The 57,671-nt window shown below is 73.3% G+C and carries 48 protein-coding genes (2 of these 48 cut by a window edge); 22 read left to right on the top strand and 26 right to left on the bottom strand.

The genetic code is table 11. The features are described 5' to 3' along the window. On the bottom strand, positions 1–293 hold the start of the coding sequence (locus ABD363_RS05960) for an alpha-glucuronidase (RefSeq protein ID WP_344600326.1). 1,687 nt of this gene lie to the left of the window's left edge; the window shows 293 of its 1,980 coding nt (coding positions 1–293); it begins with the start codon at positions 291–293; the stop codon falls past the left edge of the window. 19 nt (positions 294–312) lie between these two features. Next, positions 313–4,140: a GH92 family glycosyl hydrolase gene (locus ABD363_RS05955; RefSeq protein ID WP_344600324.1), complete on the bottom strand. Its 3,828-nt coding sequence runs from the start codon at positions 4,138–4,140 to the stop codon at positions 313–315. 383 nt (positions 4,141–4,523) lie between these two features. Between ABD363_RS05955 and ngcE the strand changes: the two genes are divergently transcribed. The 9 genes from ngcE (at position 4,524) to ABD363_RS05910 (ending at position 16,634) form a co-directional block, all read left to right on the top strand. Next, a complete protein-coding gene (gene ngcE, locus ABD363_RS05950) occupies positions 4,524–5,975 on the top strand; it encodes an N-acetylglucosamine/diacetylchitobiose ABC transporter substrate-binding protein (protein WP_344600323.1) in 1,452 nt (483 codons plus the stop codon). A gap of 82 nt (positions 5,976–6,057) precedes the next feature. After that, a complete protein-coding gene (locus tag ABD363_RS05945; RefSeq protein ID WP_344600322.1) occupies positions 6,058–6,984 on the top strand; it encodes a carbohydrate ABC transporter permease in 927 nt (308 codons plus the stop codon). A 4-nt stretch (positions 6,985–6,988) separates the two neighbouring features. After that, the gene (locus ABD363_RS05940) at positions 6,989–7,912 is read left to right on the top strand and encodes a carbohydrate ABC transporter permease (protein ID WP_344600321.1); all 924 of its coding nucleotides are present in this window, start codon (positions 6,989–6,991) and stop codon (positions 7,910–7,912) included. A gap of 181 nt (positions 7,913–8,093) precedes the next feature. Beyond that, positions 8,094–9,293, top strand: a complete 1,200-nt coding sequence (locus ABD363_RS05935; RefSeq protein WP_344600439.1) for an ROK family transcriptional regulator — start codon at positions 8,094–8,096, stop codon at positions 9,291–9,293. A 133-nt stretch (positions 9,294–9,426) separates the two neighbouring features. Then, positions 9,427–10,527 carry an ABC transporter substrate-binding protein gene (locus ABD363_RS05930; RefSeq protein WP_344600437.1) on the top strand — a complete coding sequence of 367 codons (1,101 nt, stop codon included), beginning with the start codon at positions 9,427–9,429 and terminating at the stop codon, positions 10,525–10,527. Positions 10,528–10,751: 224 nt separating this feature from the next. After that, positions 10,752–11,543, top strand: coding sequence for an ATP-binding cassette domain-containing protein (locus ABD363_RS05925; RefSeq protein ID WP_344600319.1), 792 nt, complete (start codon positions 10,752–10,754; stop codon positions 11,541–11,543). Next, entirely contained in the window at positions 11,540–12,841 is a 1,302-nt protein-coding gene (locus ABD363_RS05920) for a sugar ABC transporter permease (RefSeq protein WP_344600317.1), read from the top strand. The genes ABD363_RS05925 and ABD363_RS05920 overlap by 4 nt, the downstream gene beginning before the upstream one ends. 196 nt (positions 12,842–13,037) lie before the next feature. Continuing rightward, a complete protein-coding gene (gene dxs / locus ABD363_RS05915) occupies positions 13,038–14,960 on the top strand; it encodes a 1-deoxy-D-xylulose-5-phosphate synthase (RefSeq protein ID WP_344600315.1) in 1,923 nt (640 codons plus the stop codon). Positions 14,961–15,110: 150 nt separating this feature from the next. Further along, positions 15,111–16,634 carry an amino acid permease gene (locus ABD363_RS05910; RefSeq protein ID WP_344600313.1) on the top strand — a complete coding sequence of 508 codons (1,524 nt, stop codon included), beginning with the start codon at positions 15,111–15,113 and terminating at the stop codon, positions 16,632–16,634. Between the two features lie 44 nt (positions 16,635–16,678). Here the strand turns inward: ABD363_RS05910 and ABD363_RS05905 are convergent, their stop codons facing one another. Next, a complete protein-coding gene (locus tag ABD363_RS05905; protein WP_344600312.1) occupies positions 16,679–17,050 on the bottom strand; it encodes a PIN domain-containing protein in 372 nt (123 codons plus the stop codon). A 78-nt stretch (positions 17,051–17,128) separates the two neighbouring features. On the opposite strand from ABD363_RS05905, the gene ABD363_RS05900 reads away from it, so the two are divergent. Continuing rightward, positions 17,129–18,142, top strand: a complete 1,014-nt coding sequence (locus ABD363_RS05900; protein WP_344600310.1) for a PLL family lectin — start codon at positions 17,129–17,131, stop codon at positions 18,140–18,142. 83 nt (positions 18,143–18,225) lie between these two features. On the opposite strand, the gene ABD363_RS05895 is transcribed toward ABD363_RS05900, so the two are convergent. The 4 genes from ABD363_RS05895 to ABD363_RS05880 all read right to left on the bottom strand — a co-directional run bounded on the left by ABD363_RS05895 (position 18,226) and on the right by ABD363_RS05880 (position 25,238). Next, positions 18,226–20,355 carry a 3-hydroxyacyl-CoA dehydrogenase NAD-binding domain-containing protein gene (locus ABD363_RS05895; RefSeq protein WP_344600308.1) on the bottom strand — a complete coding sequence of 710 codons (2,130 nt, stop codon included), beginning with the start codon at positions 20,353–20,355 and terminating at the stop codon, positions 18,226–18,228. After that, complete coding sequence (locus tag ABD363_RS05890; RefSeq protein ID WP_344600306.1) at positions 20,352–21,569, bottom strand: thiolase family protein; 1,218 nt, start codon at positions 21,567–21,569, stop codon at positions 20,352–20,354. Before ABD363_RS05890 ends, ABD363_RS05895 begins: the two co-directional genes overlap by 4 nt. Before the next feature lie 130 nt (positions 21,570–21,699). After that, positions 21,700–22,863: a LacI family DNA-binding transcriptional regulator gene (locus ABD363_RS05885; protein ID WP_344600304.1), complete on the bottom strand. Its 1,164-nt coding sequence runs from the start codon at positions 22,861–22,863 to the stop codon at positions 21,700–21,702. Continuing rightward, a complete protein-coding gene (locus ABD363_RS05880; protein WP_344600302.1) occupies positions 22,860–25,238 on the bottom strand; it encodes a glycoside hydrolase family 2 protein in 2,379 nt (792 codons plus the stop codon). The genes ABD363_RS05885 and ABD363_RS05880 overlap by 4 nt, the downstream gene beginning before the upstream one ends. 150 nt (positions 25,239–25,388) lie before the next feature. On the opposite strand from ABD363_RS05880, the gene ABD363_RS05875 reads away from it, so the two are divergent. From ABD363_RS05875 to ABD363_RS05865, 3 genes are read left to right on the top strand one after another with little or no spacing between them, the layout of a single operon-like run. Continuing rightward, entirely contained in the window at positions 25,389–26,705 is a 1,317-nt protein-coding gene (locus ABD363_RS05875; protein WP_344600300.1) for an ABC transporter substrate-binding protein, read from the top strand. Next, positions 26,705–27,655: a carbohydrate ABC transporter permease gene (locus tag ABD363_RS05870; protein WP_344600298.1), complete on the top strand. Its 951-nt coding sequence runs from the start codon at positions 26,705–26,707 to the stop codon at positions 27,653–27,655. Before ABD363_RS05875 ends, ABD363_RS05870 begins: the two co-directional genes overlap by 1 nt. After that, positions 27,652–28,482, top strand: a complete 831-nt coding sequence (locus ABD363_RS05865; RefSeq protein WP_344600296.1) for a carbohydrate ABC transporter permease — start codon at positions 27,652–27,654, stop codon at positions 28,480–28,482. Before ABD363_RS05870 ends, ABD363_RS05865 begins: the two co-directional genes overlap by 4 nt. Positions 28,483–28,559: 77 nt before the next feature. Here ABD363_RS05865 and ABD363_RS05860 read toward each other — a convergent pair whose 3' ends face one another. The 3 genes from ABD363_RS05860 to ABD363_RS05850 form a co-directional block, all read right to left on the bottom strand. Beyond that, on the bottom strand, positions 28,560–29,837 hold the full coding sequence (locus ABD363_RS05860; protein WP_344600294.1) for an HRDC domain-containing protein: 1,278 nt from the start codon (positions 29,835–29,837) through the stop codon (positions 28,560–28,562). Between the two features lie 206 nt (positions 29,838–30,043). Continuing rightward, positions 30,044–30,706, bottom strand: coding sequence for a response regulator transcription factor (locus ABD363_RS05855; protein ID WP_003972894.1), 663 nt, complete (start codon positions 30,704–30,706; stop codon positions 30,044–30,046). A gap of 433 nt (positions 30,707–31,139) precedes the next feature. Continuing rightward, positions 31,140–31,817: a DUF3000 domain-containing protein gene (locus ABD363_RS05850; RefSeq protein ID WP_344600292.1), complete on the bottom strand. Its 678-nt coding sequence runs from the start codon at positions 31,815–31,817 to the stop codon at positions 31,140–31,142. Positions 31,818–31,941: 124 nt separating this feature from the next. Between ABD363_RS05850 and hemE the strand changes: the two genes are divergently transcribed. Next, positions 31,942–33,021 (top strand): uroporphyrinogen decarboxylase, encoded by a 1,080-nt coding sequence (gene hemE / locus ABD363_RS05845; RefSeq protein ID WP_344600290.1) that lies wholly within the window; start codon positions 31,942–31,944, stop codon positions 33,019–33,021. Between the two features lie 93 nt (positions 33,022–33,114). Here the strand turns inward: hemE and ABD363_RS05840 are convergent, their stop codons facing one another. Further along, complete coding sequence (locus ABD363_RS05840) at positions 33,115–33,933, bottom strand: rhomboid family intramembrane serine protease (RefSeq protein WP_344600288.1); 819 nt, start codon at positions 33,931–33,933, stop codon at positions 33,115–33,117. Between the two features lie 173 nt (positions 33,934–34,106). Then, positions 34,107–35,504, bottom strand: a complete 1,398-nt coding sequence (locus ABD363_RS05835; RefSeq protein ID WP_344600286.1) for an FAD-dependent oxidoreductase — start codon at positions 35,502–35,504, stop codon at positions 34,107–34,109. A gap of 320 nt (positions 35,505–35,824) precedes the next feature. Here ABD363_RS05835 and hemG point away from each other — a divergent pair, with 320 nt between their 5' ends. Beyond that, on the top strand, positions 35,825–37,279 hold the full coding sequence (hemG, locus tag ABD363_RS05830) for a protoporphyrinogen oxidase (RefSeq protein WP_344600284.1): 1,455 nt from the start codon (positions 35,825–35,827) through the stop codon (positions 37,277–37,279). A gap of 5 nt (positions 37,280–37,284) precedes the next feature. Next, complete coding sequence (gene hemQ, locus ABD363_RS05825) at positions 37,285–38,016, top strand: hydrogen peroxide-dependent heme synthase (RefSeq protein ID WP_344600282.1); 732 nt, start codon at positions 37,285–37,287, stop codon at positions 38,014–38,016. Positions 38,017–38,045: 29 nt separating this feature from the next. Here hemQ and ABD363_RS05820 read toward each other — a convergent pair whose 3' ends face one another. The 13 genes from ABD363_RS05820 to zapE all read right to left on the bottom strand — a co-directional run bounded on the left by ABD363_RS05820 (position 38,046) and on the right by zapE (position 52,140). Further along, positions 38,046–39,632 (bottom strand): alpha/beta hydrolase, encoded by a 1,587-nt coding sequence (locus ABD363_RS05820; RefSeq protein WP_344600280.1) that lies wholly within the window; start codon positions 39,630–39,632, stop codon positions 38,046–38,048. A 115-nt stretch (positions 39,633–39,747) separates the two neighbouring features. Beyond that, on the bottom strand, positions 39,748–40,527 hold the full coding sequence (locus ABD363_RS05815; protein ID WP_344600278.1) for a TIGR04222 domain-containing membrane protein: 780 nt from the start codon (positions 40,525–40,527) through the stop codon (positions 39,748–39,750). Between the two features lie 106 nt (positions 40,528–40,633). Then, positions 40,634–41,986: an MbnB/TglH/ChrH family RiPP precursor modification enzyme gene (locus ABD363_RS05810; RefSeq protein WP_344600276.1), complete on the bottom strand. Its 1,353-nt coding sequence runs from the start codon at positions 41,984–41,986 to the stop codon at positions 40,634–40,636. 260 nt (positions 41,987–42,246) lie between these two features. Continuing rightward, the gene (locus ABD363_RS05805) at positions 42,247–42,942 is read right to left on the bottom strand and encodes an aminoacyl-tRNA hydrolase (RefSeq protein ID WP_344600274.1); all 696 of its coding nucleotides are present in this window, start codon (positions 42,940–42,942) and stop codon (positions 42,247–42,249) included. Positions 42,943–42,970: 28 nt separating this feature from the next. After that, the gene (locus ABD363_RS05800; protein ID WP_344600273.1) at positions 42,971–43,150 is read right to left on the bottom strand and encodes a hypothetical protein; all 180 of its coding nucleotides are present in this window, start codon (positions 43,148–43,150) and stop codon (positions 42,971–42,973) included. Between the two features lie 35 nt (positions 43,151–43,185). Then, entirely contained in the window at positions 43,186–44,043 is an 858-nt protein-coding gene (locus tag ABD363_RS05795; protein ID WP_344600271.1) for a polysaccharide deacetylase family protein, read from the bottom strand. Between the two features lie 107 nt (positions 44,044–44,150). Continuing rightward, complete coding sequence (locus ABD363_RS05790) at positions 44,151–45,674, bottom strand: FAD-dependent oxidoreductase (protein WP_344600269.1); 1,524 nt, start codon at positions 45,672–45,674, stop codon at positions 44,151–44,153. A 210-nt stretch (positions 45,675–45,884) separates the two neighbouring features. Continuing rightward, a complete protein-coding gene (locus ABD363_RS05785; protein ID WP_344600267.1) occupies positions 45,885–47,279 on the bottom strand; it encodes an alkaline phosphatase PhoX in 1,395 nt (464 codons plus the stop codon). Between the two features lie 89 nt (positions 47,280–47,368). Further along, complete coding sequence (locus tag ABD363_RS05780) at positions 47,369–48,154, bottom strand: slipin family protein (RefSeq protein WP_344600265.1); 786 nt, start codon at positions 48,152–48,154, stop codon at positions 47,369–47,371. A 116-nt stretch (positions 48,155–48,270) separates the two neighbouring features. Next, the gene (locus ABD363_RS05775; protein ID WP_344600263.1) at positions 48,271–49,779 is read right to left on the bottom strand and encodes a SulP family inorganic anion transporter; all 1,509 of its coding nucleotides are present in this window, start codon (positions 49,777–49,779) and stop codon (positions 48,271–48,273) included. Positions 49,780–49,787: 8 nt separating this feature from the next. Beyond that, entirely contained in the window at positions 49,788–50,369 is a 582-nt protein-coding gene (locus tag ABD363_RS05770) for a carbonic anhydrase (RefSeq protein ID WP_344600261.1), read from the bottom strand. A 76-nt stretch (positions 50,370–50,445) separates the two neighbouring features. Further along, positions 50,446–50,835: a hypothetical protein gene (locus ABD363_RS05765; protein WP_344600259.1), complete on the bottom strand. Its 390-nt coding sequence runs from the start codon at positions 50,833–50,835 to the stop codon at positions 50,446–50,448. Positions 50,836–51,036: 201 nt separating this feature from the next. Further along, on the bottom strand, positions 51,037–52,140 hold the full coding sequence (zapE, locus tag ABD363_RS05760) for a cell division protein ZapE (protein ID WP_344600257.1): 1,104 nt from the start codon (positions 52,138–52,140) through the stop codon (positions 51,037–51,039). A gap of 37 nt (positions 52,141–52,177) precedes the next feature. On the opposite strand from zapE, the gene ABD363_RS05755 reads away from it, so the two are divergent. From ABD363_RS05755 to ABD363_RS05735, 5 genes are all read left to right on the top strand, one after another. Beyond that, complete coding sequence (locus tag ABD363_RS05755) at positions 52,178–53,065, top strand: pyrimidine reductase family protein (protein ID WP_344600255.1); 888 nt, start codon at positions 52,178–52,180, stop codon at positions 53,063–53,065. A gap of 190 nt (positions 53,066–53,255) precedes the next feature. Further along, the gene (locus tag ABD363_RS05750) at positions 53,256–53,729 is read left to right on the top strand and encodes an indole-3-glycerol phosphate synthase (RefSeq protein ID WP_344600253.1); all 474 of its coding nucleotides are present in this window, start codon (positions 53,256–53,258) and stop codon (positions 53,727–53,729) included. Positions 53,730–53,800: 71 nt separating this feature from the next. Further along, positions 53,801–55,189, top strand: coding sequence for a UDP-N-acetylmuramate--L-alanine ligase (gene murC, locus ABD363_RS05745; RefSeq protein ID WP_344600251.1), 1,389 nt, complete (start codon positions 53,801–53,803; stop codon positions 55,187–55,189). 13 nt (positions 55,190–55,202) lie between these two features. Beyond that, positions 55,203–55,610, top strand: coding sequence for a peptide-methionine (R)-S-oxide reductase MsrB (msrB, locus tag ABD363_RS05740; protein WP_344600250.1), 408 nt, complete (start codon positions 55,203–55,205; stop codon positions 55,608–55,610). A 54-nt stretch (positions 55,611–55,664) separates the two neighbouring features. Continuing rightward, positions 55,665–56,912, top strand: a complete 1,248-nt coding sequence (locus ABD363_RS05735; RefSeq protein WP_344600249.1) for a cytochrome P450 — start codon at positions 55,665–55,667, stop codon at positions 56,910–56,912. Positions 56,913–57,017: 105 nt separating this feature from the next. On the opposite strand, the gene ABD363_RS05730 is transcribed toward ABD363_RS05735, so the two are convergent. Continuing rightward, positions 57,018–57,308: a DUF3040 domain-containing protein gene (locus ABD363_RS05730; RefSeq protein ID WP_344600248.1), complete on the bottom strand. Its 291-nt coding sequence runs from the start codon at positions 57,306–57,308 to the stop codon at positions 57,018–57,020. A gap of 229 nt (positions 57,309–57,537) precedes the next feature. On the opposite strand from ABD363_RS05730, the gene ctaD reads away from it, so the two are divergent. After that, positions 57,538–57,671: the 5' portion of an aa3-type cytochrome oxidase subunit I gene (gene ctaD / locus ABD363_RS05725; RefSeq protein ID WP_344600247.1), read on the top strand. Its footprint extends 1,579 nt past the window's final position; the window shows 134 of its 1,713 coding nt (coding positions 1–134); its start codon is at positions 57,538–57,540; the stop codon falls past the right edge of the window.

Here is a 57,671-nt window from a genome sequence, read left to right as displayed (position 1 = left end):
GGGCCGGCCGCGGTCACGGTCGTCGTGCCGTCCCGGCGCGCGCAGGTGAACTCCTCGCCCCCGGAGCCGGTCACGGCGAGCACCAGGTCGTACGGCGCCGCGCCCGGCCCGGCGTCGCGTACGACACGACCGCCGAACCGGGCGCAGGCCTCGGCCACCTCCCCGTGCACCGTGTCCACCAGCGGCCCCGAGCCGCGGATCAGGGTCCGCCGGGAGCCGAGCGGCCGGAAGGCGGCCGGCGGCAGCCAGGCCGGGTCGACCCCCTCGGGCGGCACGGGCACGGGAAGCGGCATGTATCCCCCACTCGGTCGCTCAGGCGAGCAGTTCCACCTCCGCCACGGTCGCCTCGCCGTCGAGGACCAGGCGGTACCTGTCGTACGTACCCGGGGACCGCACGGAGAACGCGCGGGTCTGCCGGTCCCAGGCGAAGGACTCGCCGGAGCGCTCGTCCAGCGTCCGCCAGGTGGCCCCGCCGTCGGAGGAACCCTGGAGCGTCCACCCGGCCGGGGCCCTGGCCCGGTCCGCCGACGACGTCAGGGTGTACTGCACGGCCCTGGCCGCCTCGGGCACCGGCAGGTCCACGGCGGTCACCCGCGCGTCCGTGGCCGAGGTGTCGTCGAACAGCGCGCCGTCGCCCGCCAGGACGTCCGCGCGCGGCGCCGGCACCTTGTCGTCCCGGGTGATCGACACGGGCGCGGCGTTCCGGCCCGTGCCCCACGCGGACGGCCGGGGCCCCATGTCGAACTCCAGGACGCCGCCCCTGGCGAGCAGGGAGTGCGGGAGCGACGTGGAGGTCCACTTCTGGCCGTTGACCCGCAGCCCCTGCACGTAGACGTTCCGCGCGCTGTTCCTCGGCGCCTCGACCACCAGGTCCCTGCCGTTGTCCAGGTGGACGGTCGCCTTCTTGAACAGCGGGGAGCCGACGGCGTACTCGCCGCTGCCCATGACCAGCGGGTAGAAGCCCAGCGCGGAGAAGAGGAACCAGGCCGACTGCTCGCCGTTGTCCTCGTCGCCGTGGTAGCCCTGCCCGATCTCGCTGCCGACGTACAGCCGCGACAGCACCTCGCGGACGTTCTTCTGCGTCTTCCACGGCTGGCCGGCCGCGTCGTACATGTACAGCGCGTGGTGGGCGACCTGGTTGGAGTGCCCGTACATGCCCATCCGCACGTCCCGGGCCTCGGTCATCTCGTGGATGACCCCGCCGTAGGAGCCGACGAACTCCGGGGCGGCCGTCTCGGGCGTGGCCAGGTAGGCGTCGAGCTTGTCCGCGAGGCCCTTGCGGCCGCCGTAGAGGTTGGCCAGGCCCCGGCTGTCCTGCGGGGCGGTGAAGGCGTAGCCCCAGCCGTTGGTCTCCGTGTAGTCGTGGCCCCACACGCGCGGGTCGTACGCCGAGGACTCCACCCGCCAGTCGCCCTTCGCGTCCCTGCCCTGGAAGAAGCCGGCCTTCGGGTCGAACAGGTTGACGTAGCCCCGGGCGCGGTTCAGGAAGTACGCGGACTCCTCCCGGTAGCGCTTCTCGCCGGTCTCCGCGTAGAGCTTCCGGCCCATGCGGGCGATGCCGTAGTCGTTGAGGTAGCCCTCCAGCGCCCACGACAGGCCCTCGTGCGTCTCGGTGCTGGTGTAGCCGAGGAAGGGCGAGGTCGCCATGCCCTTGCGGCCCACGCCCGAGGACGGCGGCACCACGGTCGCGTTCTTCACGGCCGCGTCGTACGCCGCCTTCGCGTCGAAGTCGACGCCCTTGACGTACGCGTCCGCGAACGCCACGTCCGAGGAGGTGCCCGTCATCAGGTCCGCGTAGCCGGGGGAGGACCAGCGCGAGGTCCAGCCGCCGTCCTTGTACTGCTGCACGAACCCGTCGACCAGCTCACCGGCCTGCTCCGGGGTCAGCAGGGAGTACGCCGGCCAGGTCGTCCGGTAGGTGTCCCAGAAGCCGTTGTTGACGTACACCTTGCCGTCGACGATCTTCGCGCCGGTGTGCGTCGGGGTGTCCGGCTGCGGCATCCTCGAGAAGGGGGAGGCGTACTTGTACGTCCCGCCGACCTTCTCGAAGCCCGAGTTCGGGTACAGGTACAGCCGGTACAGGCTGGAGTACAGCGTGGTCAGCTGGTCCGGCGTGGCGCCCTCCACCTCGACCTTGCCGAGCAGCCGGTCCCACTGCTTCTGGGCGTGCTTGCGCACCGCCTCGAAGGAGGTGCCCTCGGGGATCTCCTGGCGCAGGTTGTCCTCGGCCTGCTCGACGCTGATCAGGGAGGTCGCCAGCCGCAGCGTGACCGTGCGGTCCTCGCCCGCGTCGAAGCGCAGGTGGCCCTTGACGCCGTCGGCGGAGCCCCCGGTGACCGGCTTGTCGAACGCGCCGTACACGAACAGCCGGGTCGCGCCCGTCGACAGCCCGGACTTCACGTCCGAGTAGCCGGTGACGACGCCGTCGTCCTGGTCCAGGGTCAGCCCCGCCTGGTCGGTGACGTTGTCGAACAGCACGCTCGCGTCGTCGCCGGGGTAGGTGAAGCGGAGCACCGCCGCGTGGTCGGTGGGCGTCATCTCCGCTTTCAGGCCGTTCTCGAACCGCACCCCGTAGTAGTACGGGCGCGCGGTCTCGTTCTCGTGCCGGAACGCCAGCTCCCGGGCCTCCCGGCCGGTGTCCGGAGTGCCCCGCGCGGCCGACGGCATCACCTGGAAGGTCTGCCGGTCACCCATCCACGGGCTCGGCTCGTGGCTCGCGCTGAACGCCTGGATCGTCGGCAGGTTGTCCGCGTTGTTGCCGCGCGCGTAGTCATACAGCCAGCTCAGCGACCCCGCGTTCGTCACCGGCGTCCAGAAGTTGAAGCCGTGCGGCACGGCGGTCGCGGGGAAGTTGTTGCCGCGGGAGAACGCGCCGCTGGAGTTGGTGCCCCGGGTCGTCAGGGCGTAGTCGGACGGGTGCGCCTTCGGCCGCTCCGGCGCCGCCCGGTCGAGCACGACGTCGTCCAGCCAGCCGCGGAACTTCGCCGGGCCCTCGGGGGAGTCGTAGGCGACCAGGATCCGGTCGACCGTCTTTCCGGCGGCGACCGACCCGATGCGGGAGACCACGTTGTTCCACTGGTTGACGTACAGCACCTTCGCCGCGCCCTGTCCCCGCGGGGTCAGGGCGAACCCGTGCTGGTCCGTCGCCCCCAGCCCGCTCAGGTACGTGCCGTCGGTGAAGGCCAGGTCCACGGCGACGTCGGTGGCGGCGTAGTCCCGGTCGCCGTCCGCCATCGACGGGAAGATCCGGTACGACAGCCGGGTGTCCCGGCCGACCGCCACGTTCACGTCGAAGACCTTGTTGTACGAGTACGCGCGCCCGTTCGCCGTGTGCCGTCCGGCGTACCGCAGGGCCCGCTTCCCGGTGAACCCGGCGCCCGACTTCGCGGTGGGGGAGCCGCTCGGGCCGCGGTCGACCAGGGAGAGCATGTCCTGCGGCACCGGACCGCCGCCGCCGGCCGTGGCGAACTGCACGTCGGCCAGCTGCAGGATGTCCCCGCCGTTGTTCTTCTCCACCTCCAGCCGGAAGTGCCGGAACTCGGCCGGCTCGGCGAGGTCGTACGTCCGCGTCTGGAACCGCTCGGGGAACGACTCGCCCGAGCGGGAGTCCAGCGTCCGCCACTGCGTGCCGTCCGCGGAGCCCTTCAGGGTCCAGTCCGCGGGGTCGCGTTCGGCGTGGTCGTTGGCCGACGTCAGCGCGTACCGGGCTATCCGGGCCGGCGCGTCCAGCTCGAACTCGGCCCACCCGGTGGGTTCGAAGGTCAGCCACTTGGTGCCGGGCTCGCCGTCGGCGAGGTTCTCCTTCACCTCCCCGGCGCCCGTGTTCTCCCCGCTGGCCCGCACCTGCGTGACGTGGTCGGTGACGTTGCCCGGGATGCCGCTGCTGTACCCGCCGTCCACGCCCGCGGCCCGTTTGCCGCCGCCCGGTGCCTCGTCGACGGTGTTCAGCCAGTCCGGAGCCGGATCGTCCGTCTCGAAGGAGGAGGCGAACTCCCGGTCGGCGGCGTCCCGCGCGGCGGGCAGGGCGACCGCCGCGCCCTGCGACCCCGCGGCCAGAGCGAAGGCGACCGCCAGTGCGGCCGCCGTGCCCCATCTGTGGCGGGCTCTGTGGCGAGCCCCGTGGCGAACTCTGTGCTGCATGTGCTGATGACCCTCCCCGCACGTGGGACAACGTTGTCAACTTCGTGCGCAAGGACCAGTAGTGGGCCAAGTGGCAAGCGCTGTCAAGAGTGTTGACCGCGGCTCACGTGCCCCGTGGTGCGGATTCGTCCGGCGGGCGGTATGCGGACGGCTCGTATTTCCGCGAGGTCTCAACTCGGAAAAGACAAACGGCCAACCATGTATTCGATCTTGCTCCGTCGGCGGAAAGTGGACTATACCTGTCGGCAATTCATGTGATCCGCGCCATCGGCCCGTCCGTACGATCCGCAAGGCCCCCGCACGACCCTGCTTGACCCGACCGCGGTGCCGGGAAGGATCCGGTTCACCGCCCGAGCTCCACTTCGGAAGGCGAGGACTTGAGCATGGGATCCACTTCCGGTGAGAACCACGAATCCGCGGGCGTCGGCCGCCGTGATCTGATCAGGCGGTCCGCCGCGCTCGGCCTGGTCTCCGTGCCCGCGACGAGTTTCCTGTCCGCGTGCGCCAGCAGCGGCGGAGGCGGCGAGGACAAGGCGGAGTCGGGCGAGAGGACCGCGAAGAACCCACTGGGCGTCAACGACGGCGCCCGGATGGAATTCGTGCTGTTCGACGGCGGATTCGGCACGGAGTACGCCGAGGACGCCGTGAGGATCTACGAGAAGAACTTCCCCCGGGCCGAGGTGAAGTTCTCGGCCACCCAGAAGATCCAGTCCACGCTCCAGCCGCGGTTCAACCAGGGCAACCCGCCCGACCTCATCGACAACTCCGGCGCCGAGCAGATGGACATGGGCGTCCTGGTCGGCAAGAACCAGCTCGCCGACCTCACCCCGCTGCTGGACGCGCCGTCCTACGACGACCCGGACAAGAAGGTCCGCGACACGCTGCGCCCCGGCATCGTGGAGATGGGCCGGTTCGACGGCGAGAAGGTGTGGGTCCTCTACTACGCCTACACGGTCTACGGCGTCTGGTACTCGCAGAAGGCCCTGGACGCGCTGGACGAGCAGTACCCGCAGACCTGGGACCAGATGCTCGCCGTGTGCGCGAAGGCCAGGAAGAAGGGCATGGCGGGCTGGACGTACGCGGGCAAGTACCCGTACTACATCCCCTTCTCGCTCTACCCGATGATCGGCAAGGTCGGCGGCCGCGAGGTCCTCGACGCCATCGACAACCTGGAGCCGAACGCCTGGAAGCACCCGGCGGTCAAGGCCTGTTTCGAGGCCTACTACGAGCTCTACCGGAAGGGCTACGTCCTCAGGGGCACCCCGGGCCTGGACCACATCCAGTCGCAGACCGCGTGGGCCCGGGGCAAGGCGCTGTTCCTCCCCAACGGCTCCTGGGTGGAGAACGAGTCCGCGAACGTCATCCCGGCCGACTTCGGCCTCGCCGTCTCCGCGCCCACCGGCCTCGGCTCCTCCGACAAGCTGCCCTTCGGCACCCTGTGGGCCTCCGGCGGCGAGCCCTTCGTCGTCCCCGCCGGGGCGAGGAACGGGGCGGGCGGCATGGAGCAGCTGCGCATCATGCTCGGCGAGGCCGCCTCGAAGAACTTCACCAGCAAGGTCAAGTCGCTGACCGCCTTCGACGGCGGCACCGACGGCATCACCCTGACCCCGGGCCTGAAGTCCGGTGTCGCGGCGCTGGAGAAAGCCGGTGACAACGTGGTCAACCCGCGCATCCAGGACTGGTACGTGCAGCTCCAGAAGGAGAAGATCGGGGTGGCCGGCCTCGGCGAGATGATGGCCGGCCGGCTCACCCCGGCGGAGGCCGTCAGGAAGATCCAGGGCTTCGCCGACGAGACCGCCAGGGACACGTCGATCAAGCACTACAAGCACGCGTGAGGATCCGTCACCGGGGCCTGCCCGGCCTGTCCCCGCCGGACGGGACCGGGCGGCACCCGCGCGCAGATCGGGGTCGGTAGCGATGCAGCACGGCAAGTACCGGTTCATCGCGGGGTTCCTCGCGGTTCCCCTGGGGCTGTACGCGCTTTTCGTCGTCTGGCCGTTCATCCAGTCGATCTACTACTCGTTCACCGACTGGACCGGCCTGAGCCCCGAATTCGAGATGGTCGGCTTCGGCAATTACGAGCGGATGCTGGACGACGAGATCTTCTGGAAGTCGTTGCGGCACAGTCTGCTGTTCGCATTGGTGCTGCCGCTGGTGACCATCGCCCTGGCGCTGTTCTTCGCCTTCATGATCAATGCGGGCGGCCGGAAGAGAAAGGGCGGCCCCGCCGTCACCGGTGTCCGGGGCGCCTCCTTCTACCAGATCGTCTATTTCTTCCCGCAGGTCCTGTCGATCGCGATCGTCGCCCTGCTGTTCGCCTTCGCCTACAACCCGGACAGCGGGGCGGTCAACTCCCTGCTGCGCGGGATCGGGCTCGACGGCGTCCAGCCGCTGTGGCTGGGGGACCCGGACCTCGCGCTGTGGTGCGTGATGGCGGTGCTCGTCTGGTCCACCGTCGGTTTCTTCGTGGTCCTCTTCTCGGCGGGCATGGCCTCCATCCCGGCGGAGCTGTACGAGGCCGCGCTGCTGGACGGGGCGAACCGCGTCACCACCTTCTTCCGGGTCACCCTGCCGCTGCTGTGGGACACCGTGCAGTCCGGCTGGGTGTACCTGGGGATCCTCGCCCTCGGCGCCGAGTCGTTCGCGGTCGTGCAGATCATGACGACCGGGCCCGGCGGTCCCGATTACTCGACCACCGTCATGGTGCTGTACGTGTACCAGAAGGCCTTCCGCGACGGTCAGGCCGCCTACGCCACCACCATCGGCGTCGCCCTGCTCGTCGTCACGCTGGCCTTCGCCGCCGCGGTGATGCGGCTGGGCCGGCGCGAGCGGCTGGAGTACTGAACGGATGAAGACCACCGAGAACCCCGCTCCCGTACCGGACGGATCCGGTGCCCCCGTCGCCGGGGCGGACCACCGGGCCGGCCCGCCGCCGAAGGAGAAGAGGGAGGGCGCCGTCCTCGACGTCTTCTCCCACGGCATCCTCGTCGTCTGGGCGGTCATGGTCGTGCTGCCGCTGCTGTGGGCGGTGATGACCTCCTTCAAGGACGACGGCTCGATCTTCGGCTCGCCCTGGTCGCTGCCGGACCGGCTGCGCTTCGACAACTGGTCGCGGGCCTGGACCGAGGCCGACATGGGCGACTACTTCCTCAACACCGTCCTGGTGGTGGGCGGCTCGCTCGTCGGCACGCTGGTGCTCGGCTCGATGGCGGCGTACGTGCTGGCCCGCTTCGACTTCCCGGGCAACCGGTTCGTCTACTACCTGTTCGTCGGCGGCATGAGCTTCCCGGTCATGCTGGCGCTGGTCCCGCTGTTCTTCGTCGTGAACAACATGGGCCTGCTGAACACCGTCCACGGGCTGATCCTGGTCTACATCGCCTACTCGCTGCCCTTCACGGTGTTCTTCCTCACCGCGTTCTTCCGCACCCTGCCGGCCTCGGTGGCGGAGGCCGCGTTCGTGGACGGCGCCTCGCACAGCCGGACGTTCTTCCAGGTCATGCTGCCGATGGCCAGACCGGGCCTGGTCAGCGTCGGCATCTTCAACTTCCTCGGGCAGTGGAACCAGTACCTGCTGCCGACGGTGCTCAACACCGAACCCGACCGGCGCGTCCTCACCCAGGGCCTGGTGCAGCTGGCGGTCAGCCAGGGCTACAAGGGCGACTGGTCCGGCCTGTTCGCCGGTCTGGTGATGGCGATGCTGCCGGTGCTCGCCGCCTACGTCGTCTTCCAGCGGCAGGTGGTGCAGGGCCTGACGGCGGGCGCGCTGAAGTAGCGCTCCGCGCCCTTTCGCGTACGCGCTGTTTCCGGTATGGAAACAGCGCGTACACGCCTGTGCACGATTCGGATGCGGTTCAACCTCTTGACGGGAGGCAACCCGAACAGCTCAGCTTAGAGTTCACTAGTTGGACATGGACGGGGCCTCATGGAAGCGGTCCCGCGCGCAGGAGGTCGTCGTGGAGACTCCGGGGTCGCAGTCGTCGCTGCACCGAGCCAACCTGGAGCGGGTCGTCCGAGCCGTACGGCTGGCCGGTTCGCTCACCCAGGCGGAGATCGCGAGGACGACGGGCCTGTCCGCGGCGACGGTCTCCAACATCGTCCGGGAGCTGAAGGACGGCGGCACGGTCGAGGTCACGCCCACCTCGGCGGGGGGCCGCCGGGCCCGCGCGGTCTCGCTGAGCGGGGACGCGGGCATCGTCATCGGCGTCGACTTCGGGCACACGCATTTGCGGGTCGCGATCGGGAACCTCGCCCACCAGGTGCTGGCCGAGGAGTCCGAGCCGCTCGACGTGGACGCCTCCTCGGCGCAGGGCTTCGACCGGGCGGAACAGCTGGTCAACCGGCTGATCGAGGCCACCGGGGTCGACCGGTCCAAGATCGCCGGGGTGGGGCTCGGCGTGCCCGGCCCGATCGACGTCGAGTCCGGGAAGCTGGGCTCGACCGCCATCCTGCCCGGCTGGGGCGGCACCAGGCCCGCCGAGGAGCTGCGGGAGCGGCTCGGCGTGCCCGTGCACGTGGACAACGACGCCAACCTCGGCGCCCTCGGCGAGCTGGTGTGGGGCAGCGGCCGGGGGGTGAAGGACCTGGCGTACATCAAGGTCGCCAGCGGCGTCGGCGCGGGGCTGGTGATCGACGGCAAGATCTACCGGGGACCGGGCGGCACGGCGGGGGAGATCGGGCACATCACCCTCGACGAGGCCGGCCCCGTCTGCCGCTGCGGGAACCGGGGCTGCCTGGAGACGTTCGCGGCCGCACGCTACGTGCTCCCGCTCCTCCAGCCCAGCCACGGCGCCGACTTGACGCTGGAGGGCATCGTACGGCTGGCGCGGAACGGCGACCCGGGCTGCCGCCGGGTGATCGCCGACGTCGGCCGCCACATCGGCAGCGGAGTGGCCAATCTCTGCAACCTGCTGAACCCGAGCCGGGTGGTCCTCGGCGGTGATCTCGCCGAGGCCGGCGAACTGGTCCTCGGGCCGATCCGGGAGTCCGTCGGGCGTTACGCGATCCCCAGCGCCGCGCGCCAGCTGTCCGTTCTGCCCGGAGCGCTCGGCGGCCGTGCCGAGGTGCTGGGGGCGCTGGCCCTCGCGCTCAGCGAGATGGGGGATTCGACCCTTTTGGAGGGAGCCCTCTCCGCGACCGCTCCCGCCTTCACTTAGAGAACGGATGGCACCGTTGCCAACCCGTTAAGGATTTACTTCTTGACGTCGTACGCGTGGCCGAGTTGACTTCCAGCCACCTCGGCCGCAACGACGCGGCCTCGTCAGGGAGGTTTCTGAAGTGAACACGCGTATGCGTCGTGCCGCCGTTGCCATCGCAGCAGGTGCGATGGCCGTCTCGCTGGCCGCCTGTGGCAGCGCGAAGGAGGCCGGCGACAGCAAGGACGGCTCGGACTCCGCCGCCAAGGGCGACGACATCAAGGTCGGTCTGCTGCTCCCGGAGAACCAGAACGCGCGCTACGAGAAGTTCGACAAGCCCTTGATCGAGAAGAAGGTCAAGGAGCTCACGAACAACAAGGGCGAGGTCGTCTACGCCAACGCCAAGCAGGACGCCAGCCTGCAGAACCAGCAGGTCGACACGATGGTGACCAACAAGGTCGACGTGCTGATCGTGGACGCGGTGGACTCCAAGGCCATCGCCGGCTCGGTGAAGAAGGCCAAGGAGGCGGGCATCCCCGTCGTCGCCTACGACCGCCTGGCCGAGGGCCCGATCGACGCCTACACCTCGTTCGACAACGAGACCGTCGGCAAGACGCAGGGCGAGGCCCTCCTGAAGGCCCTGGGCGACAAGGCCAAGGACGGCCAGATCGTCATGATGAACGGGTCGGCCACCGACCCGAACGCCGCCCAGTTCAAGAAGGGCGCCCACTCCGTCCTCGACGGCAAGGTGAAGATCGGCCGCGAGTACGACACCAAGGAGTGGAAGCCGGAGAACGCCAACTCCAACATGGAGGGCGCCATCTCCGCCCTCGGCAAGGACAAGATCGTCGGCGTGTACTCCGCCAACGACGGCATGGCGGGCGGCATCATCACCGCGCTGAAGGCGGCCGGCATCGACGACATCCCGGTCACCGGCCAGGACGCGGAACTCGCGGGTGTGCAGCGCATCATCACCGGTGAGCAGTACATGAGCGTCTACAAGTCGTACCCGAAGGAGGCCGAGGTCGCCGCCGAGATGGCGGTCGCCCTCGCCCAGGGCAAGTCGCTGGACTCCATCGCCAACGACAAGGTCGACAGCCCCACCGCCAAGGGCATCCCGGCCATCATCGTCCCGGTCGTCTCGCTGACCCAGGACAACATCAAGGACACCGTCATCAAGGACGGCATCTACACGGTCAACGAGATCTGCACCGACAAGTACAAGTCGGCCTGCGACAAGATCGGCCTCAAGTAAGCACCGGTCAGGTCCCTTACGGAACACGGGAGTCCGCGCGGATTCCCGTACGGGACCGGCTGCGCGAAACTCCTCCGGCGCCCCGCGCCCATCCAGCCCCGCAAGCTAGGCGGGGCGCCGGACGGATTCCACGGACGCCGTGGCCCCGCGACCCCCGCGGATCCCGCAGCGTCCCTCCTCAAACTTTCCTGCACTACCTTCCGCCGGGTCAGGCGGCGAAGGAGATGGTTCACGTGTCCGCTACGCCCGTGCTGGCGTTGCGCGGGGTCTCCAAGCGGTTCGGTGCCGTTCAGGCGCTCACCGACGTAGAGCTTGAGGTCCACGCCGGTGAAGTGGTCGCCCTGGTGGGCGACAACGGCGCCGGAAAATCCACGCTGGTCAAGACGATCGCCGGCGTGCACCCCATCGATGAGGGCGTCATCGAGTGGGAGGGCAAGGCCGTTACGATCAGCAAGCCGCACGACGCCCAGAACCTGGGCATCGCGACCGTCTACCAGGACCTCGCGCTGTGCGACAACATCGACGTCGTCGGAAACCTCTACCTGGGCCGGGAGCTCCGCAAGCGCGGTGTCCTGGACGAGGTGGAGATGGAGCGCCGCTCCCGCGAGCTGCTGGACACGCTGTCGATCCGCATCCCCAGCGTCCGCATCCCGATCGCCTCGCTCTCCGGCGGCCAGCGCCAGGTGGTGGCGATCGCCCGGTCCATGCTCGGCGAGCCCAAGCTGGTCATCCTCGACGAGCCCACCGCCGCCCTCGGCGTCGAGCAGACCGCCCAGGTCCTCGACCTCGTGGAGCGGCTGCGCGAGCGCGGCCACGCCGTCATCCTCATCAGCCACAACATGGCCGACGTCAAGGCGGTGGCCGACAAGGTCGCCGTCCTGCGCCTGGGGCGCAACAACGGCGTCTTCGAGGTCAAGTCGACCTCGCAGGAAGAGATCATCTCCGCCATCACGGGCGCCACGGACAACGCCGTGACCCGTCGTGCGGCGCGCACCAATGGGGAGATCAAGAAGTGAGCATCGACAAGACCTCCACGGCTCCGGCCACCTCCGAGGACACCGTCGTGGAGAACCCCGAGGCACCGGCCGGCGCCGTCACCGTCGTCGACCCCCGGCTGCTGGTGCGCGAACAGGGTCTCGCCGGCTACGTCTCCGAGTTCAAGCGGAAGATGAAGTCCGGTGACCTGGGCTCGATCCCGGTCGTCATCGGCCTGGCGGTCATCTGGGCCATCTTCACCAGCCTGAACTCCAACTTCCTCACCGCCGGCAACCTCTCCGACATGTCCGTCGCGATGGTCGGCACCGGCATGATCGCCGTCGGCATCGTCTTCGTGCTGCTGCTCGGCGAGATCGACCTGTCGGTCGGCTCGGTCAGCGGTGTCGCGGGCGCCACCTTCGCGGTGCTGAACGTCACCAACGGCATGAACGAGTGGCTCGCCTTCCTGCTGGCCATCCTCACCGGCACGGTGGCCGGCGCGATACACGGCTTCTTCTTCGCCAAGATCGGCGTCCCGGCGTTCGCCGTCACGCTGGCCGGCCTGCTGTTCTGGAACGGCTTCATGCTCCAGATCCTGGGCGACAACGGCACCATCAACCTCGACTCCGAGGGCGTGGTGGCCAAGCTGACCAGCTACTACTTCTCCGACGTGGCCGCCGCCTACGGCCTGGCCGCCGTGGTGACCGCCGTCTACTTCCTCAGCTCCTTCTACGGCAACCGCCGCCGCGAGGCCGCGGGCGTGCCGTCCCAGCCGCTGAGCGAGACCGTTCTGCGGACCGCGCTGCTGGCGATCGTGGCCTTCGTCGTCGCGGTCGTCTTCAACCAGTACAAGGGCCTGCCGCTGGCCGTGGTGATCTTCATCGCGATGCTGCTGGTCACCGACTTCGTGCTGCGGCGCACCGCGTACGGCCGGAAGGTGTTCGCGCTCGGCGGCAGCGTCGAGGCATCCCGCCGGGCCGGCATCAACGTGGCGATGGTGCGGATCTCGGTCTTCGCGATCTCCGGTACGTTCGCCGCGCTGGGCGGCCTGTTCATCGCGTCGAAGATCGCCTCCGCCAACCAGGGCGCCGGCGGCGGCGACCTGCTGATGAACGCGATCGCCGCGGCCGTCATCGGCGGCACGTCGCTGTTCGGCGGCCGCGGGCGGACCTGGAACGCGCTGCTCGGCGTGCTGGTCATCGTGTCCATCCAGTACGGCCTCGCGCTGGAGGGCATCGCCTCGCCGGTGCAGTACATGATCACCGGTGGTGTGCTGCTGGCCACGGTGGTGATCGACGCCGTCACCCGCAAGACGCAGAAGACGGCGGGGCGCGCGTAACCGCCCGCTTCCCGAGGGTCCTGCGCCCGGCACCGACGGCGGTGCCGGGCGCAGCCGTGTCGTGGGACGGGCCGTCGCCGGGTACGGCCTGACGCGTGACCTACGACGCACCGCCCGGGGCAGTTCCGGTACGGCGGAACATTAGACTCGACACGCCCGGCAACAGCTCGAACAGCTCTACTGCAAGGAGGCACGGGTGCCGCTGCTGACCCGCATCAGGGGACCGCGCGATCTGGACCGGCTCAGCCTGGAGGAGCTGGGACAGCTGGCCGAGGAGATCCGGACCTTCCTCGTCGACGCCGTCTCCAAGACCGGCGGCCACCTCGGCCCCAACCTCGGCGTGGTGGAGCTCACCATCGCCCTGCACCGCGTCTTCGACTCGCCCCGGGACAAGGTGCTGTGGGACACCGGCCACCAGTCCTACGTGCACAAGCTGCTCACCGGCCGTCAGGACTTCTCCCGGCTGAAGATGAAGGGCGGCCTGTCCGGCTACCCCTCGCAGGCCGAGTCCGAGCACGACGTCATCGAGAACAGCCACGCCTCCACCGTCCTCGGCTGGGCCGACGGCCTGGCGAAGGCCAACCAGCTGCTGGAACGCGACAGCCACGTGGTCGCCGTCATCGGCGACGGCGCGCTCACCGGCGGCATGGCCTGGGAGGCGCTGAACAACATCGCCGACGCCAAGGACCGCCCGCTGGTCATCGTCGTCAACGACAACGAGCGCTCCTACGCGCCCACCATCGGCGGCCTCGCCAACCACCTCGCGACCCTGCGCACCACCGACGGCTACGAGCGCTTCCTGGCCCGCACCCGGGAGGTGCTGGAGCGCACGCCGGTCGTCGGCAAGCCGCTCTACGACACCCTGCACGGCGCCAAGAAGGGCCTGAAGGACTTCATCGCCCCGCAGGGCCTGTTCGAGGACCTCGGCCTGAAGTACGTCGGCCCGATCGACGGCCACGACATCGAGGCCCTGGAGTCCGCGCTCGCCCGCGCCAAACGCTTCGGCGGGCCCGTCATCGTGCACTGCCTGACCGAGAAGGGCCGCGGCTACCAGCCCGCCCTGCAGGACGAGGCGGACCGCTTCCACGCCGTCGGCAAGATCCACCCCGACACCGGCCTGCCGATCGCCACCTCCGGCGCCGACTGGACGTCCGTCTTCGGCGACGAGATGGTCCGGCTCGGCGAGGAGCGCGAGGACATCGTCGCCATCACCGCCGCGATGCTCCAGCCGGTCGGCCTGGACAAGTTCGCCAAGCGCTTCCCGGAGCGGGTGTACGACGTCGGCATCGCCGAGCAGCACGGCGCGGTCTCCGCGGCGGGCCTGGCCACCGGCGGCCTGCACCCGGTCTTCGCCGTGTACGCCACCTTCCTCAACCGCGCCTTCGACCAGGTGCTGATGGACGTGGCCCTGCACAGGTGCGGTGTGACCTTCGTGCTGGACCGGGCCGGCATCACCGGCACCGACGGCGCCTCCCACAACGGCATGTGGGACATGTCGATCCTCCAGGTCGTGCCCGGCCTGCGCCTGGCCGCCCCGCGCGACGCCGACCAGGTCCGCGCCCAGCTGCGCGAGGCCGTCGAGGTCGAGGACGCGCCGACCGTGGTCCGCTTCTCCAAGGGCGCCGTCGGCCCCGCCGTGCCCGCCGTGGGCCGCGTCGGCGGCATGGACGTGCTGCGCGAGCCCGGCACCGACCGCCCGGACGTGCTGTTGGTCTCGGTCGGCGCCCTCGCGCCGATGTGCCTGGAGGTCGCCGCCCTGCTCGACCAGCAGGGCATCTCCACCACCGTCGTCGACCCGCGCTGGGTCAAGCCGGTCGACGAGGCCATGGCCCCGCTCGCCGAGCGGCACCGCGTGGTCGTCACCGTCGAGGACAACTCCCGCGTCGGCGGCGTCGGCTCCACGATCGCGCAGGCCCTGCGGGACGCGGGCGTCGACGTACCGCTGCGCGACTTCGGCATCCCGCCGCGCTTCCTCGACCACGCCTCCCGCGCGGAGGTGCTGGCCGAGATCGGGCTGACCGCCCCCGACATCGCCCGCCAGGTCACCGGACTCGTCGCCAAGCTCGACGGCCGGTACGGCCGTACCGAGGTCGGCTCGGTGGAGGCCGCGCGCGACTGACGCCCCCCGCCGCGGGTCCGGACGGGCCGGGGTCGCCACTCTTTGCGGTGGCGGCCCCGGCCCGTCCGCGTGAATCAACCCGTATCGGGGCATACCTACCACGCCCCCTCTCGATCGTGTCGAGGACGACAAGCGTGGGAGGTCATCCCGATGAGCAGCACCCTCTTCCGGACGAAGAAGGTCGAGCAGTCCATCCTCGACACCGAGGAGCCGGAACACGCGCTGAAGAAATCCCTGTCCGCGTTCGACCTGACCGTCTTCGGCGTCGGTGTCATCATCGGCACCGGCATCTTCGTGCTGACCGGCACGGTCGCCAAGAACAACGCCGGGCCCGCCGTGGCCCTGTCCTTCGTCGCGGCCGGTGTCGTCTGCGCGCTCGCCGCGCTCTGCTACGCCGAGTTCGCCTCCACGGTCCCGGTGGCCGGCTCGGCGTACACCTTCTCCTACGCCTCGCTCGGGGAGCTGCCGGCCTGGATCATCGGCTGGGACCTGGTCCTGGAGTTCGCGCTCGGCACGGCGGTGGTCGCCGTCGGCTGGTCCGGCTACATCCGCTCGCTGATGGACAACGCGGGCTGGCGGATGCCGGAGGGGCTCGCCGGGCCCACCGCGGCCGACGGCTTCAGCTTCGACATCCTCGCCGCCGCCCTGGTGCTGGTGCTCACCGGCGTCCTCGTCCTCGGCATGAAGCTGTCGGCGCGGGTCACCTCCCTGGTGGTCGCCGTCAAGGTGACCGTCGTCCTGGTCGTGATCATCGCGGGCGCCTTCTTCGTCACGGCCGACAACTACGACCCGTTCATCCCGAAGGCGCAGCCCGTGGAGGCCGGCGGCGGCCTGCACGCGCCGCTGATCCAGCTGATGTTCGGCTGGGCCCCGTCCAACTTCGGCGTGATGGGCGTCTTCACCGCCGCCTCCGTCGTCTTCTTCGCCTTCATCGGCTTCGACATCGTCGCCACCGCCGCCGAGGAGACCAGGAACCCGCAGCGGGACATGCCGCGCGGCATCCTCGGCTCCCTGCTCATCTGCACCGTGCTGTACGTCGCCGTGTCGATCGTCGTCACCGGCATGCAGCACTACAGCCGGCTGTCCGAGGACGCCCCGCTCGCCGACGCCTTCAAGTCCACCGGGCACCCCTGGTACGCGGGCTTCATCAGCTTCGGCGCCGCCGTCGGCCTGACCACGGTGTGCATGATCCTGCTGCTCGGCCAGACCCGGGTGTTCTTCGCGATGAGCCGGGACGGGCTGCTGCCCCGGTTCTTCTCCCGCGTCCACCCCCGGTTCAGGACCCCGCACCGGCCGACCATCCTGCTCGGCGTGCTCATCGCGATCGTCGCGGGCTTCACCAGCCTCAGCGAACTCGCCGAGCTGGTGAACATCGGCACGCTGTTCGCCTTCGTCGTCGTCGCGATCAGCGTGATCATCCTGCGCAGGACGCGCCCCGACCTGCACCGCTCCTTCCGCACCCCGTGGGTGCCGGTCCTGCCGGTCCTGTCGGTGCTGGCCTCGCTGTGGCTGATGCTCAACCTGCCCGCCGAGACCTGGGTCCGCTTCGCCGTCTGGATGGCGATCGGCTTCGTCGTGTACTTCCTGTACGGCCGCACCCACAGCCGGCTCGCCCGCGGCGAGGAGACCACGGTCGGCGAGGTGCTGGGGCCGCAGGGCCCGGACCGGCGGTAGCCGGGCGCCGGGCGCGGACCGGGAGCCGGGCCGCCGGGCGCGGGTCAGGGGCGGACGGTGCGCGGCCCCGCCACCTCGGCCCCCAGTTCCGCCACCCGGCGGCGCAGCTCCCGGTCCGCGGTGACCACCAGGACGGGACGCCCGTCCGCCCGCGCCACCAGGTCCACCATGTGGTCGTCCCCGCTGCCCGGCGCCGGCTCCACCCGCACGCCCGGCACGGAGTCCACCCCGCGGGCCGCGCCCTCCACCACCAGGACGATCTCCACGGGCCCCGGACGCCCCGGCACCCCGTCCGCGGCCAGCCGGTCCCGCAGCCGCCGCGCGGCTCCCCGCCGGTCCCGCCACCATCCGTCGGGCACCGACCCGACGACGTTCGCGGCGTCCACGATCACGAGCAGGGGAGCGCTGTCGTCCATGCGGCCAGGGTCGCACGCCCGGCGCCGGCGGGCGGGGCCGGGCCGCGGCATCCGCGGCGTTCCGCATACAGTGAACCGGTGATCGGCGACTGGCTCCTGCGCGGCCGTGACGGCCGCCTCACCGTCTACCTGCCGTCCGGCGACGCCGTCCTGTGCCGTGCCGAGCGCTTCCCCGGAGGACCCTGGGAGGCGCCCCGCAGGATCGGCGGCGACCAGAAGCTGCACCCCGGCCTCGCGGTCGGGCAGGGCGCCGACGGCTACGCCCACCTCGTCGCCTGGCGGCCCACCGTGCGGGGCGAGTCGGGCCTGGTGCACTCCACCCACTTCCGGCCGCTGCTGGCGCCCCTGGACTGGAACCCGGTCGGCCACCCGAACAAGAAGGGGAAGCGCACCGGGCCGCCCGCCGTCGCGGTGGACGCCCAGGGGCGGGCCCACCTCTTCGTCCGCAACGACGGTGGCGGGGTGAGCATGCTCGGGCAGAAGGAGAAGGGCGGCTGGGGCCCGTGGCGGGACCTCGGCGGGCAGGACGTCCAGGAGCTCGCGGCCGTGACGGGGGAGTCCGGCAGGGTCGAGCTGTACGCGGCCGTGCCCGGCGGGCTGCTGCACTGGCGGCAGGAGACGCCGGGCACCCCGCCGGTGCTCCAGGAGGAGACCGAGGCGTCGGCGCGGCCCGGCACCCTGCGGGCGCTCGCCACGTCCCCGGAGCGCACCACGCTGTTCTTCACCGACGGCTCCGGCGAGGTGTGCGCCTGGCGGCCCGCCGGCAAGCCGGTGCCGCTGATCGACTCGGCCGGCCCCGGCCCGGTCCGTGCCGTCCGCTGCGACATCGGGGGCCACGACTGCACGCTGCTCGCCCAGCGCTCCACGAGCGGCCGCGTCGCCTTCGCCGCGTACCCCACGCAGCGGGAGTCGGCCGGCGCCTGGTGGACCGAGTCCGGCCCCGCGCTGCCCGCGGACGCCGAGGTGTCCCTCGCGCTGGACGGGGACGGCCGGGTGGCCGCCGCCACCCTGTCCCCCTCCACCGGGCAGCTCCTCCTGACCCGCCGCAAGGCCGAACCCGGGCTGGCGCTGGAGGCCTGGCGGGCCGTCTGAGGCCCGGGACGCACGCAAAAAAAGGGGGGTGGGGCGTACGGACCGCCGCCGTACGCCCCACCCCCCTTCGAGCGGGCTTCGGGTTACGCCGGGACGCTCGCCACGCCCGGCGCCAGGAACCGCCGGCCGGTGACGCGCTCGGAGACGCCCTCGCGGTCCAGGTACGGCGTGATGCCGCCCAGGTGGAAGGGCCAGCCGGCGCCGGTGATCAGGCACAGGTCGATGTCCTGCGCCTCGGCGACGACGCCCTCGTCGAGCATGAGCCCGATCTCCTGCGCCACCGCCTCCAGGACACGGGTGCGGACCTGCTCCTCGGTGAGGACGACGTCGCCCTGCTTCAGCAGCGCGGCGACCTCCGGGTCCAGCTCGGGCTTGCCGCTGTCGTGGACGTAGAAGCCGCGCTTGCCCGCCGCCACGACCGCCTTGAGGTTCGGGGAGACCGTGAAGCGGTCCGGGAACGCCCGGTTCAGCGTCTCGGAGACGTGCAGGCCGATGGCCGGGCCGACCAGCTCCAGCAGGACCAGCGGCGACATCGGCAGGCCCAGCGGCTCGACCGCCTTCTCGGCGACCTCGACCGGGGTGCCCTCGTCGATGACGTTCTGGATCTCGCCCATGAAGCGGGTCAGGATGCGGTTCACGACGAACGCCGGGGCGTCCTTGACCAGCACCGCCGTCTTCTTCAGCTTCTTGGCCACCGCGAAGGCGGTCGCCAGCGCGGCGTCGTCGGTCTGCTCGCCGCGGACGATCTCCAGCAGCGGCAGGACGGCGACCGGGTTGAAGAAGTGGAAGCCGACGACCCGCTCGGGGTGCTTCAGCTTCGACGCCATCTCCGACACCGACAGCGAGGAGGTGTTGGTGGCGAGGATCGCGTGCTCCGGCGCGACCGCCTCGACCTCGGCGAACACCTGCTGCTTGACGCCCATCTCCTCGAAGACCGCCTCGATGACGAAGTCGGCGTCCGAGAAGCCCTCGGTCTTGTCCAGGACGCCGCTCACCAGCGCCTTGAGACGGTTGGCCTTGTCCTGGTCGATGCGGCCCTTGCCGAGCAGCTTGTCGATCTCGGCGTGGACGTAGCCCACGCCCTTGTCGATCCGCTCCTGGTCGATGTCGGTCAGCACGACCGGCACCTCCAGGCGGCGCAGGAACAGCAGCGCGAGCTGGCTGGCCATCAGGCCGGCGCCGACGACGCCGACCTTGGTGACCGGGCGGGCCAGGCTCTTGTCCGGGGCGCCCGCGGGGCGCTTGCCGCGCTTCTGCACCAGGTTGAACGCGTAGAGGCCGGCGCGCAGCTCGCCGCTCATGATCAGGTCGGCGAGCGCCTGGTCCTCGGCGTCGTAGCCCCGCTGGAGGTCGCCGTCCTTGGCGGCGGCGATGATGTCCAGGGCGCGGTAGGCGGCCGGGGCCGCGCCGTGCACCTTGGAGTCGGCGATGAACCGGCCCCGGGCGACGGCCTGGTCCCAGGCCTCGCCGCGGTCGATCGCCGGCCGCTCGACGGCGATCTCGCCCTTGAGGACGGCCGCGGTCCAGACGAGCGACTGCTCCAGGAAGTCGGCGCCCTCGAACAGCGCGTCGGCGATGCCGAGTTCGTAGACCTGCTTGCCCTTGAGCTGCTTGTTCTGGTTGAGGCTGTTCTCGATGATCACCGAGACGGCCTTGTCGGCGCCGATCAGGTTCGGCAGCAGGGTGCAGCCGCCCCAGCCGGGGACCAGGCCGAGGAAGACCTCGGGCAGGGAGAACGCCGGGACGGCCGCGGACACCGTGCGGTAGGTGCAGTGCAGGCCGACCTCGACGCCGCCGCCCATGGCCGCGCCGTTGTAGTACGCGAACGTCGGCACGGCGAGGCCCGAGAGACGCTTGAAGACGTCGTGGCCGCCCTTGCCGATGGCGTAGGCGTGGTCCCGCTCCTTCAGCAGCTCCACGCCCTTGAGGTCGGCGCCGACGGCGAAGACGAACGGCTTGCCGGTGATGCCGACGCCGACGATCTCGCCGTCCGCGGCCTCCTTCTCGACCTGGTCGATCGCGGCGTCCAGGTTCGCCAGCGACTGCGGGCCGAAGGTGGTCGGCTTGGTGTGGTCGTGCCCGTTGTCCAGGGTGATCAGGGCGAACCGGCCCGCGCCCAGGGGCAGGTCGAAGTGGCGTACGTGGGCCTGGGTGACGACCTCGTCCGGGAACAGGTCCGAGGCCTGCTGCAGAAGCTCGGCGGTGGTGCTCACTTGTCCCCCTCGAAGTGCGGGTTCTCCCAGATGACCGTGGCGCCCATGCCGAAGCCGACGCACATGGTGGTCAGGCCGTAGCGGACCTGCGGCTGCTCCTCGAACTGGCGGGCCAGCTGCGTCATCAGGCGGACGCCGGAGGAGGCCAGCGGGTGGCCGAAGGCGATGGCGCCGCCGTACTGGTTGACGCGCTCGTCGTCGTCGGCGATGCCGTAGTGGTCGAGGAAGGCCAGGACCTGGACGGCGAAGGCCTCGTTGATCTCGAACAGGCCGATGTCGGAGATGGACAGGCCCGCCTTGGCGAGGGCCTTCTCCGTGGCCGGGATCGGGCCGTAGCCCATGACCTCCGGCTCCACGCCCGCGAAGGCGTAGGAGACCAGGCGCATCTTCACCGGCAGCCCGTGCTCGCGGGCGAACTCCTCGGAGGCGATGACCGAGGCGGTGGCGCCGTCGTTCAGGCCGGCCGCGTTGCCCGCGGTGACCCGGCCGTGCACGCGGAACGGCGTCTTGAGGCCGGCGATGGACTCCAGGGTCGTGCCCGGGCGCATCGGCTCGTCGGCGGTGACCAGGCCCCAGCCGGTCTCGCCGCCTTCGGGGCTGGTGCGGCGCACGGAGATCGGCACCAGGTCGGCCTGGATCTTGCCGTTGGCGTAGGCCTTGGCGGCCTTCTCCTGGGAGCGCACCGCGTACTCGTCGGCGCGCGCCTTGGTGAGGTGCGGGAACCGGTCGTGCAGGTTCTCCGCCGTCATGCCCATGAACAGGGCGGACTCGTCGACGAGCTTCTCGGAGACGAACCGCGGGTTGGGGTCGACGCCCTCGCCCATCGGGTGACGGCCCATGTGCTCGACGCCGCCCGCGATGGCGACGTCGTACGCGCCGAACGCGATGGAGCCGGACACCGTGGTCACGGCGGTCAGGGCGCCCGCGCACATGCGGTCGATCGAGTAGCCCGGGACGGACTGGGGGAGACCGGCGAGGATGCCCGCCGTGCGGCCGATGGTCAGGCCCTGGTCGCCGATCTGGGTGGTCGCGGCGATGGCGACCTCGTCGATCTTCTTCGGGTCGAGACCGGGGTTGCGGCGCAGCAGCTCCCGGATCGCCTTGACGACGAGGTCGTCGGCGCGGGTCTCGTGGTAGATGCCCTTCGGGCCCGCCTTGCCGAACGGGGTGCGGACGCCGTCGACGAAGACGACGTCCCTGACGGTACGAGGCACGATGGCTCTCCTCCAGGGTGCGGGATGGCACTGCTGCGACACGCTGAGCGTGCGCTCAGATCCATGCTACTCGCGGGTAATGTCGGTGCCCAGTCCCCCCGCCCGGAGCGGTGAAGGTCACACCCCTGAATCACCCCTTCGGAGCCGGCCCCCGGGGGGCGCCTGCCCGGGCGCCCGCCTTCGGACCGGGGCCGCGCAGCCGCCTTTCCGCAGCCGGGTCAGCTCTTCGGGGAGCGGTGGAGCCCCGCGGCGTCAGCACCGGCGTGGGGACCGGGTGCGAGCCCGGCCCCTCCCCGGTGATCAGCCCGAACAGGGTCCGGGCCACGTCCGCGCCGAAGCCGTGCACGTCGTGGCTCATGGCGGACAGCGTCGGGTGGGTGAGCCGGCACAGCTGGGAGTCGTCCCAGGCCAGCAGCGACACGTCGGAGGGCACCTTCAGGCCCATCTCGGCGGCCACCGACAGCCCCGCCACCGCCATGAGGTCGTTGTCGTACACGATCGCCGTCGGCCGCTCCGGCGGCGCGGCGGTCAGCAGCGTCCTCGTCGCCCGCGCGCCCGCGTCGCCGGAGAAGTCGGTGGCGACCTGCCAGGCCCGGGCCAGCCCCAGCGCGCGGGCCGCCTCGTCGAAGGCGGCGGTGCGGATCGCGGTGTGCCCGAGGGCCGCCGTGCCGCCCACCCGGGCGATCCGCCGGTGCCCGAGCGCCGCCAGGTACCGCACGGCCTCCGCCACGGCCGAGGCGTCGTCGGTCCACACCGAGGTGAGCCCGCCGGTCAGCGAGGGGTGCCCGACGGCGACCGCCGGCAGGCCGAGCCGGCGGACCGTGTCCACCCGGGGGTCGCCGTCGCGGAAGTCCACCAGGATCGACCCGCCGATCTGCCGCCCCCGCCACCACGACTCCAGCAGCCCGGCCTCCTCCTCCACGTTCCGCACCAGCCGCAGCAGCAGCGAGCAGGACCGCTCGGTCAGCACGCTCTCCACCCCGGAGACGAACTCCATGTAGAACGGCTCCAGCCCGAGCAGCCGGGCCGGCCGGCACACCGCCAGCCCCACCACGTCCACCCGTGAGCCGGCCAGCGTCCGGGCGGTGCGGTTGGGCGCCCAGCCCAGTTCCCGGGCGGCCCGGAAGATCCGGTCCCGGGTGGCCTCCGACAGCCCCGGCTTGTGGTTGAAGGCGAGGGACACCGCCCCCTTGGACACGCCGGCGCGCGCGGCGACGTCCTTGATGGTGACGCGCCGGGATTCCCCCTCGGCCGGGCGCGGTGGGGAACCGGGGGGAGTCGGGGTTGCCGTCATCGCAGGGGCTCCACGCAGTACAGGGCCGAACGGGCGTGCTCCGCGTCCGGGGTCTTCCAGCCGCTTATTCCTATGGTCACCCGTTCGCCGGGCAGCAGGGTGACCAGCCCCCGGTCGGCCCGCGCCCCGGGGTCCAGCCGGTCGGCCTGGAGCAGCAGGTCCCGGACCAGGGTGCGGGCCGTCACGGTGATCCCGCCCGGCGCGAGCGCCACGTCGAACTCCGGCGGTACGTAGGGCACCTCGCGGTCGGGGACCGGGAAGTACAGGGCGCGCAGCCGGTCCGCGTCGGCGACCAGGAACTCCTCCGGGCCGGCCGGCACCAGGTCGCCGGGGACGCCGATCCGGGCCACCGCCCGCGCCCCGGCCGCGAGCCGCACGCTCGTCTCCCCGAGCAGCACGCCCTGGACGGACATCCGGCGCAGGACCAGGGTCCCCGACCACCGGCGCGCCGACTGGTTGACGGCCGCCAGCTCCAGGCCGCCGTCCCGCGCCCGGAGGGTCAGCAGCCGGTCCGCGTACAGCCGTTTCAGCTCGTGGTAGAGCGGCTTCTCGCGGCCGTCGCCGTCGATCGCGGCCCAGGAGGTCACCGGCCAGCAGTCGTTGAGCTGCCAGACGACGGTGCCCGCGCACACCGGCCAGTGCGACCGCCAGTGCTCGATCCCGGCGGCGACCGCCCGCGCCTGGTTGAGCTGCGTCAGGTAGTGCCAGCGGTCGAAGTCCCCCTCGGGGACGGCGAAGTGCCGGGCGAGCCCGCGCTCCAGCTTGCCGTTGCCGTCGTCCGCCTTCTGGTGGTGCAGCATGCCAGGGGAGTCCGGCGCGAGCTCCTCGCCGGGCAGCGCGCGGCGCAGCGTGGCGTACGCGGGCGGCGCCTGCCAGCCGAACTCGGCGACGAACCGCGGCACGCTCCGCCGGTAGTCGGCGTAGTCCGCGCGGTTCCACACCTCCCACGAGTGGTGCGTGCCGTGCGCCGGATCGTTCGGGTGGTGGTCCCAGGAGCCGGACCAGGGGCTGCCCGCCGTGTACGGCCGCGTCGGGTCCAGCTCGGCCACCACCCGCGGCAGCAGGCCCAGGTAGTACCCCTCGCCCCAGGAGTCCCCCGCCAGCCGCCGCTCCCAGTCCCAGTCGCGGAAGCCCCACAGGTTCTCGTTGTTGCCGTTCCACAGCGCCAGGGAGGGGTGCGGCATCAGCCGTACGACGTTCTCCCGGGCCTCGGCCTCCACCTCGCCGCGCAGCGGCTGCTCCTCCGGGTAGGCCGCGCAGGCGAACGGGAAGTCCTGCCACACCAGCAGCCCCAGCTCGTCGCAGGCGTCGTAGAAGTCCTCGCTCTCGTAGATGCCGCCGCCCCAGACCCGGACCAGGTCCACGCCCGCGCCGGCCGCCTGCGCCAGCCGCCGCCGGTAGCGCTCGCGGGTGATCCGGGAGGGGAAGACGTCGTCCGGGATCCAGTTGACGCCGCGCGCGAAGAGGCGTTCGCCGTTGACGACGAGGGTGAACCCGGTGCCGTGCGCGTCGGCCGAGGTGTCCAGCTCCACGGTCCGGAAGCCGACGCGCCGCCGCCACAGGTCCAGCACCTCGTCGCCGCGCAGCAGCGTCAGCTCGACCTCGTACAGCGGCTGCCCGCCGTACCCGCGCGGCCACCACAGCGCGGCGTCCGGCACCCGGAGCCGTACGGTCCCCCGCGCCCCGTCGACCTCCTCGCGCGCCCGCACCCCGCCGACCGCCGCTTCGAGGACCAGGGGCGCCTCGCCCCGGGCGCGCTCGACGTCGACGGACAGCTCGACGACCCCCGTGTCCCCGTCGACGGTGACGAGGGGCCGCACCCGGGCGATCCGCGCCGTCGACCAGTGCTCCAGCCGGACCGGGCGCCAGATGCCGGCCGTCACCAGGGTCGGCCCCCAGTCCCAGCCGAAGGAGCAGGCCATCTTGCGGACGTACTGGTAGGGCTCGGCGTAGGCGGCGGGCCGCTCGCCCAGCCGCTCCCGCACGGCCTCGGCCTCGGCGTAGGCGGAGGCGAACCGCACCGCGAGCCGCCCGCTCAGCCCGGTCACGTCGAACCGGTACGAGCGGTGCATGTTCCGCACCCGCCCCAGCACCCGCCCGTCCAGCAGGATCTCGGCGACGGTGTCCAGGCCGTCGAAGACGAGGTCGGTCCGCTCGTGGGCCGACGCGGCGCGCAGGTCCGTCTCGTACGTCCACTCCCGCCGCCCGACCCACGCCGCCTCCTTCTCGCCCAGGCCGAGGAACGGGTCGGGGATCAGCCCCGCCGCCAGCAGGTCGGTGTGCACGCAGCCGGGCACCTCGGCGGGCAGCACCTCCGCGGGGTCGTCCGGGTGTCGCAGGATCCATCCCTCGGTGAGCGGTGTGGCCTGAAGCATGCACACTCCCTAAACCGGTCTACCCCAGTGCTGGGAAACATTTTGGCATCGTTGGCGGAATAGAGACTTTACCGGTTCAGTAAGCGCCTGCCAGAGTGCCGAACCAGCCAACCAGTCGTGCTCGCCCGTTTCGGAACGGAGCTGGTGCCCATGAAGCGCCGCACAGTCCTCGCCGGATCGATCGCCGCCCTCGCCCTCCTGGCCTCCGCCTGCACGGGCACCGGAGGCTCCGCCGAGGGCGCGGACGCGACGGCCCCGGACGATCCGTCCGAGGTCCGCGGGACCATCACGGTCCTCACCCACCGGACCGACCTGGTGCAGGACGGGACCATGAAGAAGTACGCCGCGGAGTTCAACCGGACCCATCCCGGGGTGAAGGTCGAGTTCGACGCCCTCACCGACTACGAGGGCGAGGTCAAGATCCGGATGAACACGGAGAACTACGGCGACGTCCTGATGATCCCGGCGGTGATCGAGAAGAAGGACTACCCGAAGTTCTTCGCCTCGCTGGGCAGCCGGGCCGAGCTGAGCGAGAAGTACCGCTTCACCGACTACTCCACCGTGGACGGCAAGGTCTACGGCCAGAGCTCCCTCGGCGTGGTCCCGGGCTTCGTCTACAACAAGCGGGTGTGGCGGGAGGCCGGCGTCACCGGCTGGCCCACGACCCCGGCCGCGTTCCTCGACGCCCTGAGGGCCGTCGAGGCGCGGACGGACGCGGTGCCGTACTACACCAACTTCAAGGACATGTGGCCGCTGACCCAGTGGACCAACGTCAACGGCTCGGTCGGCTGCGACCCGCAGGCCACCACGAAGCTCGCCGAGGGCGACCCGTGGGCCGAGGGCGCCGACCTCAGGGTCGCCGACACGCTGCTGTACGACATCGTGCGCCGGGGGCTCGCGGAGAAGGACCCGACGACCACCAACTGGGAGGCGTCCAAGCCGAAGCTGGCCAAGGGCGAGATCGCCACCATGTGGCTGGGCTCCTGGGCGATCGTGCAGTTGCGGGACGCGGCCGAGCAGGCCGGCGCCGACCCGGACGACATCGGCTTCATGCCCTTCCCGGCGCAGCGGGACGGCGCGTTCTGCGCGGTGACCTCCCCCGACTACCAGCAGGCGGTCAACGTCCACTCCGAGCACAAGGCGGCCGCGCGCGCCTGGATCGACTGGTTCACCGACAAGTCCGGGTACGCGGCCGCCAACCTGGCGCTGTCCCCGCTCAAGGACGCCCCGCTGCCCGACGTGCTGAAGCCGTACCGGGACGCGGGGGTGAAGCTGATCGACCTCGACGACACCAAGGGCGCCGAGGTGAAGTCCATCGACAACCGGTCCGAGGTCGGCATCTACAAGCCCGGCTACCGCCAGGACCTCGTCGACCTCGCCCGCGGCGCCCGCGAGGGCGACCTGGAGGACTTCCTGGCCGGCCTCGGCGAGCGGTGGACCGAGGCGCAGCGGAACCTGGGGTCCTGATGGCCGGCGCGACGCAGAGGGCGGCGCGGCCGGTGCCGCCGGCCGCGCCCGCCGGATCCGGACCGGCACCCGTCCCGCGCGGCGCGCCGCGGTGGCGGCGCGTGACGCCCTGGCTGTTCCTGACCGCCCCGCTCGCCCTGCTGATCGCCTTCACCTACGCGCCGATCGTCAACATGGTCGCGTACAGCTTCACCGACTGGGACGGCGTCAGCCCCGGGCTGCACTACACGGGCACGGCGAACTACGCCGAGCTCTTCACCCGCCCCGAGCTGTTCGAGGTGTTCCTCGTCAGCGGCTACTACCTCGCCGCGTCCGTGGTGCAGATCGCCGCCGCGCTCTACTTCGCGACCGTCCTGAGCTTCGACGTCCGCTTCCGGAACTTCTTCAAGGGCGTGCTCTTCTTCCCGTACCTGATCAACGGGGTCGCGATCGGCTTCGTCTTCCTGTACTTCTTCCAGGACGGCGGCACCCTCGACTCGATCCTGCGCCTGTTCGGCCACGACGCCGACCACGCCTGGCTGTCCACACCCGCCTCGGCGAACCTCTCCCTGGCCGGCGTCTCCGTCTGGCGCTACCTGGGCCTGAACTTCGTGCTGTTCCTCGGCGCCATCCAGTCCATCCCGGGGGAGCTGTACGAGGCGGCCGAGCTGGACGGGGCGAACCGCTGGCAGCAGTTCCGCCACATCATCGCGCCCGGCATCCGGCCCGTCCTGAGCCTGACCGTGATCCTGTCCGTCTCCGGCTCGCTGTCGGTCTTCGAGATCCCGTACGTCATGACCGGCGGCGCCACCGGCACCGAGACCTTCGTGATCCAGACCGTGAAGCTGGCGTTCCAGTTCAACAAGACGGGGCTCGCCTCGGCGGCCGCGGTCGTGCTGCTGCTGATCATCCTGGCGGTGACCTGGGTGCAGCGGCGCCTCGTCCCCGACGACAAGGTGGACCTCGTATGACACGCCGTGCCGTGGCCCGCGCCCTGGTGTACCTGTCGCTGGTCCTCGCGACGCTGGTGGTGCTGCTGCCGCTCGTCGCGGTCTTCCTGACCTCGCTGAAGACCTCGAGGGAGATGGCGGACGACAGCGGCGCCCTGACGCTGCCCGACGACCCGTTCCACCTCGGCAACTACGTGACGGCCTTCCAGGACGGCCGGATGCCGGCCGCCTTCGCCAACACGGCGGTCATCCTCGTCGTCGCCATCGGCGGGACGGTCCTGATCGGCTCGATGACGGCCTACGCCATCGACCGCTTCACCTTCCGCTTCAAGAAACTGGTGGTGGCCCTGTTCCTGGTCGCCGCGCTGGTGCCCGGCGTGACGACCCAGGTGGCGACCTTCCAGATCGTCAACAGCCTCGGCCTGTTCGACACGCTGTGGGCGCCGGTCGCGCTCTACATGGGCACGGACATCGTGTCGATCTACATCTTCCTGCAGTTCGTCCGCTCCATCCCGGTCTCCCTGGACGAGGCGGCCCGCCTGGACGGCGCCAACGCGTTCACGATCTACCGGAAGGTCATCTTCCCGCTCCTCAAGCCGGCGATCGCGACGGTCGTGATCGTGAAGGGGATCAACGTCTACAACGACTTCTACATCCCGTTCCTCTACCTGCCGTCGGAGGAGCTCGGCGTGATCTCGACCTCCCTGTTCCGTTTCAAGGGCCCCTTCGGCGCGCACTGGGAGACGATCTCGGCCGGGACGGTCCTGGTCATCCTCCCCACGCTGATCGTCTTCCTGTTCCTGCAGCGGTTCGTCTACAACGGTTTCCTGCGGGGAGCGACCAGATGAGGGGCCGCGACGCGGACGCGCGGCCCGGCGGGCGCCGGCGCCGCGGCGCCCGCCGGCGGGAAGGCGGCGACCGGCCCTCAGGCGGACAGGGCCTCGGCCAGCACCGGCGCCACCAGCTCCACCTGCCAGGGCCGGGCCCCGTGTCCGGCCAGCGCCGCCCCCACGGACGCGGCGTCGACCACCGCCGGCGGCTCCCAGCACACCCTGCGCACCGCGTCCGGCGCCACCAGGTTCTCCTGCGGCGTGTTGAGCTGTTCGGCCAGCGCGGACACGGCGGCCCGCGCGGCGCTCAGCCGCTCCGCGGCGGCCGGATCCTTGTCGGCCCAGGCTCGCGGCGGCGGAGGCCCGGTCACCGGCTGCCCCTGCTGCGGCAGCTGCGCCTCGGGCAGCGCCCGGGCGCGGTCGATCGCCGCCTGCCACTGCTCCAGCTGCCGCCGCCCCATGCGCCCGAACCCGTTCAGCGAGGCCAGCGCGTGCGCGTTGGGCGGCATCCCGAGCGCCGCCTCCACGATGGCGGCGTCGCCGAGCACCTTGCCCGGCGAGACGTCCCGCCGCTGGGCGATCCGGTCCCGGGTCTGCCACAGCTCCCGCACGACGGCCAGCTGCCGGCGCCGCCGCACCTTGTGCATTCCGGACGTGCGCCGCCACGGGTCCTTGCGGGGCTCCGGCGGCGGGGCCGACGCGATCGCGTCGAACTCCTGGCGGGCCCACTCCAGCTTGCCCTGCCGCTCCAGCTCCTTCTCCAGCGCGTCGCGCAGGTCGACGAGGAGTTCGACGTCGAGGGCGGCGTAACGCAGCCACGGCTCGGGCAGCGGGCGGGTCGACCAGTCGACGGCCGAGTGCCCCTTCTCCAGCACGTAGCCCAGGACGCCCTCGACCATCGCGCCGAGGCCGACCCGCGGGAACCCGGCGAGCCGCCCGGCCAGCTCGGTGTCGAACAGACGGCTGGGCACCATGCCTATCTCGCGCAGGCAGGGCAGGTCCTGGGTGGCGGCGTGCAGCACCCACTCGGCGTCGGCCAGGGCCGCGCCGAGGCCGGACAGGTCGGGGCAGGCCACGGGGTCGATCAGCGCGGTCCCGGCGCCCTCGCGGCGCAGCTGGACCAGGTAGGCGCGCTGGCCGTAGCGGTAGCCGGAGGCGCGTTCGGCGTCGACGGCGACGGGTCCGGAACCGGCGGCGAAGGCGGCGGTCACCTCGGCGAGGGCGGCTTCGTCCGCGATCACGGGCGGAACGCCCTCGCGGGGCTCCAGCAGAGGGGTCGGCGCCCCCGTAGCAGAAGGTCCGCCGTCGTCCGGAGGGGCGCCTCCGGTGGTTCGCAGGGAACTGTCTGCTGCGGTCTCATGGGCGTCGGTCACATGTCAAGAGTATCCGTGCGAGGACGGCGCCCGCCGACGGAACGTTCCGTCGGCGGGCGCGGTGGGGTCGCGAACCGGTCAGGGCCGGGCGGGGCGGCTCCCGGCCGGGGCGGGGCGCGGCCGGGGATCGGGGGCCGATCGGTTCACCGCGGCGAACGCGGGTGGGCGGAGCGGGGCGGACGGAGCGGGAGCGGGGTGGGCGGGTGTCAGTGGATGATGCCGGTCCGCAGGGCCACCGCGACCATGCCGGCGCGGTCGCCGGTGCCCAGCTTGCGGGCGATGCGGGCGAGATGGCTCTTGACGGTCAGCGCGGACAGGCCCATCGAGACGCCGATCGCCTTGTTCGACTGGCCTTCCGCGACCAGGCGCAGCACCTCGACCTCGCGGCCGGACAGCTCGCGGTAGCCGCCCGGGTGGCTCGGAGCACCCGGGGGGCGGCGGTGCAGGCGCGCGGCGGCGGCGCCGATGGGGGCGGCACCAGGCCGGGTGGGGAGCCCGACGTTGGTGCGGGTGCCGGTGACGACGTAGCCCTTGACGCCGCCGGCGAGGGCGTTGCGTACGGCGCCGATGTCGTCGGCGGCGGACAGGGCGAGCCCGTTGGGCCAGCCCGCGGCTCTGGTCTCCGACAGCAGGGTGAGGCCGGAGCCGTCGGGCAGATGGACGTCGGCGACGCAGATGTCGCGGGGGTTGCCGATGCGGGGACGAGCCTCCGCGACGGACGAGGCTTCGATGACATCGCGTACGCCGAGCGCCCACAGGTGGCGGGTGACGGTGGAACGGACGCGTGGATCGGCCACGACCACCATGGCGGTCGGCTTGTTCGGGCGATAGGCGACCAGGCTTGCGGGCTGCTCTAGGAGAACGGACACCAGGCCTCCTGGGGTGCGGGACGGGGTCGGCTCATGGGGGATGAAGCCGGGACGAACCGTGCTTTCAAGGTCACAGTCGTCTTCGGCACCGAACCCGTCCGCCTTTAGGGGATGATCACGATTCGGTGAGTAACAATCCGTGCAATTCGGACAGTCGATCGATCATTCGAAGTCCGCGCGGCTTCGCTCTGCGCCGCTCTGCGCTCGGAAATGTCCGTATCGACAAAGTGACTCGACCAAGTGAGGGACGGGGGCGTGATCGGCCGGGAACAAGCGGATGATCGGCCCGGAACCGCCCCGCGCCGAGGCCGGTGACGGCCCGGCCGGCGGGCCCGTGGCCGGCTGCGGCTCCTCGGCCGACCGGGGGCCCCGCCGGGGGGCGTGGCCGCGGCCGGCCGGTGCGAGCGCGGCCGGCCGGCGTGGCCGCGGCCGGTCAGCGCGACTGCGGACCGCGCCGCTGCGGCAGCGTGACCACCGACGCGTCCCCCGGCCCGGCCGGCGGCAGGCCCGCGACCTGGGCGAGCAGATCGCACCAGGACGCCAGGTGCGCGGCGGTGTCCGGCACCCCGCCCAGGCCCTCCCGGGGCGTCCAGGACGCGCGGATCTCGATCTGCGAGGCGGCCGGGCGCGCGGACAGCCCGCCGAAGTAGTGCGAACTCGCACGCGTCACGGTGCCGCTCGGCTCGCCGTACCCCAGTCCGCGCGCCTGCAGCGCGCCGGTCAGCCAGGACCAGCACACCTCCGGCAGCAGCGGGTCCGCGGCCATCTCCGGCTCCAGCTCCGCGCGCACCAGCGTCACCAGCCGGAACGCGCCCCGCCAGGCCTCGTGCCCGGCCGGGTCGTGCAGCAGCACCAGACGGCCGTCGGCCAGGTCCTGCTCGCCGTCGACGACCGTCGCCTCCACCGCGTACGCGTACGGCGCGAGCCGCTGCGGCGCCGGGATCGGCTCCACCTCGACCTGGGGCCGCAGCCGCGCCGTCCTCAGCGCGTCGACGGCGGCCCGGAAGGGCGGCGGAACCGTCCTGCCCCCGTCCCGGACGTCCTCCTCGGTGTTCTTCGGTTCGTCCATTCCGCCAGCGTCGTCCGACAGTCGTCCCTGAGCCGCAGCCATGCGGGGAAGATTAAGGGGAACGGGCGCCCGGCGCAGGACAAGACACCCTCTTGCCGGGCGCCCGCGTCGCCACCGGGGCCGGGGGCGGGCGGAGCGGTTCCACGGCCGTGCGAGACTTGCCGTCGTGAGTGCCAACGACAGCCCCGCGAGCCAGCAGCCGACAGCGACGTCCGACGCGGTCAAGGATTCCGCCTTCCTGAAGGCGTGCCGGCGCGAGCCGGTGCCGCACACGCCCGTGTGGTTCATGCGGCAGGCGGGGCGCTCCCTGCCGGAGTACCGCAAGGTGCGCGAGGGCATCCCCATGCTGGAGTCCTGCATGCGGCCCGAGCTGATCACCGAGATCACCCTGCAGCCGGTGCGCCGGCACGGCGTGGACGCGGCGATCTACTTCAGCGACATCGTGGTCCCGCTCAAGGCCATCGGCGTCGACCTCGACATCAGGCCCGGCGTCGGCCCGGTCGTCGAGCGCCCGGTCCGCACCCGCGCCGACCTCGCGCAGCTGCGCGACCTGGCCCCCGAGGACGTGCCCTACGTCACCGAGGCGATCGGCCTGCTCACCCGCGAGCTCGGCGCCACCCCGCTCATCGGCTTCGCGGGCGCCCCGTTCACCCTCGCGAGCTACCTCGTCGAGGGCGGCCCGTCCCGCACGTACGAGAACGCCAAGGCGATGATGTACGGCGACCCCGAGCTGTGGGCCGACCTGCTGGACCGTCTCGCCGGCATCACGGCCGCCTTCCTGAAGGTGCAGATCGAGGCGGGCGCGAGCGCCGTCCAGCTCTTCGACTCCTGGGCCGGGGCGCTCTCCCCGGCCGACTACCGCCGCTCGGTGCTGCCCGCCTCGGCGAAGGTCTTCCAGGCGGTCGCGTCCTACGGCGTGCCGCGCATCCACTTCGGCGTCGGCACCGGTGAACTCCTCGGCCTCATGGGCGAGGCGGGCGCCGACGTCGTCGGCGTGGACTGGCGCGTCCCGCTCGACGACGCCGCCCGCCGGGTCGGCCCCGGCAAGGCGCTGCAGGGCAACCTCGACCCGGCGGTCCTCTTCGCCCCGCGGGAGGCGGTGGAGGCCAGGACCCGCGAGGTCCTGGACGCCGCGGCGGGCCTGGAGGGCCACGTCTTCAACCTCGGCCACGGCGTGATGCCGTCCACCGACCCGGACGTGCTCACCCGTCTCGTGGAGTACGTCCACACGCAGACCGCCCGCTGAGACGCCTGCGCCCGGGCCGGCCGCTCCGCCGGACCCGGGCCCCGGGTCCGGCACGGGGCACGTGAGCCCTGCCCCGTGCGGGCCGGCCCCCGCTCACCAGCCCGGCCGGGCCCGCCTGCCGAACAGCGCGCCGCGCGGCTCCGGGGGCGGCGGGGTGCCGGGGCGCAGCGGCCAGGCGATCAGCATGCCCGCCACGAAACCGGCGACGTGCGCCAGGTAGGCCACGGTGCCGGCCTGGGAGACGCCCCCGCCGGAGGAGTACACCGCCTGCAGCACGAACCACAGGCCCAGTACGATCCAGGCCGGCAGCCGCAGCGGCAGGAAGATCAGGAAGGGGACGAGGACCCAGACCCGGGCCCTCGGATACAGCACCAGATAGGCGCCCAGCACCCCGGCGATCGCCCCGGAGGCGCCGATCAGGGGATCCGCCGAGCCGGAGTTCGCGAGGGCGAAGACGTACGCGGCCGCGTAGCCGCAGACGAGGTAGAACAGCAGGAACCGCACGTGCCCCAAGCGGTCCTCGACGTTGTTGCCGAAGATCCACAGGAAGAGCATGTTGCCCAGCAGGTGCAGCCAGCCGCCGTGCAGGAACATCGCCGTGAGCACGCTCAGCTCCGGCGACTTGTCGTAGCCCGGCGGCCCGACCACGCAGCCCGGCCCCTGCGGGCCCAGGCCGGTCTCGCCCGTGGGCACCACCTGCGGCATCCGGTGGTGGATCAGCTCCCGCGGCACCGCCGCGTACTGGTCCAGGAACGCCTGGAGGTGACACAGCTGCGCCAGGCTGCCCTCGCCCGTCACGGAGCCGGCGAGGCCCGGTGTGAACAGGAAGACCAGGATGTTCGCGGCGAGCAGCGCGTACGTCACCCAGGGGGTGCGGCGCACGGGGTTCACGTCATGCACGGGGATGACCACGGGGGACTAGTGCCCGTTGCGCAGGGGGCGAATCGGTGGACACGGCCGTCCGGGTCCGCGTACGGCTCCCCGGCCGCCCGCCGGGCGGACCCGGCGGGCCGTCGGCCGGGTCAGCGGGACCGCGTGAACCGCACGGCGGGCCGAGCGGACCGCTCGGCGGGCCGGTGCGGCCCTCACCCCGCCCGCCGCACCTCCTGCGCCGCCTTGCGGGCCGCCACCAGCACCGGGTCCCACACCGGGGAGAAGGGCGGGGCGTAACCCAGGTCCAGGGAGGTCATCGCGTCGACCGTCATCCCTGCCGTGAGGGCCACCGCCGCCACGTCCACCCGCTTGCCCGCGCCCTCCCGGCCCACGATCTGCACGCCCAGCAGACGGCCCGTGCGGCGCTCGGCGAGCATCTTGACGGTCATGGGGGAGGCGCCGGGGTAGTAGCCCGCGCGGCTGGTGGACTCGACGGTGGCCGTGACGTACCGCAGGCCCGCCCGGCGGGCGTCCTTCTCGCGCAGGCCGGTGCGGGCGATCTCCAGGTCGCACACCTTGCTGACGGCCGTGCCGACCACGCCGGGGAAGGTGGCGTAGCCGCCGCCCACGTTGGTGCCGATGACCTGGCCGTGCTTGTTGGCGTGGGTGCCCAGGGCGATGTGCCGCTCCTGGCCGGAGACCAGGTCGAGGACCTCGACGCAGTCGCCGCCGGCCCAGACGTTCTCCTGGCCGCGCACCCGCATGGCCCGGTCGGTCAGCAGGCCGCCGTGGGCGCCGAGGGGCAGACCGGCCGCCTCGGCGAGCGTCGTCTCCGGGCGTACGCCGAGGCCGAGCACGACCACGTCCGCCGGGAACTCGGCGTCCCGGGTGGCCACCGCCCGCACCCGGCCGTCGGCGCCGGTGCGCACCCCGGTGACCTCGGCGTCGCCGACCATCGTGATGCCCAGGCCCGTCATGGCCTCGTGCACCAGGCGGCCCATGTCCGGGTCGAGCGTGGACATCGGCTCGCGGGCGCGGTCGACGACCGTCACCTCGTAGCCGCGGTCGATGAGCGCCTCCGCCATCTCCACGCCGATGTAGCCCGCGCCGACCACCACCGCCCGGCGGCCCCGCGTGCGGGCCAGGGTGTCGAGGAGTTCCTGGCCGTCGTCCAGGGTCTGCACCCCGTGCACGCCGGGCGCGTCGACGCCGGGAATGCCGGGCCGGACCGGGCGGGCGCCGGTCGCGACGACGAGGTGGTCGTACGACGTCCAGGACTCGGCGCCGGAATCCACGTCCCGGGCGCGCACCCGCCCCCGGTCGAGGTCGATCTCCGTGACCTCGGTGCGCATCCGCAGGCCGATGTCGCGCGCCCGGTGCTCCTCGGGCGTGCGGGCGATCAGCCGGTCGCGGTCGGGGACGGCGCCGCCCACCCAGTACGGGATGCCGCACGCCGAGTAGGAGGTGAAGTGGCCCCGCTCGAACGCCACGATCTCCAGCTCGCCGGGCCCCTTCATCCGGCGGGCCTGCGACGCCGCGGACATCCCCGCGGCGTCCCCGCCGATCACCACCAGTCGCTCCGCGGCACCCCGTGCACGGCTCATGTCCATGCGCACACGCTACGGGGTGGGGGTGGTTCGGTCCCGCCCCTTTCCGCGCGCGGGCCCGCTGCCGGCGGAGCCGTCCGTGGCGGTGCAGCCGGTGAGCGCCGGGGCCGCGGCCGCCGGCAGCGGCACCCGGGGAGGGGCGGGGCGTGCGGAAGGCCGCACGCCCACACGGGCATCTCCCGGGCCGTGGTGACCGGCCCCCCGCGGCGCCGGGCCGGTCGCGGACGTCCGGCCGGGACGGTTGCGACGCGGCCACGGCGGGGACCCGGTCCGGGCGCCCGGTCGCGACGGCCGCCGTCGGCGGCGTCTGAGAAGGTGGAGCCATGAGCGGAGCACGTACGGGCACGGACCACGTCGTCGTCATCGGGGCCGGCATCGCCGGGCTGGCGGCCGCCCACCGGCTGCTGGGGCACGGATCGCGGGTGACCGTCCTGGAGGCGGCCGAGCGCGTCGGCGGCAAGCTGCTGCCCGGCGAGATCGCCGGTGTCCGTGTCGACCTCGGCGCCGAGTCGATGCTGGCGCGCCGCCCCGAGGCCGTCGGCCTCGCCCACGAGGTGGGCCTCGCCGACCGCCTCCAGCCGCCGGCCACCGCGACGGCCTCCCTGTGGACCCGCGGCGCCCTGCGCCCCATGCCCAGAGGGCACGTCATGGGCGTCCCCGGTACCGCCTCCGCCCTCGCCGGCGTCCTGTCCGAGGAAGGGCTGGAGCGCATCGAACGCGACGCCGACCTGCCCCGCACCGAGATCGGCGACGACGTGGCGGTGGGGGAGTACGTGGCGGCGCGCCTGGGCCGCGAGGTCGTCGACCGCCTGGTGGAGCCGCTGCTGGGCGGGGTGTACGCGGGCGACGCGTACCGCATCTCCATGCGCCTGGCCGTCCCGCAGCTGTTCCGGGCCGCGCGGACGCACACCTCCCTGCTGGAGGCGGTGCGCGCCGTCCAGGCCGGGGCGGCCGGCGGCCAAGGGGCCGGGCCGGTGTTCATGGGCGTCGAGGGCGGGGTCGGCACCCTGCCGCTCGCGGTCGCGGAGTCGGTGCGGGCGCGCGGCGGCGAGATCCTGACCGGGACGCCGGTGACCCGGCTGCGCCGCGAGGCGCCCACCGGGTGGCGGGTCGTCGCCGGTGACCGCGTCCTGCGCGCGGACGCCGTGGTCGTCGCCGTCCCCGCGCCCGCCGCCGCCGGCCTGCTGCGCGCCGAGGCCCCGGCGGCCGCCGCCGAGCTGGCCGCCGTCGAGTACGCCTCCATGGCCCTGGTCACCCTCGCCTACCGCCGCGCCGACGCCGCCCTGCCCGAGGGCAGCGGCTTCCTCGTGCCGCCGGTCGACGGGCACACCATCAAGGCGTCCACCTTCGCCTCGAACAAGTGGGGCTGGATCGCCGCCGAGGACCCCGGCCTCGTCGTCCTGCGCACCTCCGTCGGGCGGTACGGCGAGACGGAGATCCTCCAGCGCGACGACGCGGACCTGGTCGAGGCCTCCCGGCGCGACCTGCGGGAGGCGACCGGCCTGGACGCCGTCCCGGTCGCCACCCGCGTCACCCGCTGGGACGGCGGCCTGCCCCAGTACCCCGTCGGCCACCACGCGCGCGTGGCCCGCATCCGCGAGCACGTCGCCGGGCTGCCGGGCCTCGCCGTGTGCGGCGCGCCGTACGACGGCGTCGGCATCCCGGCGTGCATCGCGAGCGCGTACGCGGCCGTGGACCAGATCCACGGCGACCTGCGCGGTATGCGGCGGCTCACCGCCGACCCGGTGCAGAGCCTGCACGGCGGAGCGGGAGAATGAGGGACATGAGTGACGACGCCCCCACCACCGCGCCCGACCGGATCCCGAACAAGGGCAAGCTGGCCAGGGACCTCAACGAGGTCATCCGCTACACCCTCTGGTCCGTCTTCCGGCTGAAGGACGCGCTGCCCGCGGACCGCGCCGGGTACGCCGACGAGGTCCAGGAGCTGTTCGACCAGCTCGCCGCGAAGGACGTGACCGTCCGCGGCACCTACGACGTCTCCGGTCTGCGCGCCGACGCCGACCTGATGATCTGGTGGCACGCCGAGACCAGCGACCAGCTCCAGGAGGCGTACAACCTCTTCCGCCGCACCCGGCTGGGCCGCGCCCTGACGCCGGTGTGGTCCAACATGGCGCTGCACCGCCCGGCCGAGTTCAACCGCTCGCACATCCCGGCGTTCCTCGCCGACGAGACGCCGCGCAACTACGTCAGCGTCTACCCCTTCGTGCGGTCCTACGACTGGTACCTGCTGCCGGAGGAGGACCGCCGCCGGATGCTCGCCGACCACGGCAAGATGGCCCGCGGCTACCCGGACGTGCGCGCCAACACGGTCGCCTCGTTCTCGCTGGGCGACTACGAGTGGATCCTCGCCTTCGAGGCCGACGAGCTGCACCGCATCGTCGACCTCATGCGTCACCTGCGCGGTTCGGAGGCCCGCCTGCACGTCCGGGAGGAGGTGCCGTTCTTCACCGGGCGCCGCAAGGACGTCGCCGAGCTGGTGGCGGGGCTGGCCTGACCCGGCGCGGCACGGGCGGGGCGGCCTGATCAGCGCGCCGCCCGGACGGGCCGCGGTTCCGGGCGCGGGGCGCAGGACGCGTTCCGCGCCGGGAGGCGGCCCTCCAGCAGGTACGCCTCCACATGGGCGTTGACGCAGCGGTTCGGGCCGCCCGCCAGGCCGTGCGAGCCGGCGCCCCGCTCGGTCACCAGGACCGAGCCCGGCAGCCGGCGGTGGAGTTCGAGGGCGCCGTCGTAGGGGGTGGCGGCGTCCCGCTCGGCGGCCAGGAGCAGCGTCGGCGGCAGCCGCCCCGGCGCGGTCCGCACGTCGAGCGGCCGCTGCCGGGGCGCCGGCCAGTAGGCGCACGGCAGGTTCGTCCACACGTTGTCCCACGTCCCGAACGGCGCCACCCGCGCGAGCCGTGTGTTGTCCCGGTCCCACACCTCCCACTCCGTCGGCCAGGGCGCGTCGTTGCACTCGACGGCCAGGTACACCGCGCGCGTGTTCTCCGCCTCCGCCGCCGCCTCGGGATGCGGCCCCGCCTGCTCGACCAGCGGCCCGGAATCCCCCCTCAGGTACGCCGCCAGGGCGTGCGCGCGGTGCGGCCAGAAGTCGTCGTGGTACCCGGCCTGCAGGAACGCCTTCCGCAACTGCTCCGGCCCCACCGTGCCCCCGGCGGGCTCCACCGCGAGGCGCGCGCTCGCCCGCTCGTAGCCGCGCCGCACCTCCTCGGGCGTGCCGCCCAGCCCGTACACGGCGTGGTGCCGGGCCGCCCACGCCCGGAAGTCCGCCCAGCGGGTCTCGAACGCCAGCGACTGGTCGAGGTTGTTGCGGTACCAGATCTCCCCGGGGGCGGGATCGACCACCGAGTCGAACACCATCCGCCGCACGTGCGAGGGGAACAGCGTCGCGTACAGCGCCGCGAAGTACGTGCCGTAGGAGGAGCCCAGGAACGTCAGCCGCTCCTCGCCGAGCGCCGCCCGCAGCACGTCCAGGTCGCGGGCGTTGTTCAGGGAGTGGTAGTGCCGCAGCGCGGAGCCCGCCCGCTCGGCGCAGCCGCGGGCCAGGGCCCTGGCCCGCGCGATGCGTTCCCTCTTGTCCGCCTCCGAGGGATGCGCCGGCGCCCGCGCGGGCGCCTCGGCGAGCTGCTCCGGGTCCTGGCACGACAGGGGCGCCGAGCGGCCGACCCCGCGCGGTGCGTAGCCGACGAGGTCGTACGCCGCCGCGATCCGCTTCCACTCGGGCACCGCACCGATCAGCGGGAACGCCATGCCGGAGGCGCCGGGCCCGCCCGGGTTGAGGACCAGGGCGCCCTGCCGGGGCACCTTCCGCCCGCTGTCGCGCGGGTCCTTCCGCGTGGCCCGCACCCGGCTGACGGTGAGCCTGATCTGCCGGCCGTCGGGACGCGCGTAGTCGAGCGGGACGGTCACCGTGCCGCACCGCACGCCGTCCGGCAGGTCCTGCTCCGCGGGGCAGGGGCCGAAGTCGATGCCGGCGGCTGCGGCCCGTGCGGCGGCCACCGCGGTGCCGCGCCGCTCGGCCGCGCCGGGGACCGCGGGGGCGCCGCCCGCGGGGGCGGCAACGAGGGTGCTCAGCAGCAAGGACCCGGCGGCCGAGCAGAGGACGGCGGCTCTCATCGCGTAGCCCTTCGGGGTGCGGACAGCGGCAGAAGGGATGTTTCGCCCGGTGCCGGGGGAAGGCAAGCACCGTCCGCCGGTGTCGGCGCCGAACGCCCGGTGCGCCCCGGCGGTCTCAGCCGTGCCGTTCGCGGTGCGCGAGGGCCGCGCGCAGTTCCGGCTCGCCGACCGCGCGGATGCCGCGTACGGCGACGGCGGCGAGGTACGCACGGTCGTCCCCGGCGCCGTCGGCGCGCCGGGCCAGCGCGTGCAGCAGCCGCTGCCCGGCGGGGGAGGCCCAGCGCGAGTACGGGTGGGCCTCGATCCGCGCCAGGACGAGGCAGCCCAGCGTCAGGGCGAGCGGCAGCGCGAACCACAGGGCGACCAGGTGCCGCGGCACGTCCGCCGGCACCGGCAGCGCGAGGGCGGCCGCGCCCAGCGCGGACACGGCCGCCGCGGCGAGCCGCACCCGCCGCACCTCGTCCGCGACGCCGTTGCCGGCGCCGTCCGGCACGGCCAGGCCCGCTTCGACGAGCCGGTCGGCGAGGCCGCGCACCGCGTCCGCCGCCGCCGTGGCGGCCCGCACCGGCGCGATCCGGGACTGCCCCTCGGGTCCGATGGCCCTGATGACGGACCGCTCCATCGCGTCGCGTCCGTGCGGATCGACGACGGTCGCCCACCCGGTGTGCGCCAGCAGCAGCCGGCGCCGGCGCGCCATGGAGACCAGGGTGAGGTCGGCGACCCGCCGGGGCCCGCCGGACAGGAACGCGGCCTCGTACAGCGTCAGTTCGCGTTCCCGGGCCGCGGTCGCGCCGCCGGTGTCCACGGCCGCCGCCCGGGCGGCGGCCAGGCACAGCCGCGCGCACGCCGTGCCGGCCACGGCCCAGGCCGGCAGCAGCAGAAGGAGCCAGAACATGCCGTGTTTCTATGCCAGGGCCGGGCCCGGACGCCAGGGGATTTCGCCCTCCGGGCCGCGGCGCCCCGGCCTGCGACGTCCCCCGCCCCGCGCCCGGGCGCGGCGGTCAGCGGCGCAGCAGCACCCGCCGGGTGGCGCGGGCCAGGCGGACCGCCGGCCGCGCGGACCACGGCACCGGCCCCGACCGCTCCCGCCACCACCGGCGCAGCTCGTGCCGGGCCCGGGGGTCCCGCGGCCGGCCGTCGCGCAGCAGGTGCCCGGCGAAGTCCAGCGCGTCCCGGCGGTAGCCGCCGGTCATCGGGCGGCCGTGGGCGTAGGCGAGGAAGGCCGGCCGGTACTCCTCGCCGAGGATCTCCGGCAGTTCGGGCGCGACCTTGGCCACGACGTCCGCCCGCTTCCCGGCGAGCGCCCGCGCCTGCACCCGCAGCCGTACCCGGTCGAACCCCTCCGGCGCCGGCGCCCCGGCGACCAGCGCGGACAGCAGCGCGGCCTGGGCGAGCCCGAGCCGCTCACGGACGGAGCCGTCCGGGGCGGACTCCTCGCCCGCGGGGGCGGGCGTCCCGGGGGAGGCGGGGGCGCGTTCCCGGACGCGCCGGGGAGCTCCGGCCGGTCCGGCGGGTTCCCCGGCCGAGGCGCGGCCCTTCGCCACGGCCTCCCCGATCGCCCTCACCTCCCCCTCCAGCTCGGCCGGTCCGGGGAAGTTCTCGTCCCGTTCCAGGAGCACGCCGGGCAGGGCGGTGCGGGACGCGAGGTCGGTGAGGATGCCCAGGACCGGCTCGGGCACGGGGTGGGCGTGGCTGTCGTGCCAGACGCCGTCGCGTTCGAAGCCGCCCGCGACATGGACGTAGGCGATGGCCTCCAGCGGCAGTCCGGCGAGCGCCTCGGCCGGGTCCTCGCCGCGGTTGACGTGGTTGGTGTGCAGGTTCGCCACGTCGATGAGGAGCCGCACCCCGGTCCGGTCGGCCAGCTCGTACAGGAACTGACCCTCCGTCATCTCCTCGCCGGGCCAGGAGAACAGCGCGGCGATGTTCTCCACGGCGAGCGGCACGGGCAGCGCGTCCTGCGCGATGCGCACGTTCTCGCACAGCACGTCGAGGGCGTCCCGGGTGCGCGGCACCGGCAGCAGGTGCCCCGCCTCCAGCCGCGGGGAGGCGGTCAGCGGGCCGCCCGCCCGCACGAACGCGATGTGCTCGGTGACCAGGGGGGAGCCCAGCGCCTCGGCCCGCTCGGCCAGCGCCCTCAGCCGCCCCGCGTCGGGCCGGTCCGCGCCGCCGAGGCCGAGCGCGACGCCGTGCGGCACGACGGTCACGCCGCGCTCGCGCAGCCGCAGCAGCGACTCGGGCAGATGGCCGGGGCAGACGTTCTCGGCCACGACCTCGACCCAGTCGATGCCCGGCATGCGCTCCACGGCGTCCGCGATCTCCGGCCGCCACCCGATGCCCGTGCCCAGTCGCTCCATCGTCGCCCCCTCCTCCACCCGGCCACTCGCTCACCCGGACCCCCCGGGGCGTCCCCGCGGGACGTGACGGGGATATGGCCCCGCGGTGCGCGGCCGAACCCCCTCACGGACACGTTCAGAGCAACATTTGAGGTTCGGGAAGGCCGCCGCCGATCCGGCCCGGCGAGGCGAGGCCCGCCGCCGCGGGCGGGTGCGCGCGGCGGCCGCGGGGCGCCGCAGGGCGCCCGGAAGGGGATACGGACCCGGACGGCGCGGACGCGCTACCGCAGCGCGGGATGGTCCGCGACGACCGTGCAGGAGCCCGGCGCGATCTCCGTGAAGCCCGCGTCCCGCACCAGCGGCAGCCCGGCGGCGGTCAGCCCGGGCCAGCGCGCGGGCTCCGCGGTGCGCACGGCGAGGGGGAAGCCCGCGTCGCGCCAGGCGGCGCGTTCCTCGCCGGACAGCTCCCACCAGGCGAGCTGGGCCCCGTGGCCCGCCTGCGCCATCGCCTTGCCGGCCGACATCTCCAGCTCGGGGTTCAGCCACAGCACGGGCGCGGACGGGTCCGCCGCCGGCGGCGGCTCGGGGTCGTCGAGGTCGGTGCCGGAGACCTGGAGCCGGGCCAGGTCCCTGGGCCAGCCGTCCAGCGGGACCGGCGGGAAGACCCGCACCTCGGCCGTCTTGCCGGTGACCGTGATGCCGGGCAGCGCCTCGGCGCGCCGCCACTCGGCGCCGCGCGCCCGCCGCACCACCTTGCGGATCCGGGCGTCCTGCCAGTCCCGCACGGCCCCGGCCCAGACGCCGTCGCCCGCCGACCGCTCGTCGGCGAGCAGCACCAGCACGGCGCGGGCCGCGGTCTCCAGCGCGTCGGTACGGGCCGGCGGGGCCGCCCGCTCGATCCGCACGACCAGCGGGAGGACGAACTGGGGGGCCCGGTCGCGGGGGTCGGGTTCGGTCCGGAAAGGGCTGTCGCTCACGGATGCAGGGTACGGGACCGCCCCGGTCTCACCCCGAGCAGGCCGTGCGCTGGGCCTCCTGCCACTCGCAGACCGGGCAGAGGGTGATCCCCCGGTAGGACTCCGGGTGCTCCGTCGGCTCCCGGCACAGCACGCACTCCGCGTACGGGGGCCCGTCGGCCCTGGGCGGTGGTTCGGCCCCGGTGATGAGGCAGTAGTCCTCGCTCATGCCCCCAGCCTAGGACGGCCGCGTCCGCGGCGCGGTCAGCGCCGGCCGGCGGCGGTGCCGACCAGCTCGGACACCCTGACGAACCGGAAGCCCTGCCGGCGCAGTTCCGGCACGACGGCCCGCACGGCCCGCTCGGTCGCCGGGGCGGCGCTGCGGGTGCAGTGCAGGACGACCACGGAGCCCGGCCGCACCCCGTCCAGCACCTGCCGGGCCACCGCGTCCGCGTCCGTCGCGAACGCGTCCCCGCTCACCACGTCCCACTGCACGGCGGTGACGCCGGTGGCGGTCAGCTCCCGCAGGGCCCGCCGGTCGTAGCAGCCGCCGGGGAAGCGGAAGTACGGCTTGGGATCGGGCACGCCCGCCTTCCGGAACGCCGCGTAGGCCCGCTCGACGTCGGCCCGCATCCGGCTTCGGGGCATGGTGGGCAGGCCGTAGCAGTCGCCGGTGAAGGCGTGGTGGCTGTAGGAGTGGTTGGCGACCTCGAAGAGCGGGTCCCGCCCGATGGACCGGGCCTGGTCCGGGTACTGCTCGGCCCACCGGCCCGTCATGAACACCGTGGCCGGCACCCTCAGCTCCCGCAGCGCCGCGATCAGGCCCGGGTTGTCGAACCGCTCGCCCGCCGCGGCCCGCGCTCCCTGCCCGGCGGTCATGTCGGCGTCGAAGGTGAGGGCGACGGCCCTGCCCCCGGTGCGCGGACCGTGCCGGAAGACGGGGGTGAGGCCCGCGGGGCCGGGGGCGAGGGTGGGGACCCGCGTCGGGACGGCGGACGGCGCGGCGGCGGACGGCGCGGCGGAGGCCGGGCGGGGCGCGCGGGGCGCCTGGGCGGTGCCGCAGGCGGCGAGGGCGGCGCTCAGCAGACAGGCGGCCGCGACGCGTCGTGCACGTGTGATCACCGTACGAACGTACGGTGGCGCGCCGGACGGGGCGGTCGGCGCGCCGGGGCGCCGGCCGCGCGGTCACCCGTCCGGCGGCGCGCCGCCCTCGCGTCCGCCGCCCGCCGTCAGATGTCCCGCCGCTCCAGCGGCCGCGTCGCCGGCCCCTGGATCACCTTGCCGTCCGTGTCGAAGCGGGAGCCGTGGCAGGGGCACTCCCAGGCGCGTTCGGCGGCGTTGAAGTCGACCAGGCAGCCGAGGTGGGTGCAGCGCGCGGAGACGGCGTGCAGGGCGCCGTCGTCGTCCCGGTAGACCGCCACGCGCCGGCCGTCGACCCGGACGACGGCGCCCTCGCCGGGCGGCAGGGCGTCCACCGGCGGCGCGGGCCTGAGCCGGTCGCCGACGAAGTGACCGGCGACCTTGGCCTGCGTCATGAGGAACTGCGGCGCCTCGCGCACCGTCGTGCGCAGCCGGCGCGGGTCGTACAGCTCGCTCCACGCGCACGGCTCGCCGGTGATCAGCGCGGTGAGCAGCCGGCCCGCCATCACGCCGCCGCTCATGCCCCAGCCGCCGAAGCCGGTGGCCACATAGGTGTGCCGGGCGCCCGGGTGCAGCGGGCCGACCAGGGGCACGGTGTCGGTGGGGTCGTTGTCCTGCGTGGCCCAGGCGTGGGTGAGCTCGACGCCGGGGAAGTGCTCGCCGGCCCAGGCGGACAGCTTCTCGAAGCGGGCGCGGGTGTCGCCGGTGCCGGGCGTGAAGTGCTCCCCGGTGATCACCAGCAGCCGCCGGGCGCCGTCGGTGCCGTGGGGCGCGGTGCGGACCGAGCGGGTGCCCTCGTCCGGGGTGATGTACATGCCGCCCGGGTCGCGGTCCGCCTCGACGGTCCCGGCGACCACCAGCTCGCGGCGCGGGGAGAGCCGGGTGAACAGCAGGGCCCGGTCGAAGACCGGGTAGTGCGTGGCGACCACGACGTCCCGGGCGGTCACCGTCGCGCCCGTGCCGGTCGACACCCGGCACGGCTCGCCCTCGTCCAGGCCGTGCACGGTGGTGTGCTCGAAGACCCGCCCGCCGCGGCGGACCAGGTCGTCGGTGAGGGCCAGCAGGTACTTGCGCGGATGGAACTGCGCCTGCCCGGTGACCTCGACCGCGCCCGCCACGGGGAACGGCAGTCCCGTCTCCGTCACGAACGAGGCCGGCAGGCCCGCCTCCCGGGCGGCGGCCGCCTCGGCGCGCAGCTCGTCCACCCGGCCCGCGTCGCACGCGTAGGTGTAGGCGCTGCGGCGCTCCCAGTCGCAGTCGATGCCGAGTTCCGCCACGATCCCGGCGGCGCGTTCGACCGCCTCGGACTGCGAACGGGCGTACAGGCGGGCGCCCTCGGGGCCGCGGGTGCGCCGCAGCTTGTCGTAGACCAGGCCGTGCAGGGCGGTGAACTTGGCGGTGGTGTGGCCGGTGACGCCGGCCGCGATCCGCCCGGCCTCCAGCACGGCCACGCTCCGCCCGGCCCGCGCCAGCTCCCACGCCGTGCTCAGCCCGGCGATGCCGCCGCCGATCACGGCCACGTCGACGTCGAGGTCGTCCTCCAGCGCGGGGTACGTGCCGCCGGGGGCGGTCTGGAGCCAGTACGAGCCGTTGACGCGCGGGGTGTCTGCCATACGGCCCGGGTACCCCGCGGCGCCCGGACCTCACCGGGCGTGGCCGGGCCCCGCCGCCTTCCCGCCCGCCGCGCGACGCCGTGCACGCGCGTCGTGCCGGGCGGCCCGGGTGCGTCCCGTACGGGGCCCGGGGCCCGGCACGCCGGGAGCGCGCGTCCGACGCCGCGGGGCCCGCCCCGCGGGCGGACGGCGGCAAGGCGGCGACCGGGCCTAGCGGCGGTGCCAGGGACCCGTCACCGCGAACGTCGTCCCGGGCGCGTAGCAGTTGAGGTACATCGTCCGCCCGTCGGGGGAGAAGGTGACGCCGGCGAACTCGCCCCACTCCGGGTCCGCGGCGGCGCCGTCCGCCGCGATCGCCTGGCGGTTGCGGGCCATCGCGTACACCTCGCCGTGCCGGGTGACGCCGAAGACGTGCTGGGCGCCGGCGCCGTCCTCGCAGACCATCAGGCCGCCGCCGGCGGCGAGGCAGATGTTGTCCGGGGCCTCGCCGGGCAGCCGGACGTCGGTGTCGGGGCCGAAGACGACCACCAGGGTCAGGCGGCGCCGGTCCGGGTCGTACCGCCAGACCTGCCCGTGGTGGTCGGCCTGCGACCCCTCCGCGCTGCGGGCGAAGGACGACACGAAGCACACCGACCGCCCGCCCCAGTAGCAGCCCTCCAGCTTCTGCGCGTGCGTGATGCCCCTCGGGCCGAAGTCCTGCAGCCGGACGGGGGTCCGGGCGGCCTGCGGGTCCGGCACGTCGGCCCACTCGACGCCGTCGAAGCGGGCGCCGGGCTCCTGGACGCAGGACAGGTCGGGCACGCCGGGCACCCGCATCGCCTGCAGCCGACCGCCCGCGCGCAGCGAGCCGGGGCCGCCCAGCGGCTTGTCCGGCAGGAAGCGGTAGAACAGGCCGAAGGGCCGCTGGAAGGCGTCCTCGGTCTCGTACACCACGCCCCGCTGCGGGTCGACGGCGACCGCCTCGTGCGGGAAGCGGCCCAGCGCGGTCAGCGGGACCGCCCCGGTGCGGCGCGGGTCGGCCGGATCGACCTCGAAGACGAAGCCGTGGTCCTCGGCGTAGCCGGCGGTGCCGGCCCGGTCCTCGGTCTCCTCGCAGGTCAGCCAGGTGCCCCACGGGGTCGGCCCGCCCGCGCAGTTGACGGCCGTGCCGGCGATCGCGACCCGTTCCGACAGGACGCGGCCGCGGGAGTCCAGCGTCAGGGCCGTGCAGCCGCCCTTGGCCGCCGGGTCGTAGGTGAGGCCGTCGACCGGCGGGACCGGGAACCGGGCGTCGGCGCGGTTCTCGTGGTTGCGGACGAGGTGGACCCGGCCGTGTCCGCCCGCGAAGGCCGACATGCCGTCGTGGTGGGAGGGCACCGGGCCCTCGCCGGAGCGGAGCGGGTCGCCCTCGCGGGAGAGCACCCGGTAGCGGAAGCCCTCCGGGAGGTCGAGCAGTCCGTCCGGGTCCGGCACGAGCGGGCCGTAGCCGGTGTGGCCCAGGTCCTGGGCGGCGGCGGTGCCGGCGAAGAGCTCGGACAGGGCTCCGGTGAAGGCGATGCCCGCTCCCAGGGCACCGGTGCGGGCGAGCAGCTGACGTCGGGTCGTGGCACGACCGGTCTCTGTCATGGGACGGCCTTCCTGCTGGCGGACAGGAACTGTGACCCGCCGTGTCTATCACCCGCCGCCCGGTGCGGGAACCATCCGGAAGGCGCGCGTCATCCGGCGATGCGCCCCGGCGGCGCCTCCTGGCCCTTCTCCAGGAAGCGCAGCAGCTCCACCGGGATGGGCAGCACCAGCGTGGAGTTCTTCTCCGCCGCCACCGCCATCACCGTCTGCAGCAGCCGCAGCTGGAGGGCGGACGGCGTGTCGGACATCGCCTGCGCAGCCTCCGCCAGCTTCTTCGACGCCTGGTACTCGGCATCGGCGTTGATGATCCGGGCGCGCCGCTCGCGGTCGGCCTCGGCCTGCCGGGCCATGGACCGCTTCATCGTGTCCGGCAGCGACACGTCCTTGATCTCCACGCGGTCGATCTGCACGCCCCAGCCGATCGCCGGGCTGTCGATCATCAGTTCCAGGCCCTGGTTGAGCTTCTCGCGGTTGGACAGCAGGTCGTCCAGGTCGCTCTTGCCGATGATCGAGCGCAGCGAGGTCTGCGCCATCTGGGAGACCGCGAAGCGGTAGTCCTCGACGTTGACGATCGCCGCCGCCGCGTCGACGACCTTGAAGTAGACGACCGCGTCGACCCGCACGGTGACGTTGTCGCGGGTGATGCCCTCCTGGGCGGGGACGGGCAGCGTCACGATCTGCATGTTGACCTTGCGCAGCCGGTCCACGGCGGGGACGATCAGCGTGAAGCCGGGCCGGCGGACATCGCCGTGCAGACGTCCGAGGCGGAAGACCACCCCGCGCTCGTACTGCTTGACGACCCGCGCCGCCGCGGCCGCGTACAGCACGCCTGCGGAGCCGGTCGCCACCGCCGCCGTCAGCAGCTCCTCAAGCATGACGACCTCCCGTCCAGAGGTCCGTTACGGATGTTCCTGTCACGATATGCCCGATGCCCGGTCCGGGGCCATGGCCCCGGACCGGGCGACAGGAACGGACGGCGGGGACGCCGGCGTCAGACCGCCGTGACCTTCGGCGGCTCGGCGACCTCCGCCCGCCCGGCGGCCTTCGGCGGTTCCGTGACCTTCACGGGGTCCGTGCCGACCCTGCTGTGCCGCTCGGCCCAGTCCTCCAGGGCCGTCCGGCAGGCGTGGTCGAGGTGGTGCAGCCCGGACAGGTCCAGCTCGACGGGCCGGTCCTGGGGCAGCGCCTCCAGGCTGTCCAGGATCCTCGGCAGCCGGAGGAAGGTCGCGTTGCCCGACAGGTACGCCTGGACGGGCCCGGCGCCCTTGTCGACGATCTCCAGCTTGACGTGCGAGGCCTCCCAGGCGGTCTTGATCACCGCCAGCGCCAGACCGATGAGCACGCCCTCGAACATGTTCACCGCGACGATCGACACGGCGGTGACCACCAGGATCAGCGCCTCACCGCGGTGCGACCGCCACAGCGCGACGACGCTGCGGAACGGGATCAGCTTCCACCCCGCGTGGACCAGGATGCCCGCCAGCGCCGGCAGGGGGATCAGAGCCAGCGCGGACGGCAGCAGCGCCGCGAACAGCAGCAGCCACACGCCGTGCAGCACCCGGGACGCCTTGGTCCGCGCGCCGGCCCCGACATTGGCGGAGCTGCGCACGATCACCGCGGTCATCGGCAGCGCGCCCAGCACGCCGCAGACGGCGTTGCCCGCGCCCTGCGCCATCAGCTCCTTGTCGTACTGGGTGCGCGGACCGTCGTGCAGCCGGTCCACCGCGGCGGCGCTGAACAGCGACTCGGCGGAGGCGATCAGGGTGAAGGCGAGAATGGTGCCGATCAGAGCCGGGCTGGCCAGCTCCCCGAAGGCGTCCAGGCCGGGCGGCTGGATGGCGCCCAGCAGGCCGTGCACCTCGACGGTGGCGACCGGCAGGCTGAACGCGAGCGTGGCCAGCGTCGCCAGGATCACCGCGGCGAGCGCGCCGGGCACCGTCTGCGCCGCCTTCGGCAGCTTCTTCCACAGCACCACCACCGCGACGGTGCCCGCGCCGATGGCGAGCGAGGCGAGCGCCGCGGTGCTGCCGAGGGCGTCGACGGCGGCCCCGGGCAGCCCCAGGATCTTGTCGATGCCGGAGGCGGGGGCCTCCAGCCCGGCCGCCGCGTACAGCTGACCGGCGATGATCACCAGACCGATTCCGGCCAGCATGCCCTCGACCACCGAGACGGATATCGCCCGGAACCAGCGCCCCAGTTTCAGGGCGCCCATGACGAGCTGGAGCAGTCCGGCGACCAGCACGATGACCCCGAGCGCGGGCAGCCCGAACTCGCTGACGGCCTCGAAGACCAGCACGGTCAGACCGGCGGCCGGCCCGGACACCTGCAGGCTGCTGCCCGGCAGCAGACCGGTGACGATGCCGCCCACGATGCCGGTGACCAGGCCGAGTTCGGCCGGGACCCCGGAGGCGACGGCGACGCCCACGCACAGCGGCACGGCGACCAGGAACACGACGATGGAGGCGGTGAAGTCCTGCCTCAGGTAAGGGAACCTGCTCATCGCGTCCCTCACAGCGCCTCGAAGGAGTCGGTCTGCGCGCGGTGTTCCCGCACGGCTCCGGTGTGCACCTCGTAGTACCAGCCGCGCAGCCGGAGCCGGCCGTCGGCCAGCCGCTGCTCGACGCACGGGTAGGACCGCAGCCGCAGCAGCTGGGTCAGGACGTGGTTCTGCACGGCCTCGGCGACCGTCGGGTCGTTCGCGTCGGACGCCTTAGGGTCCTCCGCGGCGTGCGCGAGCCAGTCGCGCACGGCTGGCACGGCGCCGAGGTCGTCGCCGCGCACCAGCGCGCCGACGGCACCGCAGTGGGAGTGGCCGCAGACCACGATGTCGCCGACGCCGAGCACCTCCACCGCGTACTCGATGGTGGCCGCCTCGCCGGTGGGGGTGCCGGAGCCGTACGGCGGAACGATGTTGCCCGCGGTGCGCAGCTCGAACAGCTGGCCGGGGCGGGCACCCGTGATCAGGGCCGGTACGACCCGGGAGTCGGAGCAGGTGATGAACAGGACCTCGGGCGACTGGCCTTCGGCCAGTTTGGCGAACTCCTCAGGGCGCTGTCCGAACGTGCGGGCGTTGTCGATGAGGGGCTGCATAGGGGATTTCCTCCTGGCGCGCCAGTGGGGGGCGCGTCGGGCCAACAGGACAGAGGTGGGGGGACTGCTCTGCTGCTCAGCAGCGGAACACCTGCAGGGCGGCCGGGGAGTGGGCGGCCGGCCGTCTGGGTGTGCTGTCGTACGCGGCGTGGGGTGCGGCCGGTTCGGGTGCGGCCGGGGCGCACGGCCCGGGCAGCGGGCGGTCGGGCGACTCGGCCGCGCAGTCGGTGGTGCGGTGCCGGTCGCGGACGCGCAGGGGACCGGTCGGATCCCCGAGGGTGCCGGATTTCTGGCAGTTCGCGTGCTCGTCGCGCTGGGCCTTCGCGGAGGGGTTCGCTCCGGGCTCGGCCAGGGTGCGACTCGTCGTGTGCGCGGATGCGAAGGACGCGGTGAGGGAGGAGAACTGGAGGGAGAACAGGACGACGGCGAGGAACGCGACCGCGATCCGGACTGTCGTGCCTCGCATCCTGCCCCTCCCTCCAGGAAGTTCACACCGTTTAGCGCGCACCAACGCTTGGTCAACGGATGGTCAAGAAACACCTTAGCCCGGCAAAGTCGTTTGCAGGGTTAACTGGACGTTTCAAGCTGAAGAGAGCCTGAAAACCGCACCTGACGCGGCGTGAAAACGCCCTTCAGAAGAGGAAGTCGGCGAGCTACCGGGTCCCGGTCACCGGGGTTCGACGAGGTGCCGGGCGTCCCGGGCGAGCGCGGTGAGCCGGGAGATCGCCCGGAAGTACTTCTTGCGGTAGCCGCCCCTGAGTATCTCCTCGGAGAACAGCTGGTCGAAGGGCAGGCCGGAGGCCAGGACCGGCACCTCGCGGTCGTAGAGCCGGTCGGCGAGGACGACGAGCCGCAGCGCCGTCGACTGGTCGGGCACCGGCCGCACGCCGGTGAGGCAGACGGCCCGCACGCCGTCGGTCAGGGCGCCGTACCGGCTGGGGTGGACGCGGGCGAGGTGCTCCAGGAGCTGCGGGAAGGCGTCGAGGGAGGCGCCCCGGGTGGCGTGCGCCGCCCGGGTCACCTGCTCGTCGGAGAACGGCGCCGGCGCCTCGGGCAGGCCGCGGTGGCGGTAGTCCTCGCCGTCGATGCGCAGGGTGCGGAAGTGGGCCGACAGGCCCTGGATCTCGCGCAGGAAGTCGGCCGCCGCGAACCGGCCCTCGCCGAGCTTGCCGGGCAGCGTGTTGGAGGTGGCGGCGAGCGCGACACCCGCGTCGACGAGCTTGCCGAGCAGGGTGGAGACCAGGACGGTGTCGCCCGGGTCGTCCAGCTCGAACTCGTCGATGCACAGCAGCCGGTGGCCGGAGAGCGTCCGCACGGTCTGCTGGAAGCCGAGGGCGCCGACCAGGTTGGTCAGCTCCACGAACGTGCCGAACGCCTTGCGGGCGGGCTCGGCGTCGGTGGCGTGCCACAGGGAGGCCAGCAGGTGGGTCTTGCCGACGCCGTAGCCGCCGTCGAGGTAGACGCCGCGGGGGCCGGTAGGGGCCTTCCTCGGCGCCTTCCCGAAGCCGAACAGCCGCCGCCTGCCGGATCCCGCGGCCGGCCCGCCGCCCAGTCCGGCCGCGAACTCCTCCAGGACGCGCACGGCCTCGGACTGGCTGGGCTGGTTCGGGTCCGGGAGGTAGGTGGCGAAGCGCACCGAGTCGAAGCGCGGCGGCGGCACCATCTCGGCCACCAGCCGCTCTGCGGGGACGTGCGGCTCACGGGCGCACAGGGACAGCGGAGCCGTGTCGGCTGTCGGGGTCGGCCCGGAGGCGGCGGAGGAGGTCGGCACGGTTCCCCATGCTAAGCGCCGTGCCACACTGCACGACATGCGACGCCTGTTCCCTGTGACCGACGAGACAGCAGCCGGCGCCCCGGCTCCGGGAGCCGGCGGGCCCTCCGGGGCTCCCGCGCCTTCCGGAGCGACCGCCGCGCCGGAGGCGTACCGGACCGCCGGCGCCACCGGACCGAACGGTTCCGGCCACGCGGACCGCGAGTGGAGCCTCGGCGAACTGGCCGCCGCCTACGCCTACCCCGACCCCGGACCCGGCGGGCGGCCGTGGCTGCGGGCCAACATGGTGTCCACGCTCGACGGGGCCGCGCAGCACGAGGGCCGCTCGCAGCCCATCTCCGGCGCCGCCGACATGCGGATCTTCGGCACGCTGCGGGCGCTGGCGGACGTGGTCGTCGTCGGCGCGGAGACGGTGCGCCAGGAGGGGTACCGGCCGGCCCGCGCGCGGGCCGAGTTCGCGGCGGCGCGCAGGGCGGCCGGACAGGGCCCGGCCCCGGCGATCGCGGTGGTCACCGCGGGCCTGGAGCTGGACTTCGGCCTGCCGCTGTTCACCTCGCCGCTGGTGCCCACGCTGGTCCTCACGGGCGCCGCGGCGCCCCCGGACCGCGTCGCGGCGGCGCAGAAGGCGGGCGCCCGGGTGGTGGTCGCCGGCGACGGCACCGGCGTGGACCCCGCCCGCGCGGTCCGGGCCCTCGCCGCCCTCGGCCACACCCGGCTGCTGACCGAGGGCGGCCCGCGGCTGCTCGGGCAGCTGGTGGCGGCGGACGTGCTCGACGAGCTCTGCCTGACCGTCTCGCCCCTGCTCGCCGCGGGCGGCGCGCAGCGCATCGCGGGCGGGCCGTCCCTCGCGGTGCCGCGGCGGTTCGCCCTGGTGTCCCTGCTGGAGGAGGAGGGTTTCCTCTTCGGCCGGTACCGGAGGGCGTGAGCGGAACCGGCCCGGATATACGTCCGGTCGGTACCGCGCGCCTGCGCGTCCGGTCGGTACCGCACGTCCCGGAAACGGCGGAATCTACCGCTCCGCCCGGTTTCCGGCAGGCAGGATGGTTTCGGCAGGGCCCGGCGCGGCCCGTGGAGGAAGAGGGCCGGCGAGGTTCTCGAAGGAGAAGGGGCGTCTGATGTTCACGAGCGTACTGATGATCGAGAAGGCCCTGACGTCCGCCGACGTGGAGTTCGTCACCACCCTGCACGGCGACGAGCCGGTCTTCTTCCACGTGCTGCTCCAGCCGCGCGGCGAGCAGGCGGACCGCCTGCTGCGCGCCATCGACGACATCGCGATCGGCGAGCTGGACGAGGCCGTCCGGGAGGGCGAGACCCCCGAGGGCGAGGAGGCCAGGAGCGTCGGCCGGCAGGCCCTGGACGTGTCCCTGCAGGCCCTGCACGCGGCCGGCAGCGAGGCCGAGGGCCGCCTCGTCGAGGACCATCCGCTGGACGCGCTGAAGACCCTGGTCGACGAGGTGGGGGCGGACGAGGTGATCGTCCTGACCGACCCGCACTACGTGGAGGAGTTCTTCCACCGCGACTGGGCGTCCCGCGCCCGGCACAAGGTCGGCGTGCCGGTGCTGAAACTGTTCTCCCACAGCAAGGCATAGGCTGGGGCGGCGCCCTCGCCGAGGGCGCCGCGACCGTCGTACCGCCCGAGCCGCACCTGGGAGAACAGCGCATGGCACCCGGCCTTCCCCCCGCCATGGACCGACCGCACTTCATCGGCATCGGCGGTGCCGGAATGTCGGGCATCGCCAAGATCCTCGCGCAGCGCGGCGCCGAGGTGGCGGGCAGCGACGCCAAGGACTCCGCCACCGCCGACGCCCTGCGCGCGCTGGGCGCCACCGTGCACATCGGGCACGCGGCCGAGCACCTCGCCGACGACGCGAGCTGCGTGGTCGTCTCCTCGGCGATCCGCACCGACAACCCGGAGCTGGCCCGCGCGGCCGAGCTGGGCATCCCGGTGATCCACCGCTCCGACGCCCTGGCCGCCCTGATGGCGGGCCTGCGCCCGATCGCCGTCGCCGGCACCCACGGCAAGACCACCACGACCTCGATGCTGGCGGTGGCGCTGACCGAGCTGGGCCTGGACCCGTCGTACGCGATCGGCGGCGACCTGGACGCCCCCGGCTCCAACGCGCTGCACGGAGCGGGCGAGATCTTCGTCGCCGAGGCCGACGAGTCGGACCGCAGCTTCCACAAGTACGCCCCCGAGGTCGCCATCGTCCTCAACGTCGAACTCGACCACCACGCCAACTACGCCTCGATGGACGAGATCTACGAGTCCTTCGAGACCTTCGCGGGCCGGATCGTGCCCGGCGGCACGCTGGTGATCTCGGCGGACCACGAGGGCGCCCGGGAGCTGACGCGGCGGCTGGCCGGCTCGGTGCGGACGGTGACGTACGGCGAGGCGGAGGACGCCGACGTGCGCGTGCTGTCGGTCGTGCCGCAGGGCCTGCGGAGCGAGGTGACCGTCGAGCTGGCCGGCGCGCGGCTCACCTTCACGGTCTCCGTCCCCGGCCGCCACTACGCGCACAACGCGGTCGCCGCCCTCGCGGCGGGCGCGGCGCTCGGCGTCCCGGCCGCCGAGCTCGCCCCGGCGCTCGCCGCGTACACCGGCGTCAAGCGGCGCCTGCAGCTGACGGGCGAGGCGGCCGGCGTGCAGGTCGTCGACTCCTACGCGCACCACCCGACCGAGATGACGGCGGACCTGGAGGCGATGCGCGCGGCGGCGGGCGACGGCCGCATCCTGGTCGTCTTCCAGCCCCACCTGTTCTCGCGCACGCAGGAGCTCGGCACGGAGATGGGCCACTCCCTGGCCCTCGCCGACGCCTCCGTCGTCCTGGACGTCTATCCGGCCCGCGAGGACCCGATCCCGGGCGTGACCAGCGAGCTGATCGTCGAGGCGGCGCGGGCCGCGGGCGCGGACGTGACGCCGGTGCACGACAAGGCGGACGTCCCGGCGGTGATCGCGGGAATGGCGAAGGCCGGTGATCTCGTTCTCACCATGGGCGCGGGCGACGTCACCGACCTCGGACCGCGCATCCTGGACCAGCTGTCGAAGTGAGGGGCTGAGGCTCATGCCGTACGACGTGGAGAAGCCGGACGAGCAGTGGCGCGCGGAGCTGTCCCCGGCCGAGTACGCCGTGCTGCGGCAGGCCGCTACGGAGCCCGCCTTCACCGGTGAGTACACCGACACCAGGACCGAGGGCGTCTACTCCTGCCGGGCCTGCGGCGCCGAACTGTTCACCTCGGACACCAAGTTCGAGTCGCACTGCGGCTGGCCGTCCTTCTTCGACCCGAAGGACTCCGACGCCGTGGAACTGCTGGAGGACCGCTCGCACGGGATGGTGCGCACCGAGGTGCGCTGCGCCCGCTGCGGCTCCCACCTCGGGCATGTGTTCGAGGGGGAGGGGTATCCGACCCCGACCGACCAGCGGTACTGCATCAACAGCATCGCGCTGCGGCTGGAGCCGGCCGAGCGCTGACCGGGCGGAGCCGGTGACGGGTGTTCCGGCGGGCGGCCGGGGAACCCGCCCCGCATGGACGCACTCCACCGGCCCCTGCTCGACCGCAGCCCGGCCCTGCTGGCCGAGGGCTACGCCTGGCTCCCCAACCGCATGCGCGAGAGCGGGGGCCAGGTGGTGCGGACCCGCCTCATGGGCCGCCCGGCGCTGGCCGTGCGGGGCCCGGACGCGGTGCGGTTCTTCTACGACGAGCGGCACGTACGCCGCCACCGGGCCATTCCCGAACCCGTGCGCGGCACCCTGTTCGGCCGGGGCGCGGTGCACACCCTCGACGGGGACGCCCACCGCGTGCGCAAGGCGCTGTTCCTGCCGCTGCTGCACGTCGACCGGATCGCCGGCGTCGTCGAGCACGTCACCGCGGCGTGGGACGAGGCGGTCCCCTCCTGGGCCGCGCGGCCCCGCGTCACGCTGTTCGACGCGGCGAGCGTCGTCCTCACCCGCGGGGTCTGCCGCTGGGCGGGGATCCCCCTGGCCGAGGAGGAGGCGGAGCCGCTGGCCCGCGACCTGGTCGCGATGGTCGACGGGTTCGCCACCGCCGGGCCGCGCCACTGGCGGGCCCGGCGCGCCCGCGGCCGGCAGGAGGCCCGGCTGGCCCGGCTGGTGCAGGACGTCCGCTCCGGCGCGGTCACCGCGCCCGCGGACTCGGTGCTCGCACGGGTGGCCCGGCACCGCCACCCGGACGGCGAGCCGCTGGAGCCGGGGACGGCCGCGGTGGAACTCCTCAACGTCGTCCGCCCCACGGTCGCCGTCTGCTGGTTCGTCGCCTTCTCGGCGCACGCGCTGCACCGCCGGCCGGAGCACCGGGACCGGCTGCGGGCCGGGGACGCCGCGTACGCCGCGGCGTTCGCCCACGAGGTCCGCCGCTTCTACCCGTTCGCCCCGTTCCTGGGCGGCCGCGCGGTCACGGACCTGTCCTGGCACGGCGAGCGCCTCCCGGCCGGCGGGCTGGTGCTGCTGGACGTGTACGGGCAGAACCACGACGAGAAGCTGTGGGGCGACCCGTACGTCTTCCGCCCCCAGCGGTTCCTGGAGCGGCCGGTCGAGCGCGACGAGCTGATCCCGCAGGGCGGCGGCGAGCCGGACACCAACCACCGCTGCCCGGGCGAGGGCATCACCGTCGGCCTGCTCGAAGCCCTCGCCGTACGCCTGGCCCGGCTGGACCACACCGTCCCCGAGCAGGACCTGACGATCTCCCTGCGGCGCATCCCGGCACGGCCGCGCAGCGGCTTCGTCATCGCCGACGTCCAGGCCCCCGCCGGCTGAGCGCCCGGCGGCCGGTTCCGGGGGACCGGGACGGCCGGTGGTTCCGGGGGACCGGGACGGCCGGGGCGCGCCGTCACGGACGCCGTCGGCCGCCCGGAGCCGCGTTCACGGCCGCCGCCCGCGGCCGCCGCGGCGCCGGCCCCGGGTCACGCGGGACATGACCGCGGTGGCCAGCACCGCCGAGAACATGAGGCCGCCGAGCGCGGGGTGGAAGACGGTCAGCACCGATCCCGCGACGAGGCCGAAGCAGTAGAACGGCCCCAGCCGCGAGGGCCGGCCGCCCGGCGGGGCGGGGAAGGCGTCGAAGGCCGCCGCGAACTGTCTGTCCTGGCGCAAGGAGGCCTCCAGCTCCCTGAGGATGCGTGCCTCGCGTGTGCTCAGTCGCCGGTCGTCCATGACATGTGCCCTGCGTTCGGCGGAGACGGGACACCGCCACGAGTACCCGTTCGAACGGGGTCCGCACCCGGCGATGCGTTCGAGGGTCCGGAGCGCGCCACCGGACCGAACATTGGGCCATTCAGCTCAATCTTCCCCGTTCCGTGGCGCGGCGCCGGGACGACGGGGTCGGCTTCCCGTGATCTGGTTACGCACTGCTCGACACTCAGGGTTGCAACCTAGGACGCAGATGGCCACACATACTGAACCGATTGCCCCGGTTCCGGCGGCGGAACGCCGTGGCCGGGGCCAGGTGATCATCGCCTGGATCACCACGACGGACCACAAGAAGATCGGGCACCTGTATCTGATCACATCGTTCGC

It is taken from the genome of Streptomyces glaucus, from assembly GCF_039533365.1.
GTDB classification, from domain to species: domain Bacteria; phylum Actinomycetota; class Actinomycetes; order Streptomycetales; family Streptomycetaceae; genus Streptomyces; species Streptomyces glaucus.
The sequence above is the reverse complement of the archived record's forward strand: the minus strand, read 5'-3'. Positions and strand labels throughout refer to the sequence as shown.

Bases quoted from the DNA above. Each gene is read 5' to 3' on its own strand.
- ABD363_RS05785 (WP_344600267.1), bottom strand. From the start codon at position 47,279: ATGACAGAGACCGGTCGTGCCACGACCCGACGTCAGCTGCTCGCCCGC.
- ABD363_RS05780 (WP_344600265.1), bottom strand. From the start codon at position 48,154: ATGCTTGAGGAGCTGCTGACGGCGGCGGTGGCGACCGGCTCCGCAGGC.
- ABD363_RS05730 (WP_344600248.1), bottom strand. From the start codon at position 57,308: ATGGACGACCGGCGACTGAGCACACGCGAGGCACGCATCCTCAGGGAG.
- ABD363_RS05775 (WP_344600263.1), bottom strand. From the start codon at position 49,779: ATGAGCAGGTTCCCTTACCTGAGGCAGGACTTCACCGCCTCCATCGTC.
- ABD363_RS05865 (WP_344600296.1), top strand. From the start codon at position 27,652: ATGACACGCCGTGCCGTGGCCCGCGCCCTGGTGTACCTGTCGCTGGTC.
- ABD363_RS05815 (WP_344600278.1), bottom strand. From the start codon at position 40,527: ATGTTCTGGCTCCTTCTGCTGCTGCCGGCCTGGGCCGTGGCCGGCACG.
- ABD363_RS05735 (WP_344600249.1), top strand. From the start codon at position 55,665: ATGGACGCACTCCACCGGCCCCTGCTCGACCGCAGCCCGGCCCTGCTG.
- ABD363_RS05925 (WP_344600319.1), top strand. From the start codon at position 10,752: ATGGTTCACGTGTCCGCTACGCCCGTGCTGGCGTTGCGCGGGGTCTCC.
- ABD363_RS05870 (WP_344600298.1), top strand. From the start codon at position 26,705: ATGGCCGGCGCGACGCAGAGGGCGGCGCGGCCGGTGCCGCCGGCCGCG.
- ABD363_RS05905 (WP_344600312.1), bottom strand. From the start codon at position 17,050: ATGGACGACAGCGCTCCCCTGCTCGTGATCGTGGACGCCGCGAACGTC.
- ABD363_RS05945 (WP_344600322.1), top strand. From the start codon at position 6,058: ATGCAGCACGGCAAGTACCGGTTCATCGCGGGGTTCCTCGCGGTTCCC.
- hemG (WP_344600284.1), top strand. From the start codon at position 35,825: ATGAGCGGAGCACGTACGGGCACGGACCACGTCGTCGTCATCGGGGCC.
- ABD363_RS05750 (WP_344600253.1), top strand. From the start codon at position 53,256: ATGTTCACGAGCGTACTGATGATCGAGAAGGCCCTGACGTCCGCCGAC.
- ABD363_RS05770 (WP_344600261.1), bottom strand. From the start codon at position 50,369: ATGCAGCCCCTCATCGACAACGCCCGCACGTTCGGACAGCGCCCTGAG.
- murC (WP_344600251.1), top strand. From the start codon at position 53,801: ATGGCACCCGGCCTTCCCCCCGCCATGGACCGACCGCACTTCATCGGC.
- ABD363_RS05755 (WP_344600255.1), top strand. From the start codon at position 52,178: ATGCGACGCCTGTTCCCTGTGACCGACGAGACAGCAGCCGGCGCCCCG.
- ABD363_RS05885 (WP_344600304.1), bottom strand. From the start codon at position 22,863: ATGACGGCAACCCCGACTCCCCCCGGTTCCCCACCGCGCCCGGCCGAG.
- ABD363_RS05880 (WP_344600302.1), bottom strand. From the start codon at position 25,238: ATGCTTCAGGCCACACCGCTCACCGAGGGATGGATCCTGCGACACCCG.
- ABD363_RS05955 (WP_344600324.1), bottom strand. From the start codon at position 4,140: ATGCAGCACAGAGTTCGCCACGGGGCTCGCCACAGAGCCCGCCACAGA.
- ABD363_RS05930 (WP_344600437.1), top strand. From the start codon at position 9,427: ATGCGTCGTGCCGCCGTTGCCATCGCAGCAGGTGCGATGGCCGTCTCG.
- msrB (WP_344600250.1), top strand. From the start codon at position 55,203: ATGCCGTACGACGTGGAGAAGCCGGACGAGCAGTGGCGCGCGGAGCTG.
- ABD363_RS05940 (WP_344600321.1), top strand. From the start codon at position 6,989: ATGAAGACCACCGAGAACCCCGCTCCCGTACCGGACGGATCCGGTGCC.
- ABD363_RS05875 (WP_344600300.1), top strand. From the start codon at position 25,389: ATGAAGCGCCGCACAGTCCTCGCCGGATCGATCGCCGCCCTCGCCCTC.
- ABD363_RS05790 (WP_344600269.1), bottom strand. From the start codon at position 45,674: ATGGCAGACACCCCGCGCGTCAACGGCTCGTACTGGCTCCAGACCGCC.
- ABD363_RS05810 (WP_344600276.1), bottom strand. From the start codon at position 41,986: ATGGAGCGACTGGGCACGGGCATCGGGTGGCGGCCGGAGATCGCGGAC.
- ABD363_RS05850 (WP_344600292.1), bottom strand. From the start codon at position 31,817: ATGGCTGCGGCTCAGGGACGACTGTCGGACGACGCTGGCGGAATGGAC.
- ngcE (WP_344600323.1), top strand. From the start codon at position 4,524: ATGGGATCCACTTCCGGTGAGAACCACGAATCCGCGGGCGTCGGCCGC.
- ABD363_RS05910 (WP_344600313.1), top strand. From the start codon at position 15,111: ATGAGCAGCACCCTCTTCCGGACGAAGAAGGTCGAGCAGTCCATCCTC.
- hemQ (WP_344600282.1), top strand. From the start codon at position 37,285: ATGAGTGACGACGCCCCCACCACCGCGCCCGACCGGATCCCGAACAAG.
- ABD363_RS05765 (WP_344600259.1), bottom strand. From the start codon at position 50,835: ATGCGAGGCACGACAGTCCGGATCGCGGTCGCGTTCCTCGCCGTCGTC.
- ABD363_RS05820 (WP_344600280.1), bottom strand. From the start codon at position 39,632: ATGAGAGCCGCCGTCCTCTGCTCGGCCGCCGGGTCCTTGCTGCTGAGC.
- ABD363_RS05800 (WP_344600273.1), bottom strand. From the start codon at position 43,150: ATGAGCGAGGACTACTGCCTCATCACCGGGGCCGAACCACCGCCCAGG.
- ABD363_RS05835 (WP_344600286.1), bottom strand. From the start codon at position 35,504: ATGGACATGAGCCGTGCACGGGGTGCCGCGGAGCGACTGGTGGTGATC.